Annotated in this window: 50 protein-coding genes, 1 pseudogene and 1 riboswitch (1 of these 52 running past the window's edge); of the genes and pseudogenes, 26 read left to right on the forward strand and 25 right to left on the reverse strand. The window is 63.7% G+C overall.

Annotation, left to right across the window (positions count from 1 at the left end; translation table 11 throughout):
- Positions 1-425 precede the first annotated feature (425 nt).
- The 4 genes from AC1D08_RS15945 to serA all read left to right on the forward strand — a co-directional run bounded on the left by AC1D08_RS15945 (position 426) and on the right by serA (position 5,453).
- Positions 426-1,253, forward strand: a complete 828-nt coding sequence (locus AC1D08_RS15945; protein ID WP_457152489.1) for an outer membrane protein — start codon at positions 426-428, stop codon at positions 1,251-1,253.
- A gap of 298 nt (positions 1,254-1,551) precedes the next feature.
- A complete protein-coding gene (locus AC1D08_RS15950; protein WP_477423544.1) occupies positions 1,552-2,322 on the forward strand; it encodes an outer membrane protein in 771 nt (256 codons plus the stop codon).
- Positions 2,323-2,525: 203 nt separating this feature from the next.
- A complete protein-coding gene (locus tag AC1D08_RS15955; protein ID WP_457152501.1) occupies positions 2,526-3,701 on the forward strand; it encodes a phosphoserine transaminase in 1,176 nt (391 codons plus the stop codon).
- 153 nt (positions 3,702-3,854) lie between these two features.
- Positions 3,855-5,453, forward strand: a complete 1,599-nt coding sequence (serA, locus tag AC1D08_RS15960) for a phosphoglycerate dehydrogenase (RefSeq protein WP_457152502.1) — start codon at positions 3,855-3,857, stop codon at positions 5,451-5,453.
- Positions 5,454-5,511: 58 nt separating this feature from the next.
- Here serA and AC1D08_RS15965 read toward each other — a convergent pair whose 3' ends face one another.
- Positions 5,512-6,420, reverse strand: coding sequence for a DMT family transporter (locus AC1D08_RS15965; protein ID WP_457152503.1), 909 nt, complete (start codon positions 6,418-6,420; stop codon positions 5,512-5,514).
- Between the two features lie 213 nt (positions 6,421-6,633).
- On the opposite strand from AC1D08_RS15965, the gene AC1D08_RS15970 reads away from it, so the two are divergent.
- Positions 6,634-7,932: an adenylosuccinate synthase gene (locus tag AC1D08_RS15970; protein WP_095089490.1), complete on the forward strand. Its 1,299-nt coding sequence runs from the start codon at positions 6,634-6,636 to the stop codon at positions 7,930-7,932.
- A gap of 74 nt (positions 7,933-8,006) precedes the next feature.
- A complete protein-coding gene (locus AC1D08_RS15975; RefSeq protein WP_457152504.1) occupies positions 8,007-9,677 on the forward strand; it encodes a hypothetical protein in 1,671 nt (556 codons plus the stop codon).
- Between the two features lie 29 nt (positions 9,678-9,706).
- On the opposite strand, the pseudogene AC1D08_RS15980 reads toward AC1D08_RS15975, so the two are convergent.
- The 4 genes and pseudogenes from AC1D08_RS15980 to AC1D08_RS15995 all read right to left on the reverse strand — a co-directional run bounded on the left by AC1D08_RS15980 (position 9,707) and on the right by AC1D08_RS15995 (position 12,852).
- Positions 9,707-10,006: pseudogene (locus tag AC1D08_RS15980) on the reverse strand (CcdB family protein).
- The gene (locus AC1D08_RS15985; protein ID WP_457152508.1) at positions 10,006-10,248 is read right to left on the reverse strand and encodes a type II toxin-antitoxin system CcdA family antitoxin; all 243 of its coding nucleotides are present in this window, start codon (positions 10,246-10,248) and stop codon (positions 10,006-10,008) included. The pseudogene AC1D08_RS15980 and the gene AC1D08_RS15985 overlap by 1 nt, the downstream one beginning before the upstream one ends.
- Positions 10,249-10,385: 137 nt before the next feature.
- Positions 10,386-12,206 (reverse strand): ABC-F family ATP-binding cassette domain-containing protein, encoded by a 1,821-nt coding sequence (locus tag AC1D08_RS15990; RefSeq protein ID WP_457152505.1) that lies wholly within the window; start codon positions 12,204-12,206, stop codon positions 10,386-10,388.
- 1 nt (position 12,207) lies between these two features.
- On the reverse strand, positions 12,208-12,852 hold the full coding sequence (locus tag AC1D08_RS15995) for a thiamine diphosphokinase (protein WP_457152506.1): 645 nt from the start codon (positions 12,850-12,852) through the stop codon (positions 12,208-12,210).
- An 88-nt stretch (positions 12,853-12,940) separates the two neighbouring features.
- Positions 12,941-13,055: riboswitch (TPP riboswitch) on the forward strand.
- A gap of 43 nt (positions 13,056-13,098) precedes the next feature.
- Between AC1D08_RS15995 and thiB the strand changes: the two genes are divergently transcribed.
- From thiB to AC1D08_RS16015, 4 genes are all read left to right on the forward strand, one after another.
- Positions 13,099-14,097, forward strand: a complete 999-nt coding sequence (gene thiB / locus AC1D08_RS16000; protein ID WP_477396299.1) for a thiamine ABC transporter substrate binding subunit — start codon at positions 13,099-13,101, stop codon at positions 14,095-14,097.
- Between the two features lie 257 nt (positions 14,098-14,354).
- Positions 14,355-15,980 carry a thiamine/thiamine pyrophosphate ABC transporter permease gene (gene thiP, locus AC1D08_RS16005; protein WP_457153258.1) on the forward strand — a complete coding sequence of 542 codons (1,626 nt, stop codon included), beginning with the start codon at positions 14,355-14,357 and terminating at the stop codon, positions 15,978-15,980.
- The gene (gene thiQ / locus AC1D08_RS16010; protein ID WP_457153257.1) at positions 15,973-16,755 is read left to right on the forward strand and encodes a thiamine ABC transporter ATP-binding protein; all 783 of its coding nucleotides are present in this window, start codon (positions 15,973-15,975) and stop codon (positions 16,753-16,755) included. The genes thiP and thiQ overlap by 8 nt, the downstream gene beginning before the upstream one ends.
- A gap of 260 nt (positions 16,756-17,015) precedes the next feature.
- Complete coding sequence (locus tag AC1D08_RS16015; protein ID WP_457153256.1) at positions 17,016-18,485, forward strand: M48 family metalloprotease; 1,470 nt, start codon at positions 17,016-17,018, stop codon at positions 18,483-18,485.
- Positions 18,486-18,500: 15 nt separating this feature from the next.
- On the opposite strand, the gene AC1D08_RS16020 is transcribed toward AC1D08_RS16015, so the two are convergent.
- Positions 18,501-19,364 carry an RNA polymerase factor sigma-32 gene (locus tag AC1D08_RS16020; RefSeq protein ID WP_457153255.1) on the reverse strand — a complete coding sequence of 288 codons (864 nt, stop codon included), beginning with the start codon at positions 19,362-19,364 and terminating at the stop codon, positions 18,501-18,503.
- 328 nt (positions 19,365-19,692) lie between these two features.
- Between AC1D08_RS16020 and AC1D08_RS16025 the strand changes: the two genes are divergently transcribed.
- The 3 genes from AC1D08_RS16025 (at position 19,693) to AC1D08_RS16035 (ending at position 22,053) form a co-directional block, all read left to right on the forward strand.
- Entirely contained in the window at positions 19,693-20,466 is a 774-nt protein-coding gene (locus AC1D08_RS16025) for an amino acid ABC transporter substrate-binding protein (RefSeq protein WP_477227703.1), read from the forward strand.
- A gap of 136 nt (positions 20,467-20,602) precedes the next feature.
- Positions 20,603-21,283 carry an amino acid ABC transporter permease gene (locus AC1D08_RS16030; protein WP_095089467.1) on the forward strand — a complete coding sequence of 227 codons (681 nt, stop codon included), beginning with the start codon at positions 20,603-20,605 and terminating at the stop codon, positions 21,281-21,283.
- Positions 21,280-22,053 (forward strand): amino acid ABC transporter ATP-binding protein, encoded by a 774-nt coding sequence (locus AC1D08_RS16035; RefSeq protein WP_457155751.1) that lies wholly within the window; start codon positions 21,280-21,282, stop codon positions 22,051-22,053. The genes AC1D08_RS16030 and AC1D08_RS16035 overlap by 4 nt, the downstream gene beginning before the upstream one ends.
- A gap of 85 nt (positions 22,054-22,138) precedes the next feature.
- Here the strand turns inward: AC1D08_RS16035 and AC1D08_RS16040 are convergent, their stop codons facing one another.
- The 6 genes from AC1D08_RS16040 to AC1D08_RS16065 form a co-directional block, all read right to left on the reverse strand.
- A complete protein-coding gene (locus tag AC1D08_RS16040; RefSeq protein WP_457155799.1) occupies positions 22,139-22,720 on the reverse strand; it encodes a CarD family transcriptional regulator in 582 nt (193 codons plus the stop codon).
- 370 nt (positions 22,721-23,090) lie between these two features.
- Positions 23,091-23,429: a ferredoxin FdxA gene (gene fdxA / locus AC1D08_RS16045; RefSeq protein WP_095089463.1), complete on the reverse strand. Its 339-nt coding sequence runs from the start codon at positions 23,427-23,429 to the stop codon at positions 23,091-23,093.
- 234 nt (positions 23,430-23,663) lie between these two features.
- Positions 23,664-24,062, reverse strand: coding sequence for an RNA-binding S4 domain-containing protein (locus AC1D08_RS16050; RefSeq protein ID WP_095089461.1), 399 nt, complete (start codon positions 24,060-24,062; stop codon positions 23,664-23,666).
- A 17-nt stretch (positions 24,063-24,079) separates the two neighbouring features.
- The gene (locus tag AC1D08_RS16055) at positions 24,080-27,475 is read right to left on the reverse strand and encodes a helicase-related protein (protein ID WP_457151521.1); all 3,396 of its coding nucleotides are present in this window, start codon (positions 27,473-27,475) and stop codon (positions 24,080-24,082) included.
- 774 nt (positions 27,476-28,249) lie between these two features.
- The gene (gene phbB / locus AC1D08_RS16060; RefSeq protein WP_477227704.1) at positions 28,250-28,975 is read right to left on the reverse strand and encodes an acetoacetyl-CoA reductase; all 726 of its coding nucleotides are present in this window, start codon (positions 28,973-28,975) and stop codon (positions 28,250-28,252) included.
- Positions 28,976-29,068: 93 nt separating this feature from the next.
- A complete protein-coding gene (locus AC1D08_RS16065; RefSeq protein ID WP_457151519.1) occupies positions 29,069-30,247 on the reverse strand; it encodes an acetyl-CoA C-acetyltransferase in 1,179 nt (392 codons plus the stop codon).
- 297 nt (positions 30,248-30,544) lie between these two features.
- Here AC1D08_RS16065 and phaR point away from each other — a divergent pair, with 297 nt between their 5' ends.
- Positions 30,545-31,153: a polyhydroxyalkanoate synthesis repressor PhaR gene (gene phaR, locus AC1D08_RS16070; RefSeq protein WP_457151518.1), complete on the forward strand. Its 609-nt coding sequence runs from the start codon at positions 30,545-30,547 to the stop codon at positions 31,151-31,153.
- A 39-nt stretch (positions 31,154-31,192) separates the two neighbouring features.
- On the opposite strand, the gene AC1D08_RS16075 is transcribed toward phaR, so the two are convergent.
- Positions 31,193-32,335, reverse strand: a complete 1,143-nt coding sequence (locus tag AC1D08_RS16075; RefSeq protein WP_457151517.1) for a citrate/2-methylcitrate synthase — start codon at positions 32,333-32,335, stop codon at positions 31,193-31,195.
- Positions 32,336-32,427: 92 nt separating this feature from the next.
- Between AC1D08_RS16075 and AC1D08_RS16080 the strand changes: the two genes are divergently transcribed.
- Complete coding sequence (locus AC1D08_RS16080) at positions 32,428-33,516, forward strand: citrate synthase/methylcitrate synthase (RefSeq protein ID WP_457151516.1); 1,089 nt, start codon at positions 32,428-32,430, stop codon at positions 33,514-33,516.
- 215 nt (positions 33,517-33,731) lie between these two features.
- Positions 33,732-34,862: a patatin-like phospholipase family protein gene (locus tag AC1D08_RS16085; RefSeq protein WP_095089447.1), complete on the forward strand. Its 1,131-nt coding sequence runs from the start codon at positions 33,732-33,734 to the stop codon at positions 34,860-34,862.
- 28 nt (positions 34,863-34,890) lie between these two features.
- Here AC1D08_RS16085 and AC1D08_RS16090 read toward each other — a convergent pair whose 3' ends face one another.
- Complete coding sequence (locus tag AC1D08_RS16090; RefSeq protein WP_457151515.1) at positions 34,891-35,490, reverse strand: TetR/AcrR family transcriptional regulator; 600 nt, start codon at positions 35,488-35,490, stop codon at positions 34,891-34,893.
- Positions 35,491-35,617: 127 nt separating this feature from the next.
- Here AC1D08_RS16090 and AC1D08_RS16095 point away from each other — a divergent pair, with 127 nt between their 5' ends.
- The 6 genes from AC1D08_RS16095 to AC1D08_RS16120 all read left to right on the forward strand — a co-directional run bounded on the left by AC1D08_RS16095 (position 35,618) and on the right by AC1D08_RS16120 (position 43,796).
- A complete protein-coding gene (locus AC1D08_RS16095; protein ID WP_457151514.1) occupies positions 35,618-36,079 on the forward strand; it encodes a (2Fe-2S)-binding protein in 462 nt (153 codons plus the stop codon).
- 2 nt (positions 36,080-36,081) lie between these two features.
- Entirely contained in the window at positions 36,082-38,355 is a 2,274-nt protein-coding gene (locus AC1D08_RS16100; RefSeq protein WP_457151513.1) for a xanthine dehydrogenase family protein molybdopterin-binding subunit, read from the forward strand.
- On the forward strand, positions 38,352-38,957 hold the full coding sequence (locus AC1D08_RS16105) for a hypothetical protein (protein ID WP_477227708.1): 606 nt from the start codon (positions 38,352-38,354) through the stop codon (positions 38,955-38,957). The genes AC1D08_RS16100 and AC1D08_RS16105 overlap by 4 nt, the downstream gene beginning before the upstream one ends.
- A 157-nt stretch (positions 38,958-39,114) precedes the next feature.
- Positions 39,115-40,287: an efflux RND transporter periplasmic adaptor subunit gene (locus tag AC1D08_RS16110; RefSeq protein ID WP_457151511.1), complete on the forward strand. Its 1,173-nt coding sequence runs from the start codon at positions 39,115-39,117 to the stop codon at positions 40,285-40,287.
- A gap of 80 nt (positions 40,288-40,367) precedes the next feature.
- The gene (locus AC1D08_RS16115; RefSeq protein ID WP_477227709.1) at positions 40,368-43,541 is read left to right on the forward strand and encodes an efflux RND transporter permease subunit; all 3,174 of its coding nucleotides are present in this window, start codon (positions 40,368-40,370) and stop codon (positions 43,539-43,541) included.
- Positions 43,542-43,637: 96 nt separating this feature from the next.
- On the forward strand, positions 43,638-43,796 hold the full coding sequence (locus tag AC1D08_RS16120) for a DUF3309 family protein (RefSeq protein WP_095089435.1): 159 nt from the start codon (positions 43,638-43,640) through the stop codon (positions 43,794-43,796).
- Positions 43,797-43,867: 71 nt separating this feature from the next.
- On the opposite strand, the gene AC1D08_RS16125 is transcribed toward AC1D08_RS16120, so the two are convergent.
- Positions 43,868-44,827, reverse strand: a complete 960-nt coding sequence (locus tag AC1D08_RS16125; protein WP_477227710.1) for an SDR family oxidoreductase — start codon at positions 44,825-44,827, stop codon at positions 43,868-43,870.
- A gap of 96 nt (positions 44,828-44,923) precedes the next feature.
- Here AC1D08_RS16125 and AC1D08_RS16130 point away from each other — a divergent pair, with 96 nt between their 5' ends.
- Positions 44,924-45,838 carry a LysR family transcriptional regulator gene (locus tag AC1D08_RS16130; protein ID WP_457153229.1) on the forward strand — a complete coding sequence of 305 codons (915 nt, stop codon included), beginning with the start codon at positions 44,924-44,926 and terminating at the stop codon, positions 45,836-45,838.
- On the opposite strand, the gene AC1D08_RS16135 is transcribed toward AC1D08_RS16130, so the two are convergent.
- From AC1D08_RS16135 to AC1D08_RS16145, 3 genes are all read right to left on the reverse strand, one after another.
- Complete coding sequence (locus AC1D08_RS16135) at positions 45,796-46,977, reverse strand: MFS transporter (protein ID WP_457153228.1); 1,182 nt, start codon at positions 46,975-46,977, stop codon at positions 45,796-45,798. The two genes, AC1D08_RS16130 and AC1D08_RS16135, sit on opposite strands and share 43 nt — an antisense overlap.
- Before the next feature lie 130 nt (positions 46,978-47,107).
- A complete protein-coding gene (locus AC1D08_RS16140; protein WP_457153227.1) occupies positions 47,108-47,416 on the reverse strand; it encodes a DUF1244 domain-containing protein in 309 nt (102 codons plus the stop codon).
- Positions 47,417-47,434: 18 nt separating this feature from the next.
- The gene (locus AC1D08_RS16145) at positions 47,435-48,232 is read right to left on the reverse strand and encodes an N-formylglutamate amidohydrolase (RefSeq protein ID WP_457153226.1); all 798 of its coding nucleotides are present in this window, start codon (positions 48,230-48,232) and stop codon (positions 47,435-47,437) included.
- A 323-nt stretch (positions 48,233-48,555) separates the two neighbouring features.
- On the opposite strand from AC1D08_RS16145, the gene AC1D08_RS16150 reads away from it, so the two are divergent.
- Both AC1D08_RS16150 and pyk read left to right on the forward strand, forming a co-directional pair.
- Entirely contained in the window at positions 48,556-48,966 is a 411-nt protein-coding gene (locus tag AC1D08_RS16150; RefSeq protein WP_477227838.1) for a DUF1036 domain-containing protein, read from the forward strand.
- The gene (gene pyk / locus AC1D08_RS16155; protein WP_477299971.1) at positions 48,963-50,399 is read left to right on the forward strand and encodes a pyruvate kinase; all 1,437 of its coding nucleotides are present in this window, start codon (positions 48,963-48,965) and stop codon (positions 50,397-50,399) included. The genes AC1D08_RS16150 and pyk overlap by 4 nt, the downstream gene beginning before the upstream one ends.
- Before the next feature lie 25 nt (positions 50,400-50,424).
- On the opposite strand, the gene AC1D08_RS16160 is transcribed toward pyk, so the two are convergent.
- The 3 genes from AC1D08_RS16160 to ykgO form a co-directional block, all read right to left on the reverse strand.
- Complete coding sequence (locus AC1D08_RS16160) at positions 50,425-51,492, reverse strand: alpha/beta fold hydrolase (protein ID WP_457154862.1); 1,068 nt, start codon at positions 51,490-51,492, stop codon at positions 50,425-50,427.
- A gap of 124 nt (positions 51,493-51,616) precedes the next feature.
- Positions 51,617-52,222: a tetratricopeptide repeat protein gene (locus AC1D08_RS16165; protein WP_477423549.1), complete on the reverse strand. Its 606-nt coding sequence runs from the start codon at positions 52,220-52,222 to the stop codon at positions 51,617-51,619.
- Between the two features lie 112 nt (positions 52,223-52,334).
- Positions 52,335-52,460, reverse strand: a complete 126-nt coding sequence (ykgO, locus tag AC1D08_RS16170) for a type B 50S ribosomal protein L36 (RefSeq protein WP_006327841.1) — start codon at positions 52,458-52,460, stop codon at positions 52,335-52,337.
- Between the two features lie 229 nt (positions 52,461-52,689).
- Here ykgO and AC1D08_RS16175 point away from each other — a divergent pair, with 229 nt between their 5' ends.
- Positions 52,690-53,112, forward strand: coding sequence for a lysozyme inhibitor LprI family protein (locus tag AC1D08_RS16175; RefSeq protein ID WP_457152385.1), 423 nt, complete (start codon positions 52,690-52,692; stop codon positions 53,110-53,112).
- Positions 53,113-53,127: 15 nt separating this feature from the next.
- Here AC1D08_RS16175 and AC1D08_RS16180 read toward each other — a convergent pair whose 3' ends face one another.
- The 4 genes from AC1D08_RS16180 to AC1D08_RS16195 all read right to left on the reverse strand — a co-directional run.
- A complete protein-coding gene (locus tag AC1D08_RS16180) occupies positions 53,128-54,204 on the reverse strand; it encodes a 5-(carboxyamino)imidazole ribonucleotide synthase (RefSeq protein WP_457152384.1) in 1,077 nt (358 codons plus the stop codon).
- Complete coding sequence (purE, locus tag AC1D08_RS16185) at positions 54,201-54,698, reverse strand: 5-(carboxyamino)imidazole ribonucleotide mutase (protein ID WP_457152383.1); 498 nt, start codon at positions 54,696-54,698, stop codon at positions 54,201-54,203. The genes AC1D08_RS16180 and purE overlap by 4 nt, the downstream gene beginning before the upstream one ends.
- Before the next feature lie 117 nt (positions 54,699-54,815).
- Positions 54,816-55,709, reverse strand: coding sequence for a ribokinase (locus AC1D08_RS16190; RefSeq protein ID WP_457152382.1), 894 nt, complete (start codon positions 55,707-55,709; stop codon positions 54,816-54,818).
- On the reverse strand, positions 55,706-56,525 hold the 3' portion of the coding sequence (locus tag AC1D08_RS16195; protein WP_457152381.1) for a MurR/RpiR family transcriptional regulator. It continues 56 nt past the right edge of the window; 820 of the gene's 876 nt are visible here — the last part of the coding sequence; its start codon lies beyond the right edge, outside the window; its stop codon occupies positions 55,706-55,708. The genes AC1D08_RS16190 and AC1D08_RS16195 overlap by 4 nt, the downstream gene beginning before the upstream one ends.

Below are 56,525 nucleotides of genomic sequence, written 5' to 3' on the forward strand. Positions count from 1 at the left end.
CCGCCGCCAATCGCGTGAAGCAGGGCGCCGATCGCCTCCAGCTCGGTCTCCACCTTGCTCTCTCGAATGAGTTTGCCACCCGTGTCCATTACGCAGACGCTGGTGGTGCGAACGGAAACATCAAGACCGACGAACAGTTCCATGGCAGACCTCCTGACCGGTTGAACTGTTGGAGCCTGCCCGGAAGACCGACCTCCCGCTACTCCCATGCAGGGAGGCCGCCGGAGCCCCAATCATCCGATCTTTTTGTTGGCCAGCAGTCGCTCCCGGTCTCGAAAGTCGCGCCCCGATTCCTCGAAGTGTAGAGATTCGTGGTTAAGCAACAGGGTTAAACGCCTTTTAACCTTTGCAATTCATTATCCACGACTGAAAGCAATCGCATTTCGGACACGATCGCCGTTCCGAACTTCCTAGGGGTGACAAGCATGTTCAATACAGCAAGAAAGGCCCTGCTCGCTACGCTGTTCGCGGGGCTGACCGGGCCGGTTTTCGCAGCCGACCTCCCGGTGGTCGAAGAGGCTCCGCCGCCGGTCTACGAGCAGCCGGCCGATATTGGCGGCTGGTATATTCGCGGCGATATCGACTATCACAAGTCGGATGTGCGCGGCGTCGACTACATGACTTACTCCATCGATCCCTGTAATTGCCTGATCACACCCGGCAACAAGAGCTTCGATTTCGCCAATCTCAAGGGCGGTTTCTCGCTCGGCGGCGGTGTTGGTTACAAGGTCAATGATTACTTCCGCACGGACTTGACTGCCGACTACTGGTTCAAGTCGAACTTCGACGGCGGCACTTCGGATGCCGTCTCGACATCGACCGAAGAGTCAAAGATGAGCGCATTGCTCCTGCTGGCAAACGCCTATGCCGATCTCGGCACATACCATGGCATCACACCCTATGTCGGCGCCGGCATCGGCGGCGCGCATGTCAAATGGGATGATCTCAGGGACCCGAACACCACCGAGTTCAACTCCGGCTCGTCCAACTGGCGCTTCGCCTACGCTCTGATGGCCGGTGCTTCCTACTGCCTGACCGACAAGATCATCCTTGATGCCGGTTATCGCTACAGCCACATCCAGGGCGGTCGCATGTTCGAATGGGACGCAAGCAGCGCCGGCCCTGGCTTCGACGGCGGCATCAACACCCACGAGGTGCGCGGTGGCCTGCGCTATCAGTTCGGCGGGAACAACGGTTGCGCGGCGCCGGTGGTTGCCTATCAGCCTGAACCCGAGCCGGTCTACACCAAGTAACGCTAGCATTCCCAGCAAGTTCGCGAACCGCCCGGCATCGACCGGGCGGTTTTCGTTTGAGCGGTTCTGCGTTTCATGGAAACGCAGAACCGCTCTATCTCTTTGTCTTGACGCGATCCGTTTGACACTTTTCCTGGAATTTCTCGTGGGTCGCCTGCAATGAAAGTTTCCGCCGGAAATGAATTTGCTAACGCTCTGTTAGCCTTAACCGGCACTTAACCACTATGGTTAACAATGCTTCCTGAAACGATGGCTGCCGTTGCAATAGCTGGCGGCGCCAAATTCGGGAGTCGGGTCCATGACAGTTACTTCGCGTATAGCGCTGGCGCTCGGCGCACTTGCCCTTATGCCGCTGACGCCCACGCTCGCCGCCGACTATGATCCGCCGATCTACGTCGACCAGGCGCCGGACTATGTGCCCGTCGAGGTCGGCTCGGGCTGGTATCTGCGCGGCGATGTCTCCTATCTGGTGCAGAAGAGCTTCGAAAATAAGGATTTCACCTTCACGCCGGCGAGCTACGACGACAAGGAAGATCCCATCTTTGTCAGCATCGGCTTTGGCTACCATTTCAACGACTATCTGCGTGCCGATCTCAATCTCGGCTACCTGCCCGGCAACAAGATCAGCGTCGGCTATGACAATTCAGCAATCGTGACGCCGCCGGTAGAGTCGACCGTGGCATCGGCATCGCTGAAGAACTACGCCTTCTCGGGCATGCTCAATGGCTATGTCGACCTTGGTACCTATGTCGGGATCACGCCGTACCTCGGCGCCGGTATCGGCGTTGTCCGCAGCACGCGCAAGCTTTCGGCTAGCTTCATCGACAACAATGACCCGACCAGCCAGTTGATCCAGCAGGATGACCAGACCAAGTACTCGTTGGCCTACACGTTGAATGCGGGCCTTGCCTATCAGGTGTCCAAGAATGTTTCCGTCGATCTGGGCTATCAGTATTTTTCCGCCCCCGACGCGGAATATGTGACTGCCGAAAGCCTGACTTCCTTCCCGGTCCACAAGGGGATCAGCAATCACCAGCTCAAGCTCGGGCTACGCTACGATCTCTGGTAGCAGGCTCGGTACACATCAAAACACTGGCGGCGGATCTTCGGATCCGCCGTTTGCGTTCGAGGTCGCGACATCCTGATCACGGATCGCCGGTATCCTGCCAACGACAAAAACTTTCCTCTTGACGCCCGAAGCCTGAACGCATATCGCCGTCCGTGGGCCACCCCTCCCCAACGAGGGGCCACTATCTGGAAGGATAGACCACGATGACGGCACATACGAAGCCCGGACTCCGTCCGGCAAATCCCAATTTCTCCTCAGGTCCCTGCGCAAAACGCCCCGGCTGGTCGGTCGAGGCGCTGAAAGCTGCCGCGCTCGGCCGTTCGCACCGCGCCAAGATCGGCAAGGCCAAGCTTGAACAGGCGATCGAGCTGACGCGGGAAATTCTCCAGGTTCCGGCGGACTACCGCATCGGCATCGTGCCGGCGTCGGACACCGGCGCGGTCGAGATGGCGCTGTGGTCGCTGCTCGGCGAGCGCGGCGTCGACATGGTCGCCTGGGAGAGCTTCGGCTCCGGTTGGGTCACCGATGTGGTCAAGCAACTCAGGCTTGCCGACGTGCGCAAGATCGAGGCCGGCTACGGCCAATTGCCCGACCTGGCGAAGATCGACTTCGATCGCGATGTGGTCTTCACATGGAACGGCACCACGTCGGGCGTGCGGGTGCCTAACGGCGATTTCATTCCCGCGGATCGCAAGGGCCTGACCATTTGCGACGCGACCTCGGCCGCCTTTGCGCAAAGGCTCGACTTCCATAAGCTGGATGTCGTCACCTTCTCCTGGCAGAAGGTGCTGGGCGGCGAGGGCGCGCATGGCATGCTGATCCTGTCGCCTCGCGCCGTCGAGCGGCTGGAGACCTACAAGCCGGCCTGGCCGCTGCCGAAGATCTTCCGCCTGACCTCGGGCGGCAAGCTTATCGAAGGCATCTTCAAGGGCGAGACGATCAACACGCCGTCGATGCTGTGCGTCGAGGATTACCTCGACGCGCTACACTGGGCGAAGTCGATCGGCGGCCTCGAGGCGCTGATCGCCAGGGCCGATGCCAATGCCGCCGTCATCGATCGCTTTGTCGGCGAGTCCTCATGGCTCGGTCATCTCGCCGTCGAGCCGGCGACGCGGTCGAACACCTCGGTCTGCCTGTCCTTCAGCGACCCGGACGTGTCCGCGCTCGACGCCGACGGGCAGGCGGCTTTCGCCAAGGGGCTGGTCTCAGTGCTCGACAAGGAAGGTGTCGCCTATGACATCGGCGCCTATCGTGACGCACCGCCCGGCCTGCGCATCTGGTGCGGTGCGACGGTGGAGACCGCCGATCTCGAAGCGCTGCTGTCCTGGCTCGACTGGGCCTTTGCCGCGCAAAAGGCCTCGCTCAAGGCCGCGGCCTGACTCCGAAGGGCCGGGTGGGGTCGCCTCCACCCAGCTCAACGATCCAACATCCAGAAGATCAGGCCATATTCGGCCACAAGGACCCAATCCCGGCGCTTTCGCGCCGACCCTCCCCTCAAAGTGGAGGGACGCCAATCGCAAAGGATCAAATCCATGCCTCGCGTTCTCGTCTCAGACAAACTTTCTCCCACCGCCGTGCAGATCTTCAAGGATCGCGGCGTCGAGGTCGACTATCTGCCCGACCTCGGCAAGGACAAGGAAAAGCTCGCCGAAGTGATCGGCCAGTATGACGGCCTCGCCATCCGCTCGGCGACCAAGGTCACCGAAAAGCTGATCAATGCCGCCACCAATCTCAAGGTCATCGGCCGCGCCGGCATCGGCGTCGACAATGTCGATATCCCGGCGGCGAGCCGCAAGGGCATCATCGTGATGAACACGCCCTTCGGCAATTCGATCACCACCGCCGAACATGCGGTGGCGATGATCTTCGCGCTGGCGCGCCAGATCCCGGAAGCCAACGCCTCGACCCATGCCGGCAAATGGGAAAAGAACCGCTTCATGGGCGTCGAGATCACCGGCAAGACGCTGGGCATCATCGGCTGCGGCAACATCGGCTCGATCGTCGCCACGCGCGGCGTCGGCCTCAAGATGCATGTCATTGCCTTCGACCCGTTCCTGTCGGACAAGCGGGCCGAAGAGCTTGGCGTCGACAAGGTCGAGCTGGATGAGCTTTTCGCCCGCGCCGACTTCATCACGCTGCACACGCCGCTGACCGACAAGACGCGAAACATCATCGACGCAGCTGCGATCGCCAAGATGAAGAACGGCGTGCGCATCATCAACTGCGCGCGTGGCGGGCTGGTCGTCGAAGCCGACCTGATCGCGGCGCTGAAGAGCGGCAAGGTGGCTGGTGTCGGCATCGACGTTTTCGAGGTCGAGCCGGCCGAGCAGAACGCGTTGTTCGGCATGGAGAATGTGGTGGCAACGCCGCATCTCGGCGCCTCGACGGCGGAAGCGCAGGAGAATGTCGCGCTGCAGGTCGCCGAACAGATGGCCGACTACCTGATCAAGGGAGCCGTCTCCAACGCCATCAACATGCCGTCGATCACCGCCGAGGAAGCGCCGCGGCTGAAGCCCTTCGTCAAGCTCGCCGAAGTGCTCGGCGCCTTTGTCGGCCAGGTCACCGAAGACCCGATCACGGAGGTCGAGATACTGTTCGACGGCTCGACCGCGACGATGAACACGCGTGCGCTGATCAGTGCCACCCTTGCTGGGCTGATCCGGCCGCAGGTCTCCGACGTCAACATGGTGTCGGCGCCGATCATGGTGAAGGAGCGTGGCATCATCGTTGCCGAGGTCAAGCGCGACAAGTCCGGCGTGTTCGACGGTTACATCAAGCTGACGGTCAAGACCGAGCACAAGACACGCTCGATCGCCGGCACCTGCTTCTCAGACGGCAAGCCGCGTTTCATCCAGATCAAGGGCATCAATCTCGACGCCGAGGTCGGCCAGCACATGCTCTATACGACCAATGCCGACGCGCCGGGCATCATCGGCCTGCTCGGCACGGTGTGCGGCGAGAACGGCGTCAACATCGCCAACTTCCAGCTTGGCCGCAACCGGCCGGGCGGCGATGCCATCGCGCTGCTCTATCTCGATGCGCCGTTCCCGGAAAACGTGCTGGAGCAGGTCAAGGCGCACAAGTCGATCGACTCGGCCAAGCGGTTGCAGTTCGACGTCAACGCGATGTGACCCCGCGACTTGCTGCGAAAGATCGAAAGGCGCGGCCTGGTCCGCGCCTTTCGTTTGTTCAGCGTGTCCTGGCCGACCGCAGCGCTGCCTTGCGCCCGCTGTATTCGGCAAGCCCGATGCCGCCCACCACAAGCACCAGAGCCAGCGCCTGGTAGAGTTGGAATGTCTCGCCGACAATGAGCACCGAAAGCAGCGTGCCGAAGATCGGTACCAGGTTGATGAACAGGCCGGCGCGGTTGGCGCCGATCAGTTCGTTGCCCCTGATGTAGAAGATCTGCGAGATGGCCGAGGCGCCGACCGCGGTATAGACGATGACCAGCCAGCCGCGCGCGTCGGGCACGATGACCTTGCCGGCGGCGATCTCCCACAGGAAGAAGGGCAGCGAGGTGACAAGTGCAGCAACCGACAGGGCCAGGATCAGGCTCTGCCAGTGCATCACCGGCTTCAGCCGCAGCCCGACCGAATAGCCGCTGTAGAGAAACACCGCGACCAGCATGATGGCGTCGCCGAAATTGAGCTCCAGCGTCAACAGCCGGCGCGGGTCGCCGTGGCATGCGGTCAGGACCACGCCGGCGATGGTCAGCACGACGCCGACAATCTGCGCCCCGTTCACGCGCAAGCGGAAGAAGACGAAATTGGCGACGATGATCAGGATCGGCATCGCCGCCTGTTCGATCGAGACGTTGATCGCCGTCGTGTAGTTGAGCGCCGTGTAGAAGATCGTGTTGAACAAGGTGAAGCCGCTGGCGCCAAGGGCCGCCAGCACGAGCCAGTGCTTGCGCACCACCGGCCAGTCCTTGCGGATCGTCTGAAGGCCGATCGGCAGCAAGATCGCCACGGCCAGCACCCAGCGCAGGAAGACGAGTGTCATCGGCGAAACGTGATCGACCGCCAGCTTGCCGGCCACCGAGTTGCCGCCCCACAGCAAGGTGGTGAGCAGCAGGAATATGTAGGCGCGTCGATGCATGGCGGGATTCCGGCCGCCAGAGGTGAGCTGCGGTGTTTGCCGGCCTATTGCCCCCGTCTGCTCAAGTAAATGATGTCAAAGCCGAAAATTGTTGTGCCTCAGCGCAATTTTGGCGGCAAAGAAAGGTCGCGCTCACGAGGTCTTGACGTTATAGAGGCCTGTCGTTTCGAACCATATTCAAGCCGCTCGGCGGCGTCTCAAGGGAAAAGAAACATGGCCAATGTGGTGGTCGTCGGCTCGCAGTGGGGCGACGAGGGCAAGGGCAAGATCGTCGACTGGCTGTCGGAGCGCGCCGATGTCGTGGTGCGTTTCCAAGGTGGCCACAATGCAGGCCACACGCTGGTCGTCGACGGCAAGGTCTACAAATTGTCGTTGCTTCCGTCCGGGGTCGTGCGCCAGGGAAAGCTGTCCATCATCGGCAATGGCGTCGTTTTCGACCCGCATGCTTTCGTCGCCGAAGTTGCGAAGCTCAAGGCGCAAGGCGTCGAAGTGGCGCCGGATCGCCTGAAAATAGCCGAAAACACAGCGCTTATCCTGTCGCTGCATCGGGAGCTGGACGGATTCCGCGAGGACGCCGCCTCCAATTCCGGAACGAAGATTGGCACGACCCGCCGTGGCATCGGCCCGGCCTATGAAGACAAGGTGGGCCGGCGCGCGGTCAGGGTGATGGATTTGGCGGATTTGGAAACGCTGCCCTTGAAGGTCGACAGGCTGCTGACGCACCACAACGCGCTGCGTCGCGGGCTTGGCCATGCCGAAGTCACGCATGATGCGATCATGCATGAGCTGACCTCGGTCGCGGCCGAGATCCTGCCCTATATGGACCGGGTCTGGAAAATCCTGGACGACAAGCGCCGCGCTGGCGAACGCATCCTGTTCGAGGGCGCGCAAGGCACGTTGCTCGATATCGACCACGGCACCTATCCGTTCGTCACCTCGTCGAACACGGTAGCCGGGCAGGCGGCCGCTGGCTCGGGCGTCGGCCCGGGCGCCATCGGCTATGTGCTCGGCATCACCAAGGCCTATACGACGCGCGTCGGCGAAGGCCCGTTCCCGACCGAGCAGAAGAACGAGATCGGCGAGTTCCTCGGCACGCGCGGCCATGAATTCGGCGTCGTCACCGGCCGCAAGCGCCGCTGCGGCTGGTTCGATGCGGTGCTGGTGCGCCAGGCCGTCGCCGTCAACGGCATCAAGGGCATCGCGCTGACCAAGCTCGACGTGCTCGACGGGCTGGACGAGATCAAGGTCTGCACCGGCTACCGTCTCGACGGCGAGATGATCGACTATCTGCCGGCCAGCCAGGGCGCGCAGGCACGCGTCGAACCGGTCTACGAGACCCTGGAGGGCTGGAAGGGCACCACCGCCGGCGCACGCAGCTGGAACGATCTTCCGGCCCAGGCCGTCAAATATGTCCGCTACATCGAGGAGCTGATCGGCGCCCCGGTCGCGCTCCTGTCCACCAGCCCGGAACGGGATGACACGATACTTGTGACCGATCCGTTTCAAGACTAGTTTCTCAGCCTTTCCGGGCAACGCGGCCGATTTGCGGGGGCCGGCCCGGGAGCAAAATACAGGTCGACCGAAGCATGGCAGATTTCGTTTCTGTTCTGAAAAGGCAGCTCGACAAGCACGGCGAGCCGGGACTCGATACGCGCAAGCGGATCTATGACGGTGCGCGTACCGCGCTCGAAAAGAGGCTTGCGGAATTTTCGCCGCCGCTGTCCGCCGAGGTCATAGCCAAGCAGAAGCGCTCGCTGGAAGACGCTGTCGCGAGTGTCGAGCGGGACTACGCCAAGAGCGCGCCGGACACTGATCCGCTTGCGGAGCTGGAACACATCTTTTCCTCGATCGACCGCAACAAGAACCAGCCGAGCCATGCACGGCAACCGACGAAGGAAGAACCAACCTGGCCGGCACCGCCCGCGGCCAAACCGGAACCTTATCGACCGGCGCCACCACCTGCCGCCAAGGTCGAGCCAAGCTGGCAAAAGCCGACGGCAGCGCCTGCTCGCACAGAAACGCCCCTTCCGGGGATGGACAGCGAGGAGGCCGAGGACGACGGGGTCGATGTCTTTTCAAGCAACGAAGAGCCGGTGTCGGACACTTTCCAGCGCCTGAGGCCCGCCGAACGCAGGCGCAGCTATGGCGGCTTGATCGCTGTCGTCGTCGCCTTGCTGGTCGTTGCCGGTGGTGGCTATGGCATCTGGCTGAACAAGGACGCCTTCGGCAAGATGCTGGGGCTCGACGGCAGCACCAAGGTCGTGAAGACGGAACCGGTGAAGCCGGCGCCGGCCAAGCCGGCAACAGATGCCGCGGCAGCGCCGCCAGCACCCGCGGCCGGCGGCACCGAAAGCGAAGCCCCGAAATTCACCCAGCGGCTGACGCCGCAGGGCAGCGAAGTCGACCCCGGCCCGGCCGGCGGACAGAGCGGCATCGGCGAAGGCGAATCGGTCGCCGCGCTGACCACGCCGCCCTCGGCGACGAACGCGCCAGCGGTTTCTGCACCGGCTGCCGCCACTCCGCCCGCGGCCGCACCCGCCACAACGCCGCCACCCGGTACGGCACCGGCGACGCCTCCTGCAGCGGAGGCCGCACCTGCGGCGCCGGCTGCAGCCGCCACGCCGCCAGCACCGGCAGCAGCACCGGCAGGTGCCGCGCCGGCACCCGTAGCCGCGGCGGCTGCGCCTGCGGAAACCGCGTTGCCGGTCGGCCAAAAGGCAATCTTCTATGAGGAGCGCACCAGCACCGCCCAGGGTTCGGCGGAACCCGGCAGCATCGTCTGGTCGCTGGTGCAGGAATCGCCCGGTGGCGACCTGCCGCCGGAACCGGCGATCCGTGCTGAGGCAACCATTCCCGGCAAGGACATCCAGTTGCGCATGACCATCCGTCGCAACACCGACCAGACATTGCCGGCCAGCCATATCATCGAGATGATCTTCCTGACGCCCGACGGCTTCGAAGGCGGCGGTGTCGACAACATCCTGCGCGTCGCGATGAAGAGTTCGGAACAGGATGCCGGCAGCCCGTTGATCGGCATTCCGGCCAAGATCGCCGACGGTTTCTTCCTCGTTGCTCTCAACGACACCAAGGCCGATGAGGACGCCAACATGACCTTGCTACGCGGGCAGGACTGGATCGATGTGCCGGTCGTCTACAAGACCGGACGGCGGGCGCTGCTGACCATGGAAAAGGGCATTCCCGGCGAGAAGGTGTTCGACGAGGCGATCAAGGCCTGGCAGGCGAAGACGGCGGGCTGAGCAGGGCGTCGGGCGTGGCGCCCGCTGTCTCAAAAGCCCTGGAACAGCATGTCGAGCGCGGCGACGATGACGTCGTGCTGCTTCGCCAGGTTCAGTCGACTATCACCCAATTCGCTGGCAGCCACGGTTGCGATCAGATGGGTGGCCATGACCAGTTATCGCCCGTTGATTTCGAAGGTGGGATGGAGCTCTCGCATCGGCGGCGGCGCCGTTGCGACCGGTAGAAGCGGAACCACCACCCGTGTTTTGAAATTGTCGAGCAAGTCGGATTGAACGTCGAGCAAATAGCTGCCTTCGATGCGCCCCGCGAAGACATCGAAACGTGCCATCAGAACTGCCGCGAGTCTTCCAGCGGGATGCCGTGTTTTTCGACATAGTCGTTCCACGCATCCATGGTGGCGCGATTCTCAAGTTTCCACAGCCGTGTTTTTTCGACCGCCACCGCTTCCGCGATGCCAGCCTCCGCGGCGCGCGAGACATTCACGTCAAGGCCCTTGGCTTCCCTCATGAGGTTCGAATCGATCGACAGGTTTGCTGGCTGACGGATCGCATTCAAGGCAATCTTGCGCATAGTAGCCTCCACAGCATGCGCATAATGTATGCGCATTTCCGCCTTGGGGAAATCCGGCCCTTCGCTATGGCCCCGGGCGTTCGTCACTTCAATCGACAAATCGTTGTCGATTGATAGGCCTGCGGCCGAACGCTCCACTACCCTTCCATCTCTTCGCGCAGCATCTCCAGTTCCAGCCACTCTTCCTCCAATGCGGCCAGCGTCGCGCGCTCCTTGTCGAGGGCGGCAATGGTCTTCTGGAACGAGGCCGGATCGCGCTCGTAATAGGCCGGATCGGCGATGTTGTTCTCAAGCCTCGAGATCGACCCCATCACGGCTTCGATTTTCTTGGGCAGGGTTTCCAGCGCGAATTTCTGCTTGAACGACAGCTTCTTCGCCGGCCCCTTTGGCGCGGCGGCTTCATTCTTGGTCGCGACCGGGGCTTCGCCAGCTTCGGCTTTCGTCCGCGCCTTGCGATCGTCTAGCCTGGTGCCGCCGCGCTGCGCCAGCATGTCCGAATAGCCGCCGGCATATTCGATCCAGCGGCCGCCTCCGTCCGGCGCAATGATGCTGGTCACGGTGCGGTCGAGGAAATCGCGGTCGTGGCTGACCAGGATGACGGTGCCGGCAAAGCCGGCAACCAGTTCCTGCAGCAATTCCAGCGTCTCCATGTCGAGATCGTTGGTCGGCTCATCGAGCACCAGAAGGTTTGCCGGCCGCGCCAGCACGCGCGCCAGCAAGAGCCGCGCCCGTTCGCCACCGGAAAGCTCGCGCACCGGCGTGCGTGCCTGCTCGGCCTTGAACAGGAAATCCTTCATGTAGGAGACGACATGGCGCTGCTCGCCATTGATGACGAGGTTCTCGCCGCGTCCGTCGGTGAGATATTGCGCCAGCGTCTCCTGTGGATCGACCGCTTCGCGCTTCTGGTCGAGCGTGGCGATCTCCAGATTGGTGCCGAGCCGTACCGACCCGGCGTCGGGCTTCAACTCACCGGTCAGCATCTTCAGCAGCGTCGTCTTGCCGGCGCCGTTCGGCCCGACGAGGCCGACGCGATCGCCGCGCTGGATGCGGGTCGAGAATCCCTTGACCACGGTGAGGTCGCCGAAGCTCTTCTCGATGTTTTTCGCCTCGATCACCAGCTTGCCGGATTCGGCGGCGTCGCTCGCCACCATGGTTGCCGAGCCTTCGGCGCCGCGATGGCCACGAAAGCGCTGGCGCATGGTCTGCAATTCGCCAAGGCGGCGCATGTTGCGCTTGCGCCGCGCCGTCACGCCGTAGCGCAGCCAGTGCTCCTCGCGCACGATCTGGCGGCCGAGCTTGTGCTGTTCGCGCTCTTCCTCTTCCAGCACGAGGTCGCGCCATTCCTCGAAATGGCCAAACCCCTTGTCCAGCCTGCGGGTCTGGCCGCGGTCGAGCCAGACGGTGGCGCGCGATACGCGCTCGAGGAAGCGGCGGTCGTGGGAGATGACGACGAGCGCCGAGGAGGTGCGGACGAGCTCCTCTTCCAGCCATTCGATCACCGAGAGATCGAGATGATTGGTCGGCTCATCAAGCAGGAGAATATCGGGCTCCGGCGCCATGACGCGGGCGAGTGCCGCGCGCCTTGCCTCACCGCCGGAAAGATCGTTTGGCCGCTCCTCGCCCGACAGGCCGAGATGCTCCATCAGATAGCTGGCGCGATATGGATCGTCGGCAGGCCCGAGTCCTGCTTCGACATAGGCGCGCACCGTCGCAAAACCCTCCATGTCGGGCATCTGCGGCAAATAGCGGATTGTCGCCGAAGGCTGGCGGAATACCTCGCCGTCCTGTGGCTCGATCAGGCCGGCGGCGATCTTCAGCAGCGTCGACTTGCCAGAGCCGTTGCGTCCGACCAGCGCGATCTTGTCGCCGGCAGAAGCGGTCAAGGCGGCGCCATCGAGCAGCGGCGTGCCACCGAAGGTCAGTTTTATCCCGTCGAGATTGAGAAGGGGCGGGGCCATGTCAGCTTTCAGGTAATGGATAAGGGTGGGCGAGCAACAGCGCGCGGCCCTGGCCGAGTGTGATTTCGAGGCGGCCCTTGACCTCGTTGGAGATGGTCAATGACGAACCGAACGCCACCTTGACGCGGTCGAGCGGCCATTTGGCGCCGGCAACGGTCAGGCCGGAAAGATCGGAAAAGCCGAGCACAGAAAACAACGTGCCGTCGGCATAGTCGAAGCCAGCTTTGGCGTGCAGCAGCGGGACGCCTTCTTGCGCGCCACTGGTCAAAAGTATCGCTGTTCCGGCTTCGGCCAGCCGCAGGGCAAGTGCCAGATGCAGGAAGGCGTGGTCGGCGCGCTTGCCGCCGAAAGCGCCGGCGAGCACCAGGCGGGTCGCGCCGCGCTCCAGTGCGGCGGCGACCGCCAGTTCGCCATCGGTCTGGTCCTTCTCCGTCGGAAAGGTCCGGCGGGGCACGGCGGCGAGGTCATCCGGCAGGTTGGCCGGCACGGAATCGAAATCACCCACCCACAGTTCCGGGACAAGGCCCAGCAGACGCGCATGGCCGATGCCGGCGTCGGCGGCGATAACGCGGGAGCCTTCGACCTGGTGGTCGAGCCGTGGCGTGCGGATGAGATCGCCGCCAAGCAGGATGGTGAATGTGCTCATATCGTGTGGCCCTTACCAGCCCGGCACGGGAAACGGAAGGCCGGCAAACTGCCACTTGCGCGAGGGATCGGCCCGGCCTATGTCTCGAAACGCTCTAACGGGGTGCCGGACGCGATCTTCGCGGACCGGCTGAGAGGCAAACTCGCCAACCCGCTGAACCTGATCCGGTTTGTACCGGCGGAGGGATTAGACGTTTCGGACAGTCCGGCGCCTCAATTCCTTTCAATTCGAACGAAGGAGGCGCCGATGCGCACGCTTTTCTACTCCCTTGCCTCAGCGATGGTTGTGGCCCTGTCCGGACCTGCCTTGGCCAAGGACAAGCTCACCGTCTACACCTATGAGAGTTTCACCGCCGACTGGGGTCCGGGTCCGGTTGTGAAAAAGGAATTCGAAGCCGAGTGCGGCTGCGATGTCGAGTTCGTCTCTGTCGCCGATGGCGTCGCGCTGCTCAACCGCGTCAGGCTGGAAGGGGCATCGACCAAGGCCGACATCGTGCTGGGGCTCGACACCAATCTCACCGCCGATGCCAAGGCCACGGGCCTGTTTGCGCCGCATGGCGCGGTGTCCGACGTCAATGTGCCGGGCGGCTGGAGCGACGATACTTTCGTTCCTTTCGACTATGGCTATTTCGCCGTCGTCTACGACACCGAAAAGCTGAAGAGCCCGCCGAAGAGCCTGAAGGACCTGGTCGAAGGCAGCGCCGACGACAAGATCGTCATCCAGGATCCGCGCACCTCGACCCCGGGTCTCGGCCTGCTGTTGTGGGTCAAGTCGGTCTATGGCGACAAGGCGCCGGAAGCTTGGGCCAAGCTCAAGTCGAAGGTGCTTACCGTGACGCCGGGCTGGAGCGAGGCCTATGGCCTGTTCACCAAGGGCGAGGCGCCGATGGTGCTGTCCTACACGACGTCGCCGGCCTATCACATGGTCGCCGAGAACACCGAGCGCTACCAGGCAGCGTCGTTCGAAGAGGGCGAATATCTGCAGATCGAGGTTGCCGGCATCACCACGACAGGGGCGAAAAACCCGCTGGCGGAAAAGTTCCTGGCCTTCATGACCGGGCCGAAATTCCAGGATGCCATCCCCGAGACCAACTGGATGTTCCCGGCCGGCAAGACCGACAAGCCGCTCAACCCGGCCTTCGACAAACTGGTCAAGCCGACCAAGACCTTGCTGTTCAGCCCCGAGGAGGTCGCCGCCAACCGCAAGGCCTGGGTCGATGAATGGCTGGCGGCGATGAGCAAGTAGGATTCAAGCTTCGCCAGATGTTTGTGCCAAGTCACCCCCCTCTGGCCTGCCGGCCATCTCCCTCGCAAGGAGGGAGATCGGCAGTTCTGTCGCCTCGCTCATTCCTGCCATTTTGGAAATTGGCCTGGGTGGCGAAACGAGCAATCTCCCCCCTTGCGGGGGAGATGTCCGGTAGGACAGAGGGGGGTGGGCGGGAACTAGACCTTAGCCAAGCATTTCAATCAATTGACACCCATGACAGCGTTGGGTAGCGCGACATGCCCACGCGCCATCCAACTGACCCCCGCATCACCGCCGGCATCACCGCGCTCGGCGCCATCGCGCTGCTGATCGGCGGCGCGTTTGCCGGGCTGCTTTTCGAAGGCGCTCACGACTTCTCCGGCGCCTGGGCGGCTTTCGATCCTTATCTGCTGCGCGTCGTTCGCTTCACCCTGTGGCAAGCGGCACTCTCGACGCTGCTTTCGGTCGGGCCGGCGCTGTTGGTGGCGCGCGCGCTGTCGCGGCATCCACGCTTCCGTGGCCGCGACTTCATCCTGCAGCTGTTCGCCGTACCGTTGGCGCTGCCGGCCATCGTCGCGGCACTCGGCATTCTCGCGCTTTATGGCCGTGCCGGCTATTTCGCCGGCGTGTTCGCGGTGATCGGCGGTGGGAGCTGGCCGGGCATCTATGGCCTGTCGGGCATCCTCGTCGCGCATGTCTTCTTCAACCTGCCGCTCAGCGTGCGGCTGTTCCTCGAGGCATTGCAGACCATTCCCGCCGATCAGTGGCGGTTGGCCAGCCAGCTCGGCATGGGCGCGCGGCCGGCGTTCCGGCTGATCGAATGGCCAACGCTGCGTGCGGCGTTGCCGGGTGTCGCCGGGCTTGTGTTCATGCTCTGCATCACATCCTTCACGATCGTGCTGACGCTCGGCGGCGGGCCGGCCGCGACGACGCTGGAGGTCGGCATCTACCAGGCGCTGCGCTTCGATTTCGATCCCGCGCGGGCCGTCACGCTGACCTTGCTGCAGATCGCCTTGACGTTTGTCGTCGTGCTGGCGCTGACGCGGCTTGGCGCCAATGTGGTCGGCGACACCAATCTGCCGGTGGCGCCACGCCGCTACCTCTCCGTCAATGGGACAGAAACCTTGCTGAACGTCGTGCTCATCGTGTTCGCGCTGCTGTTTGTCGTCGGACCGATGGCGGCCACTGTGATGGCCGGGCTTGGCGCCGATCTCGGCCGGCTTGCCGGCGAGGCCGTCGTGCGGCAGGCGACGCTGACCAGCGCGGTGCTCGCCTTCCTGTCGGCACTGCTTTCCGTGACGCTGTCGCTGGCGCTGACCATGGCGCGCCGGGCGCTGGCGCTGAACCGCCGCTCCGGCGCAAAGACGACGCTCGAACACGCCGCCGATACCGGCGCCGGTTTTGTCCTCGTCGTGCCGCCGATCGTCGTCGGCGCCGGCTGGTTCCTGTTGCTGCGCCATGTCGGCGATGTCTTTGCCATCGCCCCGGTCATGGTCGTCACCGTCAACGCGGTGATGGCAATGCCGTTCGCGCTGCGCGCTGTTCGTCCCGCCTATGATGCGGCGAGCGAGCGTCACGAACGGCTCTGTGCTCAGCTCGGTATCACGGGTTGGAACCGGTTGATGCTGGTCGACTGGCCGTCGCTGCGGCGGCCGCTCGCCACCGCCTTTGCTTTCGCCATGGCGCTGTCGCTCGGCGATCTCGGCGTCATCGCGCTGTTCGGCAGTGATTCCGTGCAGACCTTGCCTTACCTTCTGTTGGCGCGCATGGGCAGCTACCGCACGCAGGACGCAGCCGGCTTGGCGTTGCTGCTCGGCCTGGTCTGCCTCGCGTTGATCATGGCGGCGCACTGGCTGGGAACGGAGAAGGACCGGAATGCCTGACGGGTTGGCCAGCAGGTCTGAAAAGGGCGCCCCGGTGCGGCTGGACCAGGTGTCGTTCAGCTATGGCGAGGCGTCGCTCGCTTTCGATGTCGATTTCGCCGCGGCGAAAATCACCGCCATCATGGGGCCGAGCGGTTCTGGCAAGTCGACGCTGCTCAACCTAGTGGCGGGCTTCGAGGCGCCGCAGTCGGGCCGCGTGCTGATCGGCGGGGCCGATGTCAGCGCTGAGCCGCCATCAGCGCGGCCGGTGTCGATGGTGTTCCAGGAAAACAATCTCTTTGCGCATCTCTCAGTGGAGCAGAATGTCGGGCTCGGCCGCTCGCCATCCTTGCTGCTGATCGAAGCGGACCGCGACGCGATCGCCGAGGCGCTCGAACGCACCGGCCTTGCCGGCAAGGAAAAGCGCCTGCCGCGAGAACTCTCCGGCGGCGAGCGCCAGCGCGTCGCCCTGGCCCGGGTCCTGGTGCGCGACCGGCCAGTGCTCCTGCTCGACGAACCCTTCGCCTCGCTCGGACCGGCGCTGCGCGACGACATGCTGGATCTGGTCGCCGCGGTGCATGCCGAACGAGGCATGACGGTGCTGTTCGTCACCCACCAGCCGGAGGATGCCCGCCGAATCGGCGAGCACGTGGTGTTTCTGGACAATGGCGTTGTCGCGGCAACCGGCAAGGCGGACGAATTCTTCACCGGGGCTGGCCCGGAAGTGTTCCGGCGCTATATCGGCACGGGTGCCGGGGATGCCGTATCACGAGATGTTGCCCGGAAGCGGACATAATTTACGGTCAAACCGGCTCCAGGCGATGCGGCGCTTGCTTGCCATGGCTGGAGGAGTGTGGCTAGGTCCGCCCTACTGGTCCGGCACAGGCCGTGATTTGCCTGCAGCATCCGCCGCTCGCCCCCGAGGGGACGCGCGACGGATGCTGCAGCAGTTTGAGATAGCGCATGACATTTTCCGAAGATCGCCCCCGATTTTCGTGGTCATGCGCCGGGACCCGAAAGGAAGCCGTTCTGGCGATCGGCGTTGACAAACTACGAATGAATCCGCTGGCGCGCTTTCTTGCGTTGGCCGGCTTTGCCGTGGCGCTGGCGAGCTGCCAGATGTTCACGCCTCCCGAGGTTCAGGAATCCGGCTTCCAGCCTTCCGACAGGCCGATCACTGTCGACAATGTCGCTGCCAACAGCAAGCTCGCCGAACTGGCCAAGGCGCAGCATCCGCGCATCCTGGCCACCTATGGTGGCGAATATTCCGATCCCAAGCTCGAGCGCATGGTCGCCAAGGTGGTCGGCAATCTGACCGTCGTGTCGGCCAATCCGACGCAGACCTATCGCATCACCATTTTGAATTCGCCCAACGTCAACGCCTTCGCGCTGCCGGGCGGTTATCTCTACATCACGCGCGGTCTGCTGGCGCTGGCCAATGATTCGGCCGAGCTTGCCGCCGTCATCGCGCATGAGATGGGCCACGTCACCGCCAACCATGGCTTGCAGCGCCAGCAGCTGGAAGCCGAGGAAGGCCTGGCGACCAAGGTGGTTTCGGATGTGCTCGGCGACAGCCCGACCGCCAAGGCGGCCTTGATCCGCGGCAAGCTGAGACTGGCGCAATTCTCGCGCAACCAGGAACTGGAGGCTGACGCCATCGGCATCAAGTCGATCGGCGAAGCCGGGTACGATCCTTTCGCCGCCGGCCGCTTCCTGCAGTCGATGTCGGCCTATACCGATTTCCGCTCGATCAGCGGCGCCACCGACGCCAGCCTCGACTTCCTGGCCACCCACCCCAACACGCCGCAGCGTATCGATCTGGCGCAGCGCCATGCCCGCCAGTTCGGCGCGCCCGGCTTCGGCACGCGCGACCGCGATTCCTTCCTCGCCGGCATAGACGGCCTGCTCTATGGCGACACGCCCGAGGAAGGCTATGTGCGCGGCGAAACCTTCCTGCATCCGGGCCTCGGCGTGTCCTTCTCGGTGCCGCAGGGCTTCATCATCGACAATTCGGCGGCGGCGGTGACGGCAACCGGGCCTGGTGACATGGCAATCCGTTTCGACGGTGTTTCGATCGACAAGAACCGGGCGCTCACCGACTATATCCGCAGCGGCTGGGTGGCTGGGCTGGACGACAGCACCGTCAAGCAGGAAACGATCAACGGCAACGAGGCGGCGACCGCGCATGCCGGCGCCGAGGGGTGGCAGTTCGATATTGCCGTGATCCGCGCCGGCGGCCAAGTCTACCGGCTGCTGACCGCAGCGCCGTCGGCCAGCACCTCGCTGGATGCGGTGGCACGTTCGGTGAGCGGATCGTTCCGTATCCTCAGTGCCGCGGAAAAGGCGGCGCTGAAGCCGCTGCATATCCGCGTCGTCACCGTTCAACCCGGCCAGACGATGGGTTCGCTTTCCGCCCAGATGGTTGGTGTCGATCGCAAGCTCGACCTGTTCCGCGTGCTGAATGCGCTGTCGCCAGGTGCCGCAGTCTCGGCCGGCGACAAGGTCAAGATCGTCACCGACAAGTAAGACGCCTGCCGCGAGTCAGGCGGCAGTCGCCAGAAATTCCGGATTCTGCTTCACCAGCGCCACCTTGAGCTTTTCCATGGCGCGCGCCTCGATCTGGCGGACGCGTTCCTTGGAGATGCCAAGCGTCTCGCCAAGCGCTTCCAGCGTTGCACCTTCGTCGCTCAACCGGCGTTCCTCGATGATCCGGAGCTCGCGGGCGTTGAGGGCGGCGAGCGCCGCTTTCAACCACACGGAGCGGCGCTCGACATCGATCGTGTCGCCGACGACCTCGTCGGGCAGAGGATCGTCCGAGACGAGGAAATCCATGCGCTCGTTCGAACCCCCGTCATCGGCAACCGGCATGTTGAGCGAGGAGTCGGGCGCCGACAGCCGCGAATCCATCATCGCCACGTCGGCCTCGGAGACGCCGAGCGCTTGCGATACCTCGCGATAGAGCGTTGCGTTGGACAGCGGTTCGGTGCCGTTGGCCAGCCGCGCGCGCAAGCGGCGCAGGTTGAAGAAAAGTGCCTTCTGCGCCGAGCTGGTGCCGCCGCGCACGATCGACCAGTTGCGCAGGATGTAGTCCTGCATCGAGGCGCGGATCCACCACGTCGCGTAAGTCGAAAACCGCACCTCGCGTTCAGGCTCGAAGCGGGCGGCCGCTTCAAGCAGGCCGACATGCCCTTCCTGGATCAGATCGCCGAGCGGCAGACCGTAGTGGCGGAATTTGGAAGCCATGGAAATGACCAGCCGCATATGCGCAACCGTGATGCTATGCAGCGCGTTCTGGTCGTTGTCTTGTTTCCAGAGCAAAGCGAGCCGATGCTCTTCTTCACGTTCGAGGTAGGGAGCCCTCATTGCCGCGCGGACCATGATCCGTCCTGCAGTGTCTTCCATCATGAGGCGCTCCCTGGCTCAGGCGATGCGGATGACTTTGCAAACTTGGCAGGGCGCCCGGGTTGAAATCGCAGCGTCGTGCCCTAGAAATCCAGAACGTGCCATGCAGGAAAATGGTTCCGTAGCCGTTGGCGGCTGGATTTGTTGCCTGAGGGATCTCGGCGATGATCGGCGACCCTGTCGATTGCGGCTAAAAAGCACTATTTCGAGAATCTGATTTCAGAAGTTGGTTGTTTTTGAAATCCTGTTCCTTATTTTTTCGACTTGTATCTGTCAGTTTCCAACCCTCACAACATGCCGGACAGCCGGCCAAGGACGGGATCACAGAAAAATGAAATGGCTCAAGTCGCTTATCATCGCCGGAACACTGCAGGCTCTGGCTGTCACGTCGGGCCATGCCGGCGCCAATCTCGACCAGATCAAGCAGGCGGGCGTCATCAAGGTCGGTACGGAAGGCACCTATGCGCCGTTCACCTATCATGACACTTCGGGCGCGCTGGTCGGCTTCGACGTCGAAATCGCCAAGGCCATTGCCGACAAGCTCGGCGTCAAGGCCGAGTTCCTCGAAGGCAAGTGGGACGGGCTGATCGCCGGTCTCGACGCCAATCGCTATGATACCGTCATCAACGAAGTCGGCATCACCGACGCGCGCAAGGCCAAATATGACTTCTCCGATCCCTACATCGCCTCCAAGGCGGTGCTGATCGTGCGCGGCGACAACACCGACATCAAGACCTTCGCTGATCTCAAGGGCAAGAAATCGGCGCAGTCGCTGACCTCGAATTTCGGCAAGCTCGCAGAGACCAACGGCGCCGAACTCGTCGGCACCGACGGCTTCGACCAGTCGATCCAGCTGCTTCTGACCGGCCGTGCCGACGCCACCATCAATGACAGCCTGTCGTTCCTCGACTTCAAGAAGCACAAGCCCGACGCCAATGTGAAGATCGCCGCGCAAGAGGAAAACGCCGACTATTCCGGCGTCATCGTGCGCAAGGGCGATCCGGAACTGGTTGCGGCGATCAACAAGGCGCTGGCCGACATCAAGGCCGACGGCACCTACAAGAAGATCGCCGACACCTATTTCGGCCAGGACGTTTCGAAGTAATTCATGCGTGAGGCCGGTCTCCGGCTGATGAGATATCAAGCGGCGAGCCGTCTTTGACGGTCCGCCGCTTTTGTCGTGATATGCCGAGCGCATTCGCGCTCTGATCAAGCCGCCTCGACCATTTGGAGGGTCTTACGTGCCGCACTGGCTGCAACTGATGCTGGAGTCGCTGCCTTCGCTGTTGTGGGCGGCCCTGATCTTCACCGTGCCGTTGACACTGCTGTCCTTCGTTCTCGGCTTGACGGTCGGACTCGGTGCAGCGCTTGCCCGGCTGTTCGGTCCGAAGCCGCTGGTCGCGCTTGTGCGCTTCTATGTCTGGATATTCCGCGGCACGCCGCTGCTGGTGCAGCTGTTCCTGATCTTCTACGGCCTGCCGTCGGTCGGCATCCTGCTTGACGCCTTCACCGCCGCATTGATCGGCTTCACGCTCAACATCGGCGCCTACACGTCGGAGATCATCCGCGCAGCAATAGGCTCGGTGCCGAAGGGCCAGTGGGAAGCCGCCTACTCGATAGGCATGACCTGGAGCCAGGCGATGCGGCGCACCATACTGCCGCAGGCCGGACGGGTCGCGGTGCCGCCGCTCTCCAACACCTTCATCTCGCTGGTCAAGGATACGTCGCTGGCCGCCGCCATCACCGTGCCGGAGATGTTCCAGGCGGCGCAGCGCATCGTCGCCACAACCTATGAGCCGCTGATCCTCTATGTCGAGGCGGCGATCCTCTATCTGGCGATGAGCTCGGTGCTGTCGGCCTTGCAGACGCGGCTGGAAGAACGACTCAACCGCTATGGCGGCTTCCTGGAGGCGCGCTCATGATCGGCCTCACCAACATCGAAAAGCGTTTCGGCGACAATCTCGTGCTGAAGGGCGTGACGGTCACCATCGCCGAAGGCAGCGTCACGGCGCTGGTCGGCCCTTCGGGTGGCGGCAAGAGCACGCTGCTGCGCTGCATCAACCTGCTGGAGATCCCGACATCCGGCACGGTGCGGATCGGCGACGAGACGCTCGAATTCCACCCCGGCAGCAAGGTTCCGTCCAGGGATATCCAGCGCCTGCGTCTGCAAACCGGCATGGTCTTCCAAAACTTCCAGCTGTTTCCGCATCGCACCGCGATCGAGAATGTCATGGAGGGGCTGGTGACGGTGCTGAAATGGCCAACGGAGCGGGCGCGCGAGCGGGCGCTCGCTTTGCTGGAAAAGGTCGGCATGGCACACAAGGCCGATGCTTGGCCGGCAACCCTGTCGGGCGGCCAGCAGCAGCGCGTGGCAATCGCCCGCGCGCTCGCCCCGTCGCCGAAAGTGCTGCTGTGCGACGAGCCGACCTCGGCGCTCGACCCGGAACTGGCGCAAGAGGTGGTCGACGTGCTCGGCAAGCTCGCCAGCGAAGGGACGACCATGGTGATGGCGACGCATGATCTGCGCCTCGCCTCCAAGATCGCCCAGGAGGTGGTCTTCCTCGATGCTGGCGTCATCGTCGAGAAAGGCCCGGCGGCCCTGCTGTTCGGCAATCCGGAACACCAGCGGACCAGGCGTTTCATTGCGACGCTGAAGCAAGAAGCGGAGAGGGAAGGCGGCGGCGAGGGGTAGGCGGCTACACGCTTCAGCCTATTGTCCCAGAAACAAAAAACCCGGCGCGAGGCCGGGTTTTTCATGGATTCAAAGCTGAAAAAGTTCAGGCAGCTTCTTCCTGCTCGGCTTCCTCATTATCGGCCTTGGCGCCCCGCTTAGGGCCCTTGTTGAGGTTGATCTCGATCAGGCGCACGGCTTCGGTTTCCGACATCCGGTTGACGGCCGCAATCTCGCGGGCCATGCGGTCGAGTGCCGCCTCGTAGAGCTGGCGTTCGGAATAGGACTGCTCGGGCTGGTTGTCGGCGCGGTAGAGGTCGCGCACAACTTCCGAGATCGAGATCAGGTCGCCGGAATTGATCTTCGCATCATACTCCTGGGCGCGGCGCGACCACATGGTGCGCTTGACGCGGGCGCGGCCCTGCACGACTTTCAGCGCGCGCTCGACATAATCCTCTTCCGACAGCTTGCGCATGCCGATGGAGGTCGCCTTGGCGACCGGCACCTTCAGACGCATCTTGTCCTTCTGGAAGTCGATGACGAACAGTTCCAGCTTGTGCCCAGCGACTTCCTGCTCGTCGATCGAGACGATCTGGCCGACGCCATGCGCCGGATAGACAATGTACTCGCCGGTCTTGAAACCGTGACGCGCAGCGGTGGACTTCTTCTGCGGGGTTATCGTTGCCATTGCGCCCTGAACTCCTTGTTGTGGTACCGGCGTCCTGCCGGCCCGAACTCGCGCGATCGGGGAAACCGATCGTTAGCCGCACAACAGATGAACCCATCCGGAAAAGCCGGGACCGGCAAACCGCAATAGTGCGACCGCCTGGCCCAGATTGCTCTGGTCCGGAATGAGATTTTCACCTTTCAGTGATTTGGGGCGTCTGCGCCATAAATCGACGTTGTGTCACCGGCATGTTTGGCTGATGTAACACAAAAAGTCGGAAGAATCAAGGTTTTGCTGCATAAGCGAAGGCCACAGTTAAGCGCCGCCTGTCAAGGCGCTTTATGTGGCCTGTCTCTTACCCAACGTAATACCAGCCTTTGCGGACCTGTTGTCAATCGCCTTCGCCGGGCTCGGCCGAGAAGTATTTCTCGAACTTACCGGCCTCGCCGTCGAAGGATTTGGCGTCGGCCGGAGGTTCCTTCTTGGCGGTGATATTGGGCCATTTCTCGGCGTATTCGGTGTTGATCTGCAACCATTTGTCGAGCCCTGACTCAGTGTCGGGCTTGATCGCGTCGGCCGGGCATTCCGGCTCGCAGACGCCGCAGTCGATGCACTCGTCGGGATGGATGACGAGCATGTTCTCGCCTTCGTAGAAACAATCGACCGGACAGACCTCGATGCAGTCCATATATTTGCATTTGATGCAATTGTCGGTCACGACATAGGTCATCGGTCGGCTCCGGGACGTCCCATTTTGTTGGGCTTTTTCCGTGAGGTAACGCCTTTGCCCGCCGCTTGCAAGGGCAGCCATGCCTGGTGGCATCGGCGTTTCCGAAATGGAATTCCAGACTGCAGGCCCGGTAGGGATCGGTCAGGTCCCGCGAAGTGCCTTGTTTGCCGGGTTCAGGGTTCGTTTTGTGCGTCTCGTTGCCCCAAAATCGTCGCGCACTTTTTGGCCGACCCATCAGTCATCACCAAGCAAGCGGTCGGTCTGGCGGCGTTCCTTCTTCGTCGGGCGGCCGCTGCCGGCCTCGCGCAGCGCCGGAATTGCATCGGGAGGGGCTTCGCCCGTCGGCGCGGGCGGCGGCGAGATATCCTCGTACAGCGTGCGTGCCTCCTCGGCCGGACCACGCCGCACGCCGGCGGTCAGCACCTTCCAGACGAAGATCCGACGATCAAGTGTGATGGTCAGGACGTCTCCAGGCTTGACCAGATCGGAGGCCTGCGCTGCTTTGTCGCGATTGATGCGAACCCGGCCGGCGACCACAAGTTTCGCCGCCAGCGAGCGCGATTTCACGGCGCGCGAGAAGAACAGCCATTTGTCGATGCGCTGGCGGTCTCGGGCAGCCGTTGGGGCAACCATCGACGCGAGCCCTGAGTCTACTTCTTCAGCTGGTCGCGCAAAGCCGCGAGCTTGGCGAAGGGCGAGTCCGGATCGAAGCGCACCGGGCGCTCCTCGCGCGGCTTCGGCTGGAAGGTCGGCTTTCCGCCGCCCTTGCCTCGATCGGGGCCGCCACCCTTGCCATCCGGCCTGCCGCCCTTCCAGTCGGGCCGACCTTCGCGTCGGTCGGGGCGCTCGCCTTGTGGGCGGCCTTCACGACGCTGCTCGCCCTCGCCCTGCGGCTTGGGCTTGAACTTCGAGCGGTCGAAGCGCGGCTTGCCGGTGCCGTCGCGCCGCCCCTCGTGGGCAGGACGTTCTCCAGGCGTGGCTGCGGCCGGCGCACCGGCAGCATCCGCAGGCGCGTCGTTTCGGCCGCGCGCCTGTCCGTTGCGCGAGCGATTGTTGCGGCCGGGATGGCGGGGGCGCTGTTCGAAACGGCCCTGACGCCACAACAGGATCGGCTTTGGGGCCTCGGCTTCCGGAGCGGGCTCGCTGGCGGCTGCATCGGCTACCACGACAGGCTCGTCCGACGTCACTTCAGCCGCGGGCGCAGCTTCGGAAACTGGCTCGGCCGATGCAGTCGCGACAGGTTCGGCTTCCGTCTCTGGCTCGGCAGCCAGCACGGGTTTGGCGACCGCGTCGGCGACGGCCTCCGTTGCTGCTTCTTCCGTGGCTTCGGCCGGCGCTTCGGGTTGTTCTTCCGCGACCGGCTCGGCCGCCGCTTCCGCTATGGTTTCGACAGGAATTTCGGCGGTGGCCTCGACAGCGGCAGCCGGCTCCGAACCTTCGACCGGCGCCTCCGCAGCCGCGTCGACCGCCGTGGCTTCCGCTGCCTTGGCCTGCTCGGCCCGTGTGGCCTCTTCAGCCGCGGCCTTCGCCGCCGCCGCTTCGCGCGCGGCATTGTCCTGCGCCTCGAGCCGCGCCTTGACCTCGACGGCCGGCTTCGGCTCGGCACGGTAGCCGAGACCTTTCAGGATCTCTTCCATGTCGTCGGCGGTGGCGCCGAGGATCGACATCATCGGCGGCGTCACCATGAAGGACTGGCCGTCATAGGCGCCGTCCGGCCGTTGGCCGAGACCAGGCTTCCAGTTGGTCGCCGGGCGGATCAAATCCGCCAGCCGCTCCAGAATGTCGATGCGCACCGCGCGGCGGCCGAGATTGCGGTAGCCGGCAAGCTTGTAGAAGGTCTTGTCGAAAGTGGGATCGATGACCACCGAGGTGCGGCCGGAGGCGAGTGCATGGACCACGTCGCCAAAGCCCGGCTTGTCCTTGCCGTCGTTCTTCAGCGCCCACAGCAGCGTCACCAGTCCGGCTGGCGCCGGCTTGATCAGCGCCGGCACGAAGACATGGTAGGCGCCGAAGCGCACGCCGAGCCGTCGAAGGGCTGCACGGCCCTCCTGGTCGAGCGACTTCATCTCCTCGGCAATGTCGCGGCGGTTGATGAGGCCGAAATTCTCAACCAGTTGGAAGGCGATACCGCGGCCGATGCCGGCAATCTGATCGCCGTTCTTCAGGTCGACCAGCGGCTTCAGCAGCAACTCGATCTGGAAATTGACGAAACGTTCGGCACGCGCCGCGACCTTGTCGCGCGCCGGGCCGGTCAACTGTTCGTCGGCCAGCAGCACGAGGCGCGGCTTGAGCGTGTCTTCGCCGGCAACCAGTGTGCCGATCGGCGCGCCGATCCAGCGCAGCGTGCCATCCGAGCCAAGTGCGATGTCGCCATTGGCGCTAGCACCGAAGCGTTCGGCGCGCGCCTCGAATTCGGCGGCCAGCGCCTTCTGGGCGGCGGTGCGCACCGCCTTGGCGTCTTCGCCGCCGGCGGTCTGGTCGGCGGTGAAGCGGAACCCTTGCAACTCGCCGACATGGTGGCCTTCGACAAGGACGGTTCCGGTAGGACTAATTTCGGCTTCAGGCATGGTATTTTCTCTAAGGCGCCGCATGAGGACGGAAGTCCTGCGGTCTACGAAGCGTTTCGTCAACCGCTCATGCAGCGCATCCGACAATCTGTCTTCGATTTCGCGCGTCTTTTCCTGCCAGTGTGCCTGATCGGCCAGCCAGCCGGGCCGGTTCGACACGAATGTCCAGGTGCGGATCTGGGCAATGCGATGCGACAGCGTGTCGATGTCGCCTTCGGTGGTGTCGGCGCGGCGCACCTGCTCGGCCATGTAATTTTCATCGACATGGCCATGCCGGGCGAGGTCCGTATAGATCGAAGCAATGAGGTCGGCATGCTGGGCCGGCGCGATCTTGCGGTAGTCGGGCAGCGCGCAGGCTTCCCACAGCAGCGCCACGCGTTTGGCGTTGGTGGCGAGTGCGCGGATGTCCTCGTCGCGCGACAAGTGCTCGAGCGCCTGCGCATCGACGGCAGGCAGTGCCCGCGTCAGCCCCTCGACCGGGGCGTTGGTCTCGATCGAGCGTTTCAGCGCGTCGAGGCTGGCGAAGTCGAAATGCGCGGTGCGCCACTGCAGCACCTTCACCGGGTCGAAGTCGTGGCCTTCGATCTTCTTGACCAGATCCTCGTCCAGCGGATCGACCTGGCCGGTGACGCCAAACGTGCCGTCGCGAAGATGCCGGCCGGCGCGGCCGGCGATCTGGCCAAGCTCGGCCGCCGTCAGGTTGCGATACTGATAGCCGTCGAACTTGCGGTTCTGGGCGAAGGCGACATGATCGAGATCAAGGTTGAGACCCATGCCGATGGCGTCGGTGGCGATCAGATAGTCGACGTCGCCCGACTGGAACAGCGCCACCTGGGCGTTGCGGGTGCGAGGCGACAGCGCGCCGAGCACGACGGCGGCGCCGCCCTGCTGGCGGCGGATCAATTCAGCGATGGCATAGACCTCGTCGGCGGAGAACGCGACGATCGCCGTGCGCCGCGGCAGCCGCGTCAGCTTCTTCGAGCCGGCATAGGCGAGATGCGAAAGCCTCGGCCGCGTCACCACGGAGACGCCCTTCAAGAGGCGCTGGAGGATGCCGTGCATGGTGGCCGCACCCAGCAGCAGCGTTTCCTGGCGGCCGCGCAGGTGCAGGATGCGGTCGGTGAAGATGTGGCCGCGCTCGAGATCGCTGGCCAACTGCACCTCGTCGATGGCGACGAAGGCGGCGTCGGTCTCGCGCGGCATGGCCTCGACGGTGCAGACCGAATATTTGGCGCCGGGCGGCTGGATCTTCTCCTCGCCGGTGATCAGCGCGACCTTGTGGGCGCCGACCTTTTCGCAGACGCGGCCATAGACCTCACGCGCAAGCAGCCTGAGCGGCAGGCCGATGATGCCGCTCTCGTGCGCCACCATGCGCTCGATGGCGAGATGGGTCTTGCCGGTGTTGGTCGGCCCAAGCACGGCGGTCACGTCACGGCCCGACAGGATCAGCGGCTCGGTATGTTTCGACTGGATGTTCATCGACCTGGAAATAAGGCTTTCTGGTCTCTCGTTGTCGGGAGCGTGCCTCAAGTGGCGCGTATGACAGGCGACACATAAGGATTTCGAGCGCGAAGCGAAAGCGGAATGTTCCACCGGCGGCTCGAAGTCGTCTCCTGTCAGGCTCCAGATTGGCTGCGGGTTAACAGTTGGAACGAGTCTGGAACGAATCGGACACGAATCAGTGACTCGACCAGATTCAGCTTTTGTTCACGGCTACATATGGATTTTGTGACCATGAGTCTCACCACATGCTGAATCAACGAACTGGCCCGTTTCATGCAGGGCGAGCTCTGCCGTTAACCTTTGCCGGCGAACGACTGGAATGCCTTGGTCAGCCTCATCCAAGATTATGAAATTGTTAACCTTTCCTAAACGGCGTTAAGGATTTGACGGGCGATTCCGGCTGTCGTCGTTAACACTCCGCTCAAAGCCGGAACGAACCGGCTACGAATCGGCGATGCCAGAATCTTCCCGTTTTGTTCACCCCAATATCTTGTGTTGCGAACAGCTTATCCACCAAGAATCCACAGGCTGCAGAGCCGCTTTTGCACAAGGCGGCCGGTGGCTGTTAACCTCTGCGTGCCGGATTGGGTCAGCAGCCGGCGTGGGGCAGGCCGAAGGCATAAAGCCGCCGGCAAAAGACGGACCGGTTTGCCGGCCCGTCGATCTCGCCACTCACACCGGCGCTTCTGCCGTCTGGACAGAAAATCGCTTCACACTTTTCCTGGGATGCTTCAGGCGAAGTGAATTGCTTCAGGCGAAGTATTGGCCGCCATTGGCTGTGATGGTCGAGCCGGTGATGAAGCCTGCATCTTCGGATGCGAGGAAGACGACGCAGCGCGCGATCTCTTCCGGCTCGCCGAGGCGACCGATCGGGATCTGCGGGATGATGCGCTCGTTGAGCACCTTCTCGTCGATCGCCTTGACCATTTCGGTGGCGATATAGCCGGGGCAGATGACATTGACGGTGATGCCGGCGCGGGCCCCTTCCTGGGCGAGCGCCTTCGAAAAGCCGATGTCGCCGGCCTTGGCGGCGGAATAATTCACCTGTCCGGCCTGGCCCTTCTGGCCGTTGATCGAGGAGATGGTGATGACACGGCCGAACTTGCGGTCGCGCATGCCGCTCCACAGCGGATGCGTCATGTTGAAGACGCCCGACAAATTGGTGTCGATGACCTCTTTCCACTGTTCGCGCGTGATCTTGTGGAACATGGCGTCGCGTGTGATGCCGGCATTGTTGACCAACACCGAGACCGGACCGAGATCAGCCTCGACCTGCTTGATGCCGGCGGTGCAGGAATCATAGTCGGCGACCGACCATTTGTAGACCGGGATGCCGGTCTCGGCCTTGAATTTCGCCGCCGCGTCGTCATTGCCGGCGTAGTTGGCGGCAACCGAATAGCCGGCGTTCTTCAATGCGATCGAGATCGCCGCGCCGATGCCGCGCGATCCGCCTGTGACGATTGCTACCTTGGTCATGCGTTTCCCCTATTTTGATATCGCCCTGTTGTCGGGCTTGGCAGGCACTGCATACCGACCGGGCGGCTCGCGCCGCCCGTTCAGGTGATATCCCTAGAGCGCTTCCACGCACATGGCGACGCCCATGCCGCCGCCGATGCACAGGGTGGCGAGGCCTTTCTTGGCGCCGCGCCGGCGCATCTCGAAAACCAGCGTGTTGAAGATGCGGGCACCCGACGCACCGATCGGATGGCCAATGGCAATGGCGCCGCCATTGACGTTGACGATCGAGGGATCCCAGCCCATGTCCTTGTTGACGGCGCAAGCCTGGGCGGCAAAGGCCTCGTTGGCCTCGATCAGGTCGAGATCGCCGACCGACCAGCCGGCCTTCTCCAATGCCTTGCGCGAAGCCGGTATCGGACCGGTGCCCATGATCTGGGGGTCGACGCCGGCGGTTGCCCAGGACACGATGCGCGCCAGCGGGGTGATGCCGCGCCTCACCGCTTCGGCTTCGCTCATCAGCACCGCACCGGCGGCGCCGTCATTGATGCCGGAGGCGTTGGCGGCGGTCACCGTACCGTCCTTGTCGAAAGCCGGCTTCAGCTTGGTCATGGCGTCGAGCGTGGCGCCGTGGCGGATGTACTCGTCCTGGTCGACAATGGTGTCGCCCTTCCTGCCCTTGATGGTGACGGCGACGATCTCGTCCTTGAACTTGCCGGCCTTCTGCGCCGCCTCGGCCTTGTTCTGCGAGGCGAGCGCGAACTGGTCCTGATCGTCGCGGGTGATCTGGAACTGACGAGCGACGTTTTCGGCGGTGTTGCCCATGTGGTAGCCGTTGAAGGCATCCCACAGTCCGTCCTTGATCATGGTGTCGATCAGCTTGAAGTCGCCCATCTTGACGCCGGCGCGCAGGTGCTGGGCATGCGCCGAAAGCGACATCGATTCCTGTCCGCCGGCGATGACCACCTTGGCATCGCCGGTGGCGATCTGCTGCATGCCGAGCGCAATGGCGCGAAGGCCCGAGCCGCAAACCTGGTTGAGGCCCCAGGCCGTGGTTTCCTTGGGCAAGCCGGCATTGATCGATGCCTGGCGGGCCGGGTTCTGACCCTGAGCGGCGGTCAGCACCTGGCCGAGGATGACCTCGTCGACCTCGCCTGGTTCGACACCGGCACGCGACAGCAGTTCCTTGATGACGATAGCACCGAGCTCATGCGCCGGGGTGGTGGCGAAAGCGCCGTTGAAGGAGCCGACCGGCGTGCGCGCCGCACTGGCAATGACGATGGAAGCGGACATTTTCTTCTCCAGACTTCAAGGGTGTTGTTCTGTCGTTGAGGACTTTTCTTGCCCTTTCCAGAACCCAAGTCAAACCGGAAATGGGCATGGCGCCCATGCGCTGCAAGCACATCGCACCTTGCGATGGCGCTACTCTGTCCGTTGCTGCGCAGCATATTTTGCCTGCTATGCAGCATTTAATGATGCCGCAGTGCACAAACTGCTTGGAATTGTGAGGCTTTTGCGCATATCCTCAAAAAAGGCACAATCGTTACCGGCGGCTTACTCGGGGGCGCCGGTGTCCCGGGGAGGATGCAGATGGCCGCGAAAGACGATCCGATCATCATCAAGAAATACGCCAATCGCCGCCTCTACAACACCGGCACCAGCACCTATGTGACGCTCGAGGACCTCGCCGAGATGGTCAAGAAGGGCGAGGAGTTCACCGTCCAGGACGCCAAGACCGGTGACGACATCACCCATCCGGTGCTGACCCAGATCATCTTCGAGCTGGAGAACAAGGATGGGCAGAACATGCTGCCGATCCCGTTCCTGCGCCAGCTGATCGCCTATTACGGCGACCAGATGCAGATGATCGTGCCAAGCTTCCTCGAACAGTCCATGCTGGCCTTCTCCAAGGAGCAGGAACGCTTTCGCGAGCAGATGAAGGGTGCGCTCGGCAAGTCGCCGCTGGACATGATGAAGATCACCACGCCGATCAAGGCGCTGGAGGAGCAGACGCGCCGCAACATGGAAATGTTCCAGAATGCAATGCGGCTGTTCACGCCCTTCCCGCCGCCGGGTTCCGCGCCAGCCGCGGCCCCGGCCGAGCCGGCCAGGAAGGAAACACCGGAAAAGCCCGACGACCTTCAGGATCTGAAGGATCAGATCGCCGCCATGCAGCGCAAGCTCGACACGATGTCGTGAGCGGTTCCGATCGAAAGACCCGCTAGCCGGCACATGCCGCTATAGCGGCAGCAATCCCTCATAGCGGCCGCGTGGCCTGATGACACTTCCACTTGTCAATTGTTCGATCGTGTGCGCGGCCCAGCCGACGCTGCGTGCGAGTGCGAACAGGCGGAACGGTGCATCGCGCGGCAAGCCAAGGCCGCGTGTCAGCACGGCCAATGCGAAGTCGATGTTCGGGCGCGCGCCGGTCGCGGCAAGGGCCGCATCACGCAGCGATTGAGAGAGATCATCGATGTCGATCACGCTCAGTAATGCCGCCGCGCGGGGATCGCCGTCGGGATAGAGCGGATGGCCGAAGCTCGGCAGCGGCCGGTCATGGCTGAGCCAGCGCCGGATCGCCGCCTCGGCACCGTGCCGCCCCGCATCCTCGGCCAGTTGCATCACCGCTTCGCCGGCGCCGCCATGGCGAGGGCCTGACAGTGTCGCCAACCCAGCGAGCAGGCAAGCGGCCATCGGCGCTCCGGTCGAGGCCGCGACGCGGGCGGCGAAGGTCGATGCGTTGAGTTCGTGGTCGGCGAGCAGGACGAGCGCGCGGCGGATCGCATCGGCTCCCGCTGCATCCACCGACCAGTCCCGCGCCAATCGCCGATGAACTGGGTCTGGTCCCGCTGATGCGCCCAAGGCGCTGGCCAACACGCCGACCGCGTGCGTGGCATCGGCATGCAGCGAGGTGGCGCTGCGCCCGAGTGAAGGCCGCCCCTGGCCGGCAAGCACGGCAAGTTGCGCAAAGGCCGAGGCCCTGCAGGGTTGGTGGGCCGCATCCGCCGCCGGCGCCCGGAAGGCCACCGGTTCTGGCAGCGCCCAGAGCACTGCCGCTGTTTCTTCCAGCGTGGCACTCGCTGAAAGCGCAACGGCGTCCTGGCCACGATAGACAAGATGACCGTGCAGGACGGTCGAGATCGAGGTGACGATCGACGGTTCGCCCCAGGCAATGGCGCTTTCGGCGATGGCCGACGGGCTGCGTCCACGCGCCCTTCGCGTTGCCAGTATCGCTATGTCGTCGGCACGATATTGGCTGCGGCGCGGATCGGCGCGGTCCGGTTGCATGCCGATGCGGCCGCGGCTGACATAGGCGTAGAGTGTCTGGGGCCGCACCTTGAGCCTTTCCAGCGCCTCTTCCCGCGACAACCACTCGGACATATCGAACTCTGATATTGATTATATTGATCAAGATTGATCGGCAGATTGCCTAGCCTTATCTCTGATACGGAAATGGATCAAGGAGGCAGGCTATGGCGAATGGGCTCGACGACGTTGTGGCGGCTGAAACCGTTCTCTCCGATGTGGATGGTCTTGGCGGCCATCTGACCATCCGCGGCCATTCCCTGCGGGACCTGGCCGGACGCTGGAGCTACGCGCAAGTGGTCAGCCTGCTGCTCGATGGCTTCTTCGAAGACCTTCCCGGCGATGCCGAACTGGCGCGAGCGCTGGGCCAGGCGCGCGCAGAAGTGTTCGAGCGGCTTTTGCCCTCATTGCCCTTGCTGACTCCGCTCGACGTCTACAGCGCCATGCGCGCCGGCATGGCGTTGCTGCCGGACGGCGAGACTTTGCCGGACGCGCTACGGCTGGTTGCGGCGCCTGCGGTGCTGACGCCGGCCCTGCTTCGCCTACGGCGCGATGAGACGCCCATCGCGCCGGACAGCCTGTGCGATCATGCCGCCGACATGTTGAGGATGCTCAGCGGTCGTGCCGCCTCGCCGGCGCTGGCGAAGGCGCTCGACACCTATCTGGTGACAGTCTGCGATCATGGCCTCAATGCCTCGACCTTCGCCACCCGCGTGGTCGCGTCGACGCAGGCCGGCTTGACATCGTCTGTGCTGGCCGGGCTCGGCGCGCTCAAGGGGCCGCTGCATGGCGGCGCGCCCGGTCCGGTGATCGAGATGCTGGATGCGATCGAGGCGCATGGCGATGCCGCCGGCTGGCTGCGCGACGAGGTCGCGCATGGCGAGCGCATCATGGGCTTCGGCCATCGCATCTACCGCGTGCGCGATCCGCGTGCCGACGTGCTGAAAGCGGTCGTGCGGCAACTCGGCGGCGAGAGCGAAACCGGTCGCCGGCTGGCCTTCGCGGAGACAGTGGAGCAGGCCGCGCTCGACGTGCTGCGGATCGCCAAGCCGTCGCGCTCATTGCAGACCAATGTCGAGTTCTACACCGCGCTGCTGCTGGAGGCGGCGGGTTTCCCCAAAGAGGCATTCAGCAACGTCTTCGCCGCCGGGCGTGTCGCCGGCTGGATTGCGCACGCCCGTGAACAGCAGACGACCGGACGGTTGATCCGGCCGCAGTCGCGCTATGTCGGGCCGGTGCCGGACCTCGTTGCCTGAGGCTGTCTGGCTGTTTCGATGGATGCCGCCTCCTCCGCTCCGAAGCGGCGAGGCGGTTCTTCATGAACGAAATTTCATGTGATCACGCGACCGTGTTCGTGTTCTTGCCTTGGTCAGGACTTATATGCTGCACTGCAACATAAGTCCGCTGTAACCGAACCGTCCCGATCCTCGGGCGTGATGAGGCCTGCAGCATCCAAAACGACAGGAACGCCATGACGAAAAACGGCAAGGCGGAGGAAACCAAGAAGATCAACATCGCGCTTCAGGGCGGCGGCTCGCACGGGGCCTTTTCCTGGGGTGTGCTCGACCGGCTGCTGGAGGATGGCAGGCTGGAGATCGCAGCGGTGTCCGGGACCAGCGCCGGCGCCATGAACGCGGTGGCGCTAGCCGACGGCTTCGTGCGTGGCGGCGTCGAGGGAGCACGGCAAAAGCTCGATGATTTCTGGCGCGCGGTGGCGGCAAAGGGCCGGTTCAGCCCGGTGCAGCGCATGCCGTGGGATGTCGCCTGGGGCAATTGGTCGATCGAGAACACGCCGGGCTATGTCTTCTTCGACACCATGTCGCGGGTATTTTCGCCTTATGTCGCCAATCCGCTCGGCCTCAACCCGCTGCGTGACGTCGTGCAGAAGGAGATTAATTTCGCCAATGTTCGCGCTTGCAAGTCGATGGAACTGTTCATTTCGGCGACCAATGTCGAAACCGGGCAGTTGCGCGTCTTTTCCGACGGCGAGATCGATCTCGACACGGTGATGGCCTCGGCTTGCCTGCCGCAACTGTTCCGCGCCGTCGAGATCAAGGGCGTACCCTATTGGGATGGCGGCTATGGCGGCAATCCGGCGCTTTATCCGTTCTTCAAGACGGCGGCGACCGAGGACGTGCTTCTGGTGCAGATCAATCCGGTGGTGCGGGAAGGAACGCCAAGGAGCGCCAACGAGATCCAGAACCGCATCGACGAGATCACCTTCAACGCCGGGCTGTTGCGCGAATTCCGCTCGATCGCCTTTGTCAAGGAGCTGATCGCCGCCGGCCGCCTGCCGCATGGCGAGTACCGCGACATCCGCATGCACCGCATCGATGCCGACGAGGCGTTCAAGGACCTGTCGGCGTCGTCGAAGGTCAATGCCGAATGGGCGTTCCTGAGCTATATGCGCGATCTCGGCCGCACCGCCGCCAGCGACTGGCTGGAGGAGAATTACGATGCGGTCGGCAAGCGCCCGACGCTCGACCTGTCAGGGGAGCTCGATGACGGCTTCAAGCCGGTGCGTGGTCCCGCACCTGGCCGGCGGGTCAAGGAATTCCTCGCTGTGCGCAAGAACCCGGAGGCAGAGCGCCGTCGCGCCTGACCCGAAAACACAGCCTGGCTTCTTGGCTTCATCCAGCTTTTAGGGTCAGGTCGATCACCCTGATCAGGGCGGCGGCGGCCTGCCGCTGCCCGCCTGGATCGCTGATCCGCGCCTTCATGCCCTCCAGCCCGTCGAGCAGCATGTCGGCAAGCAGTTGCGCCGACAGGCCCTTGGCGGTGAGATCGGCGCCGTTCCTGGCAGCCTCGCCGTCGATCGCGGCGGCGATATGTTCGACAAGACCGCCGCGCCAGCAGCCGACCAGATCGCCAAGGCTCGATTTCATGTCCAGCAATTCGGCGCCGTGCGGCGACGCAACGACCGCGCTCATCATCGAGATGAACGCCTCGTCGATGGCTCGCGTCATGCGTTCAGTGAAAGCGCCATCGCCGGCCAGGGCCATTTTCGCCGACTCGACCGAGCGCGACAGCACCATCATGGCGATGGCGCGGAAAATGTCGGTCTTGTTCTTGAACAGGAGATAGAGCGCCGGCCGCGACATGTCGGCGGCGCGGGCGATGTCGTCCATGGTGGTGCGGGAGAAGCCATAAGCCAAAAACACCTTCATTGCGCCGTCCAGGATACGGACGCGTTTGGGGTCAGCGGCGGCGATGTCTTCGATCTGATTCATGAGACAACATTATCCTGTAAAAATCTCAATTGACAAAATGACGTAATTTGTCAATCTGTATCGAGACGAAGCGACCCAAGAGGACGCTTCGCCTTTGGGCTGTGGACGACAACAAAAGGGTATCCCCATGCGCCTCACCGTCGATGGGCAGTCATTCGACATCAACGCCGATCCCGACATGCCGCTGCTGTGGGCGTTGCGCGATCTCATTGGCAAGACCGGACCGAAGTACGGCTGCGGCATCGCCGCCTGCGGCGCCTGCGCCGTGCATGTCGACGGTCAACCGGTGCGCTCCTGCTCGCTCCCGGTCGGCGAGGTCAGCGGCGCCGTCACCACCATTGAAGGCATTGGCACGGCGGACAAGCTCCATCCCGTGCAGCAGGCATGGCTGGAGGAACAGGTCGCGCAATGCGGCTACTGCCAGGCCGGCCAGATCATGAGCGCGGTGGCACTGCTCGACGAGGTCGCCGATCCCAGCGACGCCGACATCGACAACGCCATGGGCGGCAATCTCTGCCGCTGCGGCACCTATCCGAAGATCCGCTCGGCTATCAAGAAGGCTGCCGCACTCAAGACGGCGGGGCGCTGACCATGGCCAGTGTCGGAAAGATTGCTCGCCGCACGTTCCTGATCGGCGCGGCTGCCGTGGCGGGCGGCGTGGCCGTCGGCTACTACTATTATCGCAAACCGTTTCCGAACCCGCTCGAGACCGACCTCGGCAAGGGTGAGGCGACGTTCAACCCCTATGTGAAGATCGGCGCCGACAACACCATCACCATCGTGGCGCCGCGCGCCGAGATGGGGCAAGGCATTTCGACGACGCTGGCCGTCATGGTCGCCGAAGAGCTCGATGTCGGTCTCGATCAGGTCAAGGTCGAGCCCGGCCCGGCCTCCTATGCCTATTACAACGCCGCGATCCTCGAAGAGGGCGGCCCGTTCGCCTTCTTCGACGAGAGCATGACCGCGCAGGCGGTGCGCTCAGGTCTCGGCGTGGTCGGCAAGCTCCTTGCTATCCAGGCCACCGGCGGCTCGGCTTCGGTGCGCGACGGTTTCGACAAGATGCGCCAGGCGGGCGCCGCAGCCCGCCAATTGCTGATCGCCGCGGCGGCGCAGAAACTCGGCGTTGCCGCCGCCGACCTGGAAACGGCCAATGGGTCGATCCTGCATAAGGCATCTGGCAAGTCGCTGACCTATGGCGCGGTTGCCGCGGCTGCCGCCGCCATGGCACCGCCGGCCGAAGTCAGGCTCAAGGACAGGGCCGACTGGAAACTGCTGGGAAAGCCGCAGAAGCGCATCGACATGCTGACCAAGGTCACCGGGGCACCGATCTTCGGCATCGATGTCAGGCTGCCAGACATGCTCTACGGCACGGTCAAGATGAGCCCGCGCTTCTGGGCCAAGCCGGTCAAGGCGGATCTCGCCAAAGCCGAAAAAATGCCCGGCGTGATCAAGATCGTAGCGCTCGAGACGAATTACGGTCATGGCTTCGGCATCATCGCGGAAAATACCTGGGCGGCCTTCAAGGCGGCCGATGCCATCGACGCCCAATGGGCGGATCCCGAATATCCGCTCAGCAGCGCCGCCATTTCCGACGTGCTCAAACAGGCGCTCGGCACCAAGGGTTCGGCGATGCGTGACAATGGCGATGTCGATACCGCGTTTGCCGACGCGCCACGCGAAAGGATGGTCGAGGCAGACTATGCGGTGCCCTATCTGGCGCATGCGACGATGGAGCCGATGAACGCCACGGTGCGCTTCAAGGACGGTGCCCTCGACATCTGGTGCGGCAACCAGGCGCCGACCCTGGTGCGGCAGCTTTGCGCCAACGCGGTCGGCATCGAGCAAGACAAGGTCGCCGTGCACACCACCTTCATGGGCGGTGGTTTCGGCCGCCGCGTCGAGATGGACTACGCGCTGTGCGCCGCACTGATGGCGAAGGCGACAGACGGGCGTCCGGTCAAGGTGACGTGGACGCGTGAAGAAGACATGCGCCACGACGCCTACCGGCCGGCCGCAGTCGGCAAGTTCCAGGCGCGGCTCGGCGACGACGGCATGCCGGTCGCCGTCGACATGAAGATCGCCTCGCCATCCATGATGGCCAGCACCTTGCGCCGGCTTTTCCCCTCGATATCGCCGCTTGGACCCGACAAAAGCATCGTCGACGGCGCCTATGACCAGCCCTACACCATCCCGAACTATCGGGTGAGCGGTGTCGCCGCCCCTGTCTCCATTCCCGTCGGCTCCTGGCGATCGGTCGGCAGTTCGATCAACGGTTTCTTCCATGAGGGCTTCATGGACGAGATCGCCACAGCCGGCAAAATCGATCCGGTCGAGATGCGCAAGAGGCTGATGGCCGCCTATCCCTCGGCGGTGAAGGTGGTGGAGAAAGTCGCGGCGATGGCGAAATGGGGCGAGGCGCTGCCCGCCGGCAAGGCCAAGGGCATGGCCTTCACGCTGTCCTTCGGCAGTTGGGTCGGCGAGATCATCCAGGTGGCGGACACTCCGGCCGGCATCCGCATCGAAAAGGTGTGGATCGCCGCCGATGTCGGCACCGCGCTCGATCCGGGCATCATCGAGGCGCAGCTGATTTCCGCCGCTATCTACGGTCTTTCAGCGGCCATGGGACAGGAGATCACCTTCGCCGACGGTATGGTCGAACAGTCGAACTTCCACGATTTCGACGCCATGCGGATCTTTCAGTGCCCGGTCTTCGAAGTCGCCATCCTGGAAAATTTCCACAAGATCGGCGGCGTCGGCGAGGTTGGCACTCCGCCGGCCGCGCCGGCGCTGGCCAATGCCATCTTCGCGCTCACCGGCAAGCGCATCCGCACGCTGCCTTTATCGAAAACGGTGGCCTTCGCGTGAAGTGGCTCCTCATCATGCTGACGCCTGCTGCCATGCTCGTCCTCGCGGCGCCGTTCGCAACCGCACAGGAGAGCCAAACACCACCGAGCCAGACAGTCGACACGACCAAGGGCCTGTCCGAATGGGACAAGATTTATGCGGTGTTCTCACATCCGCGCTGCGCCGATTGTCATGTAGCGGACGACCGGCCGCGCTGGTCGGGTGCGCATTATGGCGGCACGCGCGTGCACGCCTTCAATGTCCAGCGCGGTGACGACGGATCGGGCTTCGGCAATCCTGGTCTGCGCTGCACGACTTGCCATTTCTCAAGCAATTCCAACGCATTGCACGGGCCGCCCGGAGCCGAGAACTGGCGCCTGGCGCCGGCCGAGATGGCCTGGTTCGGGAAATCCTCCGCCGAAATCTGCGCCCAGATCAAGGACCCGGCGCGCAATGGCGGTCGCAGTTTGGACGATATCGCGCTGCATGTTCGCGACGACAGGTTGGTCGGCTGGGGCTGGGCGCCGGGGTCGAACCGTGAGCCGGCTCCGGGTTCGGCTGAAACAACCTTTCAAGCGATCGAAAACTGGATGGCGGTGGGTTCACCTTGCCCTGTGCCGTAATGGTCTTGCAACTTTAAGGCTATATCGCGGTGCAACTTTGATGTAGAAGCGCGCTTCGCCGATCACGGCAAATTGAAGATGGCCCGGCGCGCACCCATATCGGCGACGCGCCCGCGTTATGAGGACGCTGGCCGAATCCGCAGTGGAAAAAACGACGATGAGAATCAGGTTTCACAAGCTTGCAGCCGTTGTTGTGCTCATTGGTTTCGCGGCCTGGATGGCGACGGGCGAGTTTTCGTCGGTCGGCAGCGTAGCCGCCAACAAAGCCAAGGCTGCCGAAGTCGAGAAGGGCAAGGCGCCGGACGCGAACAAGCCCAAGGCGGCTGAAGCCGAGCCGAAGGCCCCGTTGCGCACCGTCGCGGTGGTGACGCCGCCGCGCAAGACCTATGCGCGCGCCATTCGCATTTCCGGGTTGACCGAAGCCGACAAGCGGGCCGTGCTGGGGACGCGCGTTGCCGGTGTCATCGACAAGTTGCCGGTCAAGCAGGGCCAGCACGTCAAGACCGGGGATCTGGTGCTGATGCTTGCGGCCGAGGAAAAGATCTCCATGGTCGACAACGCCAAGCAATTGGTAGTGCAGCGCCAGGCTGAGTTGGACGCAGCTCTGCGACTGATGAAGTCAGGCAATTTGCCGAAGCTGCAGCTCGATACAGCGCGCTCGAACCTGACTTCTGCGCAGTCGATGCTGGAAACGGCACAGGCCTTACTCGAGCGCAATGAGGTGAGGGCACCTTTCGACGGCGTTATCGACCGAGTGCCGGTGGAACTCGGCAGTTCCATCATGGAGGGCGGCGAGGTGGCAACCATCCTCAAGCTTGACCCGGTGATCGCCCGCGGCGAAATCAGCGAGCGCGACCTCGGCTACCTCAAGCTCGGCGACAAGGCCAATGTCCGGCTGGTCAGCGGCCAGACGGTCGAAGGCACCGTGCGCTACATCAGCCGCGACGCCTCGTCGGCGACCCGCACTTTCCGCGTCGAGGTGGCGATCCCCAATGGCGACGGCTCCGTGCCCGCCGGCATGACGGCGGAAATCGCGCTCAACGCTCAACCGACCGACGCGGTCGTGCTGCCGCGCTCGGTGGTGACGCTGGGCGACAAGGGCGACCTCGGCATCCGTGCCGTCGGCAAGGACAACAAAGTGGCGTTCTTCCCGATCGACCTCGTCGACGACACACCGACCGGCCTTGTGCTCGGCGGCATCCCGGCCGACGCGCGCATCATCGTCGCCGGCCAGGAACTGGTGAAGGAAGGCGATGTGGTCAATCCGGTCGAGGCCGACCAGGCGACCCTCCGGAAGCTGCTGGGCGAGGCGACCGCCGGGACGCAGTAGCAGGGGTCGCGACGGACCAGCCCTGGGCGGGGACAATCGGCTGCGACGCAGCTCCTGAAATTCGAAAACAGGCGTTAGCCATGGATATCGTCAGACTCGCAATCAACAATGCCCGCCTGACCATCTCGGTTCTGGTCTTCCTTCTGCTCGCAGGCTGGGTTGCTTATCAGTCAACGCCAAAGGAAGCGGAACCAGACGTTCCGATTCCGATGATGTATGTCAGCCTGATCTATCAAGGCATTTCGCCCGAGGATTCGGAGCGTCTTCTGCTGCGGCCGATGGAAAGCAAGCTGAAGAGCCTGAAGGGCCTCAAGGAAATGCGCTCAGCCGCCTTCCAGGGCGGCGGCTACGTGCTGGTCGAGTTCCAGCCGCAGACCAATCTGGCGACGGCACTGCAGGACACGCGCAGCAAGGTGCAGGATGGCAAGGCCGACCTCCCGCAGGCGGCTGAAGAACCTGTTGTTACCGAGGTCAATATCTCCGAATTCCCCGTCCTCGTCGTCACCCTGTCAGGCGAATTGCCCGAGCGTGTGCTGACCGCTGCCGCGCGCGAACTGCGCGACCGCATCGAAGAAGTGCCCGGCGTTCTCGAAGGCTCGCTGCAGGGCGCGCGCGACGACCTCGTCGAGGTCGTCATCGACCCGATGAAGCTGTCTTCCTACGGGCTGCAGCTCGATCAGCTGATCGGTGCGGTCGGCAACTCCAACAGCCTGGTCGCCGCCGGCAATATCGAGGGCTCCGAGGGCAAGTACGCCGTCAAGGTGCCGTCGCTGATCGAGACGCCCGAGGATGTGGCGGCGCTGCCGGTGGTCGCCGGCCCCAATGCCGTGGTTCAGGCCAAGGACATCGCGACGATCCGCTCCACCTTCAAGGATGCCGAGACGGTGACCCGCCTCAACGGCAAGCCTGCCATCGCCATCGAAGTGAAAAAGCGCATCGGCGCCAACCTGATCGACACGCTCGCCAAGGTCAGGGAGGTCTCCGACGCCTTCGTCAAGACCATGCCGCAAGGCATGAATGTCACCTACACGCAGGACAAGTCGGTCTTCGTCAACCAACTGCTCGGCGATCTGCAGAACCATGTGATGATCGCCGTCATCCTGGTGTTCATCGTCATCCTCTACGCGCTGTCCGGCCGTGCCTCATTGTTGATCGGCCTGGCCATTCCATCATCGTTCCTGATCGGCATCCTGTTGCTTGCGATGATGGGTTACACGATCAACATGATCGTGCTGTTCAGCCTGATCCTGGCGGTCGGCATGCTTGTCGACGATGCCATCATCGTCACCGAATTCGCCGAGCGGCGGATGGGCGAGGGCATGCCGAAGGCGGAAGCTTTCGCGCTTGCTGCCAAGCGCATGGCCGGTCCGGTCATCGCCGCGACGATGACGCGCATCGCCGCCTTCTCGCCGCTGCTGTTCTGGCCGGGCATCATCGGCGACTTCATGAAGTACATGCCGATCACGCTGATTGTCACGCTGTCGGCGTCGATGCTCTACGCGCTGGTGTTCGCGCCGACGCTGGGGGCGATCTTCGCCAAGGCACCCGAGCACCATGCGGATGACAATCGCGACGGCTGGTACATGGCCATCGTCAAGCAGGCGGTGCGGTTCCCCATCACCGTGCTGGTGCTGACCGTGGCGCTGCTGTTCGGCGTCGGCTTTGCCTATTCGAAATATGGCGCCGGTGTCGAGTTTTTCCCCAGTGTCGAGCCAGACTACGGCCTGCTCTACGTGCACGCTCGCGGCAACCTTTCGCTGGCCGAAATGGATACCGCGACCAAGACCGCCGAAAACAGGCTGCTCGGCTGGCCCGGCATCAAATCGGTCTACACCCGCGTCGGCAAGACGCAAGGCGGCGGGCAGGATGTTCCGGAAGACGTGGTCGGCGTCATTCAGTATGAATTCATCGACTGGCGCGAGCGCAAGTCGGCGAACCAGATCCTGAGCGATTTGCGCGGCGTCATGGCCGGCATTCCCGGTGTCGATGTCGAGGTTCGTGTACCTGAAGCCGGTCCGCCAACCGGCAAGCCGATCCAGATCAGGCTTTCGGCGATCGATCCCAAGGGGCTTGACGACAAGGCGCGCGCCGTCGCGGCGCGCATTGCCAAGGTGCCCGGCGTCATCGACATTTCCGACGGCCTGCCGCCGCCCGGCGTCGACTGGGCGCTCGAGGTCGACCGCGCCAAGGCGGCGCAGTACGGCATCAGCCCGACTTCCGTGGGAACCGTGGTGCAACTGGTGACCAACGGCCTGAAGCTCTCGGAATACCGGCCGGCCGGCGCCGACGATGCCGTCGACATCCGGCTGCGCCTGCCCGAAGACCGGCGCACACTGTCGACGCTCGACGAGTTGAGGGTACAGACCTCGCAAGGTTCGGTGCCGATCTCGAATTTCGTCGTGCGTAAGCCCGAACCGACCGTTGGTATCCTCAACCGCATCGACGGCGCCCGCACGGTGGTCGTCCAAGCAAACGTCGCCGCCGGCACCCAGGTCGCGGCCGTGCAGCAGGAGGTCACCAAGGCTGTCGCCGATATGGATCTCGGCAGCGGCATACGCTGGAAGCTGGCCGGTTCCAACGAGGACAGTGCGGAGGCCAGCGCCTTCCTCGGCAAGGCCTTCGGCGCGGCCATCTTCCTGATCTTCCTCGTACTGCTGATGCAGTTCAACAAATTCACCAGCGTGCTGATGGTGCTGTCCTGCGTGGTCATGGCGACGATCGGCGTGTTCCTGGGGCTGCTGTTGACGGGAGAGGCCTTCGGCATCGTGATGTCGGGCATCGGCGTGATCGCGCTGGCCGGTGTGGTGGTGAACAACAACATCGTGCTGATCGACACCTATGACCGGCTGCGTGAAGAAGGCTGGGACAAGATGGAAGCGGTGCTGCAGACCTGCCGCGAACGGGCCCGTCCCGTGGTGCTGACGGCGGTGTCGGCGATCCTCGGCGTGCTGCCGATCGCCTTTGGCCTCGGTCTCGAAATCTTCCATCATGAGACGACCATCAACGCGCCGTCGACGCAATGGTGGATCTCGCTGTCGTCGGCGATCGTCTTCGGCCTGTCCTTTGCGACCTTGCTGACGCTGGTGGTGACGCCGTCGATGCTGATGATCTTCACGCGCAGCAAGAACAGCCGCTTCTACGCGTTTTTCCGTCGGTTATTCCGGCGCGGCAAGGGAAAGGTCTCGTCGACCGAGACGCCCGATACGGATGTGGGCAGCGAGCCGGCTATCGCCTTTCCGAAGGCAGCCGAATAGACCTGCCTGCGAACCTCCGACGCAAAGGCCGCCCGGAACAACCGGGCGGCCTTTTGCATTGTCCCTTGAGCAAAATGTCAGTGCGGGGAGTTCTTTATGCCGATCACCACCATCCTCATCATCGTCCTGATCCTTGTCCTCATTGGCGCGATACCGGCCTGGCCGCATTCGCGCTCCTGGGGTTATGGGCCGTCGGGCATTGTCGGTGTCGTGCTGGTGGTGCTTCTGGTGCTGCTGTTGATGGGGCGGCTCTGAGCCGCCCTCATTCGGTGGCGAGATGGGTGTGGACAGACGGGCGGGCATAGCTGCGCCCGCCGACGTGCCTATCAGGCAGCTTTCGCAACGCCATTCACCGTGGCGATGCCGATGTCCTCGAGAGCCTCGGCGACCGCCTGATCCAACGGCGTGTGCGGAGTCTCGCCGATGATATGTTCCAGCCGCGTCGAGACCAGCCGATGCGGCTCGAAGCGCAGATAGGACATCGAGACGATCTCGCGCCACATCGCCACGAACGGGCTGCCGGCACGCAGCACCCACCAAGGCATCGAGGTCATCTTGAGTGCTCGGCCAAGCGCCTTCTCTGACGCGGCCTTGAGTTCCAGATCGGTGATTGCATGGCCTGGAAAGTTCAGCGCCTCATAGAAGCCGAGCTTGTCGAGATTGCGCGCCAACGCGACGAAGCCTACGGCGAAGTCCGGCAGGTAAGCCCATTCATGCACCAGATCGACCGGACCGGGCGCGGTATAGATGCCCTTGTTCATCTTGGCGGCGACGACCAGATCGAACCATGACCCGCTGCCGGTGCCGCCGAAGAAGTCGCCGGCCCGCAAGAGAATGGTGCGGACACGTCCGGCCTTCGCCTCGCGGCGGAATAGGTCTTCCATGGCACAGCGGATGCGGCCCTTTTCCGTCGTCGGGTGGAAGGGCGTGTCCTCGGTGATCACCGCCGGCATCGGCGAGCCGTAATTGTAGACGGTGCCGGGGAAGAGGTGCAGCGCGCCGTTCGCGTGGCAGGCGGCCATGACGTTTTCGGCCATCGGCAGGCACTTGCCCCAGTCGGTGTAGATCGGGTTGAGGCCGTTGAAGATGATGTCGACGCCTTGCGTGGCGCGGATCAGGGCTTCGCGGTCGAGCGCGTCGCCGGCAACGGCCGTGGCGCCCTTGAGTTCGGCCGGCACCTTACCGCTGCGGGTGATGGCGCGGACGTCATAACCCGCATCGATGAAGGCCCTGGCGACCACACGGCCGAGCCGGCCATTGGCACCGAGAATTGCGATCTTGGTCATTTTTTGTCTCCGTGTCGATGTTTTGCAGCTCGAATATGGTCTCCTCGTGGGCGAATGGAAATTGACTATGTATGGAGGTTTGATATTCATAAATGAATGAAAGAAATCGACTGGAACTTGATCAAGAGCTTTGTCACTGTGGCTGAGACCGGCAGCCTGTCGGCCGCCGCTCGGAAGCTCTCGGCCAGCCAGCCGACGCTTGGCCGCCATATCGCCGAGCTTGAGCAGGCGCTTGACATCACGCTGTTCCGGCGTGGGCGCCGCGGCTATGAACTGACGGAAGCCGGCAGCACGCTGTTCGAGCGCGGCAAGGCGGTGAGCGAGCAGGCAAGCGCCTTTTCGCTGCTGGCGCTGGGGTCGGTCGAGGCGATCGAAGGCACGGTGCGCATTGCCGCCAGCGAGGTGGTGGCAGCTTATGTGCTGCCGGAGATAACGGCGCGGCTCGGCATCGAGGAGCCCGGCATCGAGGTCGAGATCGTTGCTTCGAACCAGGTCGAGAACCTGTTGCGCCGCGATGCCGACATCGCCATCCGCATGGTCAAGCCGGGGCAGAACGAGTTGCTGGCGCGCAAGGTCTGCGATATCAGGCTCTGCGCCTGCGCGGCCAAATCCTATCTCGACAGGCGCGGCCGCCCGCTGGAGCCTGCCGACCTTGTCGAGCACGCCCTTATCGGCTTCGACCGCAGCGACGAGATGATCAGGGGCTTCACCCAGTATAGTATCCCTGTCACCCGGAACAGCTTCCGCTTCAGGGCCGACAACCAGATCGTCTTGTGGGAAGCTGTGCGGGCGGGAAACGGCATTGGCCTCGGCCAGGAGCCGCTGGCCGACCGTGATCCATTGATGGAAAAGGTGCTGCCTGGCCTGCCGCTGCCGGTGCTGCCGGTATGGCTGGCCATGCATCGCGACGTGCGCACCAGCGTGCGCATCCGCCGCGTGGCGGATTTCCTCTACGAGGAACTCAAATGCTACTCGGCCGGCGTGGCGTCGGGCGCGAATTCGGCGCGGTGAGCAAGCCCGGCCATCAGCAGCACGACGACCAGTAGCCCCGACATGGCGATGAAGATCGGGCCGAAGCTGAAATGCTCGGCAACGAAACCGATCGCCGACGGTGCCACCAAAATGCCGGAATAGCCCATGGTGGTGACCACGCTCATGCCGGTGCCCGACGACATGCCTTCCTGGTTGCCGCCAGCCGAAAAGATGATCGGCACCATGTTGGCGATGCCGAAGCCGCACAAGGCAAAGGCCGCGATAGCAAGCCAGGGCGAGGGTGACAGCCCGGCGATCAGCATGCCGGTGGCAGCGACGAGCGCCGACGCGCGCAACGTCATCACCGCGCCGAGGCGGTTGCGAACGCCGTCGCCGAAGAAGCGCATGATCGCCATGACACCTGAGAAGGCTGCATAGGCGAGACCGGCAACGGCAAGGTCTGCACCAAGTTCCTGCCTGAGATACAGTGCCGCCCAGTCGAGCACCGCGCCTTCGGAGATCATCGTCAGCAGCGCCATCAGGCCGACGAGGTAGACCAGCGGATTTCCCGGCAGCGCGAATTTGTGATGCTCGGTCGCCTGCGGCCTGTCCTCGGCGACCAGATGGCGAACCGCCACCGCGATCACCGCGAAGGCGAGCGCTGTCACCACCGCAGCGTGAGCGAGGTGGCCGTAGTGCTGGATGGCAAAGCCGCCAAGGCCGCCGCCGGCGAAACCGCCAAGGCTCCAGAAGCCGTGCGAGGATGACATGATGGCGCGCGAAAGCCGCCGTTCGACCACCACCGCATTGGCATTCATGGCGACGTCCATGCCGCCGATCGAGCCGCCGAAGATGAACATGGCGATAGCCGCCAGCGGCACGTTGGGGGCCAGCGCCACAACCAGCAGCCCAAGGCTGCCGCAAAGACCGAACCAGCGCAGCACGGTGCGCGAACCATGTTTCGAGATTAGGTGGCCGCACCAGGTCATAGCGGTGACCGCGCCGGCGCCGAACAGCAGGATCAGCAGGCCGAGCGTGAACTTCGTGATCTCCAGCCGTGTCAGAAACACCGGGATCTGCGGCGCCCAGCTGCCGGTCAGGAAGCCGTTGGCGAGGAAAATGGCTGCCACGGCCCATCGTCCGCGAATGGCAGTCTGGATGGCGTTTTGCGCGTCCATGGCTCGAATCCGGTCAAGAAATAGCTTTGCGCGGCAAATTAGATCGATTCAATTTTCAGTCAAGCGGTCTTTCGGAAAAGCATTTGGGCCAAACACAGCCTTGGAAATGGCCGGTAATGTCGAGGGCTAATTAGTGGTCCTTGGGCCGCCGCGCCTCGAATTCAGCCTTCTTGGCATCGGAGGCCTCGGTCTGGTTGATCGCCTGCCATTCAGCATAGGGCATGCCGTAGACGATCTCGCGCGACTGGTCCTTGGACAGGCCGACGCCTTCGGCCTCAGCGGCTTCGCGATACCAGTTCGACAGGCAGTTGCGGCAGAAGCCGGCGAGGTTCATCAAGTCGATGTTCTGTACGTCGTTGCGCTCGCGCAGGTGTTCGACCAGCCGGCGAAAGGCGGCAGCCTCGAAATCGCGCTTCTGCTCGTCGCTGAGTTCGGTCATCGAAACCTCCTTGCGGCTTTAAAGCGGCCCGGTGCGGGAGCCGAATTGCTTGACCACATGTATATCGGGACGGCGGTCGATCGCGTCAACGATCGGCGCCAGGCGCTGCGCCCAGGCGATCGCGCCCGTCTGGTCCGATATCAGGTCCTGGCGGATCTCGATCAGCGCATGGGCGAAGCCGTTGATGATGGCGTGCTTGTACATGGTGTCGCCGCGCAACGCGCCGTCATAGGGTTCGTTGTCGCCAACCACGAGGCTCTTGTCGGCGGCCAGCATGTCGATCAGCGGCCGCGCCACCCGGTCATCCCGATCCCACAGGATGCCGACATGCCAGGGACGTTGGATCCCTTGCATGGCCGGGGTGAAGGAATGCACCGAGAAGATGAAGGGCGTCTGGGCAGAGGCCTGCGCGACCGAGGCAATCATGGCGCCGACGGCGTCGTGATAGGGCCGGTAGAAGGCGTCGAGCCGCCTTTCGCGCTCCTCGGCAGCAATTGGGTAATTCCCGGGCACGACGGTGCCGTCATAAAGCTGGCGAATGAGCGTCGGATCGTCCTCGCCGCGGTTGGGGTCGATCAGCAGCCGCGAGAAATTGGCGAGCACCGCCGGCACGCCGAGCAAGGCAGCCAGTTCGCGCGTCACCGCCTCGACGCCGATATCATAGGCGATGTGACGGTCGAACTCCGCGGCCGGCAGGCCGAGGCTGCCATAGTTCTCCGGCAGATCGCGGCGGGCATGGTCGCCCAGAAGCACAATGCCTCGCTTGCGGTCGCCTTCGACGATGTCGAAAGGCGCGAAAACTGTGGATCGGGTCATTGGCGGGAAATGGTCTGTTCGCTGGCTTCCGGGGAGGGTGCTATCGTCATTCCACGAAGACGACGCTTGCGCAATGCCGTTGTTTGGCCAAGGTTTCCCGGGAAATCTGGCAGAAGTCGGCGAATTGTGCGCCGGAGCCTTTCTAAATCGATTGGAATTGGACAAAACGGCGCGTTGACATGCGCCCGGACTTTTCCGAAAAGGGGCGCAGAGAGATGCAGATGTGGTTCTTGAGGGGTTTTCGGATGGGTTCCGCCGGCAGGCAGCGCGGGCGCTCTGCCTTTGCCACGCCGCTCCTGATCCTTGCCGTGGGCCTGTCGGCGATGGTCATGGCCTCGCCGGCGCGCGCCGATTTCCGTGTCTGCAACGCCACGCAGAACCTGGTCGGCGTCGGCATCGGCTATCGCGCCAAGGCCGGCTGGATCACCGAGGGCTGGTGGCACATCGAGGGATCGAGCTGCAAGACGCTGATCGAAGGGCCGCTGTCATCAAGGTTTTACTATCTTTATGCAGAAGACGCCGAACGCGGTGGACGCTGGGACGGCCCGATCAACATGTGCGTGGCTGAAAAAGAGTTCAAGATCGCGGGCGTAACCGATTGCGTCGCACGGGGCTTTCAGCGCGCCGGATTCCAGGAATATGACACGGGCGAACAGGCAAGCTGGATGGTCCAGCTGACCGATGAGCCCGCAACGGGAGGCGCTCCAGCCACCCCGGGAACAAACAGTCAATGAGACGTAGCCGCAAGGTCAAGATCCTAGCCACCATCGGTCCGGCCTCCTCGTCGGAGGAGATGCTGAAGAAATTGTTCGAAGCGGGCGCCGATGTGTTCCGCATCAATATGAGCCATACCGATCACGAGCTGATGCGCACGCTGGTCGGACGCATCCGTACCGTCGAGGAAGCGGTCGGCCGGCCGATCGGTATTCTGGCCGACCTGCAAGGCCCCAAGCTGCGCGTCGGCAAGTTCGCCAATGGCAAGGAAGTGCTGACCGTCGGCCAGACCTTCACGCTCGACAACAATCCCGAGCCGGGCACATCAACCAGGGTCTACCTGCCGCATCCCGAAATCCTGAGCTCGGTAGAAGCTGGTCATCGCTTGCTGATCGATGACGGCAAGCTCGAATTGAAGGCGGTGAGAAGCGACGGCAAGTCGATCGTCTGCACGGTCATTGCCGGCACCACGATTTCCGACAAGAAAGGCGTCAGCCTGCCAGATACCGATCTGCCGGTCGGCGCGCTGACCGAGAAGGACCGCAAGGATCTCGATGCCGTTCTGTCGACGGGCGTCGACTGGGTTGCGCTGTCGTTCGTGCAGCGGCCGGAGGATCTGGCCGAAGCGCGCAAGATCGCGCGCGGCCGGGCACTGATCATGGCCAAGATCGAAAAGCCGCAGGCCGTTGCGCGGCTGGCCGAGATTATCGAACTGTCCGATGCCCTGATGGTCGCCCGCGGCGATCTCGGTGTCGAAATGCCGCTCGAGGCGGTGCCTGGCATCCAGAAGCAGATCACGCGCGCCGCGCGCCGCGCCGGCAAGCCGGTGGTGGTTGCAACGCAGATGCTGGAATCGATGATCACCGCCCCCGTGCCGACCCGCGCCGAGGTGTCCGATGTGTCGATCGCCGTCTTCGAAGGCGCCGATGCCATCATGCTGTCGGCGGAGTCCGCCGCAGGCGCCTATCCGGTCGAAGCGGTGGCGATGATGGACCGCATCGCCACCAAGGTCGAAACCGATCCGACCTATGCCGGCATCATCAACGCGCAGCGCTCCGAGCCGGAAGCAACCGGCGCCGACGCCATTTCGCTGGCCGCCCGCGAGATCGCCGAGACGCTGAAACTGTCGGCAATCATCACCTACACGGCGTCCGGCACCACCGGCCTGCGCGCCGCCCGCGAGCGTCCGCAGGTGCCGATCATCGCGCTGTCGCCGATCCTCAACACGGCGCGGCGGCTGTCGCTGCTGTGGGGCACTCATTGCGTCGTCTCGCCCGATGCCAGCGACCTCGACGACATGGTCAACCGCGCGTGCCGCATCGCCTTCGACGAAGGTTTCGGCAAGCCGGGCGATCGTGTCATCATCACCGCCGGCGTGCCACTGAGGACCCCCGGTTCGACCAACATGCTGCGCATCGCCTATGTCGGGTCGGACGTGCAAAGCAGCCGGTAGAGAGGTTCGCCTGAACGTAGCGTGATCAGGTCGGCGCGAGTTCGGCCTGCGGCACCTTGAGGTCGGCGCATTTGCCGGCGCCATAGGCGTCGCCGGCGATACGCGCTTCCACGGTCCTGGCCATCGCCTGCAGGTCGATATCCTTGCCGGCGGCCTTCTCGATGGCGCCGACGACAAGGTCCGGGGCAATCCAGTCCGGCTTGTGGCCGAGATTGTGCACCCAGACCAGCTTGGCGCCGGCAATGTCGCGGACGAGGCCGACCGAGTGAATCTGCGCATAGACGACCTTGTCGCGATCGCCCGAAATGACCACGGTCGGCGCCTTGATCTCGGCGTAGTGGGGGGCGGCACCAAGGGCATAGCGATAGAGCCCGGCGACGTCGGTGGCGTTGGCACGAAAGGCCGGTGGCCGCAGCACCAGCGGGATCGAGGCGGTGGCGAGGTAATTGTCCGGCACCTTGTTGGGCGAGAAGACGCAGGTCGTGGCATCAGCCATCTGCAGCGTTCCCGCGGGATAGCTCAGCGTTTCGGTGAACAGCCGGCCGATCACCGGAATGGTCGTCAGATCATAGTACCAGGAGGTTGCACCGCCAGGCCAGGGATGGGTCGCCGGCGCAAGAAAGACCAGCCCAAGCGTCTTGTCGGCATGCTCGCGGCCAAACGCGGTGGTCGCGGCGGCGCCAAAGGAATGGCCGACGACGACAGCTTTCTTCATGCCGAGACGGTCCATCAGCGCGGCGATGGTGATGGCCTGGGCCGACGGGCTTTCGTTGTTGCCCGGGCCACGCTCCGACCAGCCGAAACCCGGCCGGTCGATGAACAGCATTTCGGCGTGGCCTTCGAGCAGCGGCCGCAGCGGCAGCATCTGGTCCCTGAGATTGGCGCTGGCGCCATGAATGAAGACGATAGCCGGCAGCGAGGCATTCGCAGGCGCCGGAATATGCACATAGTGGATGCGGGCGCCATTGATGTCGGCGAAGTCGCCGATCGGCGGATTGCGCCGCTCGATAAGCCAAGAGCCGACGCGGGTGACGCCGACAAGGCCGAAGACAAGCGCCATCAGGAAGGCGAGGGCAGCGTAGATCAGGTTCATGCGGGGAAAATACGGGCTGGAGCGGAATTAGTTCTGGGGCATGCTGACGTTCAGGTGGGGCTGGCCTGCGAACGGCTGGGCTTGACCTGAATCTCAGCATACCCCGGCTGGGAGATCAGAGGCATCAAATGCCTTCGCCGGCAAGCTCTTCCGACAGTGAGGCGACCTGGTCCTGGGCGCTGCGCATCATTGGATAGATGGCCAGCACCTTTTGCCAGGCCTCGAGCGCCGATTGCTTGTGGCCCGTCAGGGCCATGATCTGCGCCAGGCCGGACAGCGCTCCGAAATGGCGCGGCTCGAGCTGCAGCGTATGGTCGATGTCGGACATCGACTTGCCGTAGTTCTTCATCATGAAATGCACGGTGGCGCGCCGGTTCCAGCCTTCGGCATATGTCGGCTTCAAGGTCACCACCTGATCGAGGAAATCGAGCGCGACATCGAATTTCTGGCCTTCGATGGCCTTTTGCGACCAAATCATCATCAGGTCGATCGAGGCGCTGCCGGATTGGAACCACTCGCTCCAGATGTTGCCGGCAATGCGCTCGGCAGCCTTTTCGTTGCGCTCCCGCTTCAGGTCGCTGAACAGCTGGTCGAGATGGGCCTGTTTCGTCATCACCGGCGGCGGGGCATCCGGGGCCGCCGGCGCAGCCGCCTGATCATCCGCCCGAGCCGGTAAGGCGACGGCACCGGAAACGAGAAAGATCGCCAGAAATGCAAAAAGAATCCGCATCGCCCGACTCTAATCCCGGGCGGCGGAACATCAAAGTGATTTTAGCGTGAGAAGGTCGGAGGACCGACGACAAGCATCAATTGGCGGAGGCACGAAGCCTCCGGCCGAAAGCTCAGCCCTGGCGTGCCTTGTAGCGCGGGGCGGTCTTGTTGATGATGTAGACGCGGCCCTTGCGGCGAACCAGCTGGTTGTCGCGATGACGCGCCTTCAGCGCCTTGAGCGAATTCTTGATCTTCATGGTCTTGCCTGTCGGTGTGGACCCGGTCCGGGTCGAAATTTTAAGGCGCGCCAGAAGACGCGCCTTTGAACTGTGGGTGGCTCATAAACGAGGAGCCTTGTCCGTGTCAACCGCAAGCGTGCTCTACCTCGCCATATCATCAAATATCCGCCATGTCGGCCTGGCGGCATTGCGCGGCCTCCAGCCGGCTGGGATGATGCGGTCGCCGTGAAGTGATTTGGGGATGATTATGCGCCGGATTTTCCTGTCCGCCTGCCTTGTCTTGCTGGCGGGAGCTTCGGCTGCCCGGGCGCAGGAATGCGACCGCAGCGACGACAGCCAGCAGATGATGAACATCTGTGCCGGCGTGGACTACCAGGCAGCCGACGCCAGGCTGAACAAGGCCTACCAGGACCTCATCAGCTCGGACGATGCCGACAGCAAGAAATTGCTGCAGGCGGCGCAACGCGCCTGGATCGCCTTCCGCGACGCCGAATGCGCTCACTCCACCGCGGCCAGCGCGGGCGGCTCGATCCATTCGATGGAAGTTTCGCAATGCCTGACCAGGCTGACCAATGACCGCACCAAGCAGCTCGCTGCCGCGGCCAATTGCGAGGAGGGTGACGCGAGTTGCGCCAGTCCTGACGAGGACGAGAGCGGTGACGTACAATAACGCCCGTTCGTGAAGTCAGGCGCGAAGGCTGACCCGGGTGAAATGGCCCATCTTGCGGCCGGGCCGGGCCTCGGCCTTGCCATAGAGATGCAGCATCAGATCGGGCTCGGCGAGCAATTCGGCGACGCGCAGCACATCGTCACCGATCAGGTTTTCCATCACGCAGTCAAAATGGCGTTTCGGGTCTCCCAGCGGCAAGCCGGCGACGGCGCGGATATGCTGCTCAAACTGCGAGGCGATGCAGGCGGCTTCCGTCCAATGGCCGGAATTGTGCACCCGCGGAGCGATCTCGTTGGTCAGCAGCGAACCGTCGGGCAGCACGAAGAACTCGACGCCAATGACGCCGACATAGTCGAGCGCCGACAATATCTTGGATGCTGCCGCCTGTGCCGCGGCGGCTGTCTCGGGCCTAATGGCGGCCGGCAAGGTCGATGTGTGGAGTATGCCTTTGCGGTGGACATTTTCGGCCGGATCGTAGGCGGCGACGGCGCCGTCCAGCCCTCGCGCCGCGATCACTGAAATCTCGCGCTCGAACGGCACGAAGCTCTCCAGGATCAGCGGTACATTGCCCATCGCCTCGCAAGTACCGGCGAAACCGCCAGCCTCCATGTTGCGGAAGACGCGCTGGCCCTTGCCGTCGTAGCCCATGCGGCGTGTCTTCAATATGCCACTGCCGCCGAATGCTTTCAGCGCCGCCGTCAGCTCGTCGTCATTGTCGACGGGGCGGAAATCCGCGGTGGCAATGCCGATGCCATTGAGGAATGTCTTCTCGCTCACCCGGTCCTGCGCGACTTCAAGCGCGCGCGCCGGCGGATAGACCGGAACCTTGGCGGCCAGCTCGCTGGCAGCCGCAACCGGCACGTTCTCGAACTCGTAGGTGATGACGGAACTCGCCGCCGCCAGCTCGGCAAGTGCGGCCGGGTCGTCATAGGCAGCCGTTATCTGCCGGTTGGCGACCTGTGCTGCCGGGCAATCCGCTTGCGGCTCCAGCACCACCGTGCGGTAGCCAAGGCGAGCGGCCGCCATCGCCAGCATGCGGCCGAGCTGGCCGCCGCCAATGATGCCGATGGTCGATCCGGCGGGCAGGCTCACGGTGCATCCGTCGGTTCGACCGCGACCTTGGCGGTCTGCGCGGCGCGCCAGGCATCCAGCCGCGTCGCAAGCTTGTCGTCGTAAAGCGCGAGCACGGCGGCAGCCAGAAGTGCAGCGTTGGTCGCACCGGCCTTGCCGATGGCCAGCGTTCCGACGGGAATGCCGGCCGGCATCTGGACGATCGAGAGCAGCGAATCCTGCCCCGAGAGCGCCTTCGATTCCACCGGCACGCCGAACACCGGCAGCGGCGTCATCGCAGCGGTCATGCCGGGCAGGTGCGCCGCACCGCCGGCGCCGGCGATGATCACCTTGTAACCGGCAGCCTTGGCGCCCTTGGCGAAATCATAGAGACGGTCGGGTGTGCGATGCGCGGAGACGATCAACCGCTTGTGCGGGATGCCCAGTGCCTCCAGCGTTTCAGCCGCATGGCGCATGGTTGCCCAGTCGGACTGGCTGCCCATGATGACGGCGACATCGGCGCGTTGATCGTCCAAGTCCTTGCTCCCCGGCGACAAAGGCGCGCCTTAGCGGAATTCGGACGAAGCCGCAAGGATAGGCGGTCGCCGCTGCCGTTTGGCAAGACGGAAAGTGGGTCCTCCGGAGTCCAGACGTCAGATGCTGCCGCGCTCGGCCTCGGGTGTCGAAACCAGCAAGGCCGAAGCGGCGTTGGCCGCGGTGACGGCGGCCCGCATGGCCTCTCCACGGGCAAGTGCGGCGGCCAGCGCACCAACGAATTCATCGCCCGCGCCATGCGTGCTGACGACCTTGACCGGGATGGCCGGCAACGCGAAGGCGGCACCGGTCCGGTCGCAACAAGCGACGCCCTCGCCGCCCGCCGTCACAATTGCGGTTGGGCAGAGTTCGACCAGAAGTCGCGCCGCTTGCGCGGCACCTTCCAGTGTTTCGACCACAGCCAGACCGGTCAGGAATTCCGCCTCGATGGCGTTGACCACCAGGATGTCGACGAGCGCGATCAGTTCACTGGAGAGTTTGCGCGCGGGGGCGGCATTGAGCAGGACGCGGCAGCCATGTCTCTTCACCGCGCGTGCGGCGGCAATGTTGGCGGCCTCAGGTATCTCGTTCTGCAAAAGCAGTACGGACGTTTGTGCCACTACCTTGGAAGCAGCCGCGATGTCCCTGTCGCCAAGCGTGAGATTGCTGCCCGAAACGATCACCGCGCCGTAGTCGCCGCTTTCGTCGAAGATCGCCACGCTCATGCCGGACCCGGCGCCCGGCGCCAGCCGAACGAAGCGACGGTCGACGCCGGCACGATCGAGATTGGCCAGTAGCGCCCTGCCGAAATCATCGTCGCCGACGGCGCCGATCATCGCCACGCGCATACCGGCCCTTGCCGCCGAAACCGCCTGGTTGCCGCCCTTGCCACCGCATTTCGGGTGCCAGGCATGGCCGGTCACCGTCTCGCCCTTGCGCGGGCGGTCGGGCGCGTCGACCATGATGTCATAGTGCAGGCTGCCGAACACGGTGACCAGCGGCGTTGTCCTCATGAGCCCCGGTCTTTTCGTTTTGATGTCACCGCCGACATGGTGCGGCCGAGATTGCGCTCCGCCGCCTGGTAGTCGCGCTGCGCCACCGCCACGAACAACGCGTCGAGGATGTTGAGCTGGGCAATGCGGGCCGCCGCGTTCTCCCCCATCAGCGGCGAGCCCTGCGCGGTGGAGCACAGCACGACGTCGGCAAACGCGGCCAACGGCGAATTGTTGTAGTTGGTGATAGCGAGCGTGCGGGCGCCGTTCCTGCGGGCAAGCTGGATGGCGTCGATGACAGCCGAAGTATTGCCAGAGTGCGAGAAGCCGACGGCGATGTCGTCTGAGCCGAGCAGCGAGGCCGACATCAGCATCATGTGCGAGTCATCAAAGACATTCGTGCGGATGCCTATGCGCAGGAATTTGTGCGAGACGTCGCGCGCGATCTGCGCCGAACCGCCGACGCCGTAGAAGTCACGATTTCCGGCGCGGTAGAGCAGATCGGTGGCGCGGTCGAAATCCTCGATGTCGAGGATCGCCAGCGTCTCCTCCAGCGCCTGGATGGAGGTGCGGAACACCTTCTGCACGATCTCGGCCGAACTGTCGTCCGAAGACAGTTCCTGGTGCATCTCTGCGGTCGGCAGCCGGCTGTATTCATAGACGGCAGTGCGGAAGTCGCGATAGCCGGAGAAGCCGAGCTTCTTGGTGATCTTGACGACCATAGCTTCCGACACGCCGGATTCCTCGGCGATGCGCTTCAGCGGAATGCTCTCGTCGAAGCCGCGTCGGCCAAAGACCGTTTCCACCACCTTCGCCTCCAGCGGTGTGAGATGTGGC

Source organism: Mesorhizobium sp. P2_E6, from assembly GCF_056403835.1.

Excerpts from the sequence above, each read along its gene's own strand:
- AC1D08_RS15975 (WP_457152504.1), top strand. The coding sequence starts at position 8,007 with ATGGCAGATTTCGTTTCTGTTCTGAAAAGGCAGCTCGACAAGCACGGC.
- AC1D08_RS16120 (WP_095089435.1), top strand. The coding sequence starts at position 43,638 with ATGCCGATCACCACCATCCTCATCATCGTCCTGATCCTTGTCCTCATT.
- AC1D08_RS16090 (WP_457151515.1), bottom strand. The coding sequence starts at position 35,490 with ATGAATCAGATCGAAGACATCGCCGCCGCTGACCCCAAACGCGTCCGT.
- AC1D08_RS15955 (WP_457152501.1), top strand. The coding sequence starts at position 2,526 with ATGACGGCACATACGAAGCCCGGACTCCGTCCGGCAAATCCCAATTTC.
- AC1D08_RS16135 (WP_457153228.1), bottom strand. The coding sequence starts at position 46,977 with ATGGACGCGCAAAACGCCATCCAGACTGCCATTCGCGGACGATGGGCC.
- AC1D08_RS16040 (WP_457155799.1), bottom strand. The coding sequence starts at position 22,720 with ATGGCAACGATAACCCCGCAGAAGAAGTCCACCGCTGCGCGTCACGGT.
- AC1D08_RS16080 (WP_457151516.1), top strand. The coding sequence starts at position 32,428 with ATGGCGAATGGGCTCGACGACGTTGTGGCGGCTGAAACCGTTCTCTCC.
- AC1D08_RS16015 (WP_457153256.1), top strand. The coding sequence starts at position 17,016 with ATGAATCCGCTGGCGCGCTTTCTTGCGTTGGCCGGCTTTGCCGTGGCG.
- AC1D08_RS16095 (WP_457151514.1), top strand. The coding sequence starts at position 35,618 with ATGCGCCTCACCGTCGATGGGCAGTCATTCGACATCAACGCCGATCCC.
- AC1D08_RS16175 (WP_457152385.1), top strand. The coding sequence starts at position 52,690 with ATGCGCCGGATTTTCCTGTCCGCCTGCCTTGTCTTGCTGGCGGGAGCT.
- AC1D08_RS16110 (WP_457151511.1), top strand. The coding sequence starts at position 39,115 with ATGAGAATCAGGTTTCACAAGCTTGCAGCCGTTGTTGTGCTCATTGGT.
- AC1D08_RS15990 (WP_457152505.1), bottom strand. The coding sequence starts at position 12,206 with ATGGCCCCGCCCCTTCTCAATCTCGACGGGATAAAACTGACCTTCGGT.
- pyk (WP_477299971.1), top strand. The coding sequence starts at position 48,963 with ATGAGACGTAGCCGCAAGGTCAAGATCCTAGCCACCATCGGTCCGGCC.
- AC1D08_RS16165 (WP_477423549.1), bottom strand. The coding sequence starts at position 52,222 with ATGCGGATTCTTTTTGCATTTCTGGCGATCTTTCTCGTTTCCGGTGCC.
- ykgO (WP_006327841.1), bottom strand. The coding sequence starts at position 52,460 with ATGAAGATCAAGAATTCGCTCAAGGCGCTGAAGGCGCGTCATCGCGAC.
- AC1D08_RS16085 (WP_095089447.1), top strand. The coding sequence starts at position 33,732 with ATGACGAAAAACGGCAAGGCGGAGGAAACCAAGAAGATCAACATCGCG.
- AC1D08_RS16125 (WP_477227710.1), bottom strand. The coding sequence starts at position 44,827 with ATGACCAAGATCGCAATTCTCGGTGCCAATGGCCGGCTCGGCCGTGTG.
- AC1D08_RS16145 (WP_457153226.1), bottom strand. The coding sequence starts at position 48,232 with ATGACCCGATCCACAGTTTTCGCGCCTTTCGACATCGTCGAAGGCGAC.
- AC1D08_RS16140 (WP_457153227.1), bottom strand. The coding sequence starts at position 47,416 with ATGACCGAACTCAGCGACGAGCAGAAGCGCGATTTCGAGGCTGCCGCC.
- AC1D08_RS16020 (WP_457153255.1), bottom strand. The coding sequence starts at position 19,364 with ATGATGGAAGACACTGCAGGACGGATCATGGTCCGCGCGGCAATGAGG.
- AC1D08_RS16035 (WP_457155751.1), top strand. The coding sequence starts at position 21,280 with ATGATCGGCCTCACCAACATCGAAAAGCGTTTCGGCGACAATCTCGTG.
- AC1D08_RS15970 (WP_095089490.1), top strand. The coding sequence starts at position 6,634 with ATGGCCAATGTGGTGGTCGTCGGCTCGCAGTGGGGCGACGAGGGCAAG.
- AC1D08_RS16150 (WP_477227838.1), top strand. The coding sequence starts at position 48,556 with ATGGTCATGGCCTCGCCGGCGCGCGCCGATTTCCGTGTCTGCAACGCC.
- AC1D08_RS15995 (WP_457152506.1), bottom strand. The coding sequence starts at position 12,852 with ATGAGCACATTCACCATCCTGCTTGGCGGCGATCTCATCCGCACGCCA.
- AC1D08_RS16025 (WP_477227703.1), top strand. The coding sequence starts at position 19,693 with ATGAAATGGCTCAAGTCGCTTATCATCGCCGGAACACTGCAGGCTCTG.
- AC1D08_RS16115 (WP_477227709.1), top strand. The coding sequence starts at position 40,368 with ATGGATATCGTCAGACTCGCAATCAACAATGCCCGCCTGACCATCTCG.
- AC1D08_RS16075 (WP_457151517.1), bottom strand. The coding sequence starts at position 32,335 with ATGTCCGAGTGGTTGTCGCGGGAAGAGGCGCTGGAAAGGCTCAAGGTG.
- AC1D08_RS15985 (WP_457152508.1), bottom strand. The coding sequence starts at position 10,248 with ATGCGCAAGATTGCCTTGAATGCGATCCGTCAGCCAGCAAACCTGTCG.
- AC1D08_RS16055 (WP_457151521.1), bottom strand. The coding sequence starts at position 27,475 with ATGAACATCCAGTCGAAACATACCGAGCCGCTGATCCTGTCGGGCCGT.
- AC1D08_RS16050 (WP_095089461.1), bottom strand. The coding sequence starts at position 24,062 with ATGGTTGCCCCAACGGCTGCCCGAGACCGCCAGCGCATCGACAAATGG.
- AC1D08_RS15950 (WP_477423544.1), top strand. The coding sequence starts at position 1,552 with ATGACAGTTACTTCGCGTATAGCGCTGGCGCTCGGCGCACTTGCCCTT.
- fdxA (WP_095089463.1), bottom strand. The coding sequence starts at position 23,429 with ATGACCTATGTCGTGACCGACAATTGCATCAAATGCAAATATATGGAC.
- AC1D08_RS15965 (WP_457152503.1), bottom strand. The coding sequence starts at position 6,420 with ATGCATCGACGCGCCTACATATTCCTGCTGCTCACCACCTTGCTGTGG.
- thiQ (WP_457153257.1), top strand. The coding sequence starts at position 15,973 with ATGCCTGACGGGTTGGCCAGCAGGTCTGAAAAGGGCGCCCCGGTGCGG.
- thiB (WP_477396299.1), top strand. The coding sequence starts at position 13,099 with ATGCGCACGCTTTTCTACTCCCTTGCCTCAGCGATGGTTGTGGCCCTG.
- AC1D08_RS15945 (WP_457152489.1), top strand. The coding sequence starts at position 426 with ATGTTCAATACAGCAAGAAAGGCCCTGCTCGCTACGCTGTTCGCGGGG.
- AC1D08_RS16130 (WP_457153229.1), top strand. The coding sequence starts at position 44,924 with ATGAAAGAAATCGACTGGAACTTGATCAAGAGCTTTGTCACTGTGGCT.
- phbB (WP_477227704.1), bottom strand. The coding sequence starts at position 28,975 with ATGACCAAGGTAGCAATCGTCACAGGCGGATCGCGCGGCATCGGCGCG.
- thiP (WP_457153258.1), top strand. The coding sequence starts at position 14,355 with ATGCCCACGCGCCATCCAACTGACCCCCGCATCACCGCCGGCATCACC.
- AC1D08_RS16190 (WP_457152382.1), bottom strand. The coding sequence starts at position 55,709 with ATGAGGACAACGCCGCTGGTCACCGTGTTCGGCAGCCTGCACTATGAC.
- AC1D08_RS16160 (WP_457154862.1), bottom strand. The coding sequence starts at position 51,492 with ATGAACCTGATCTACGCTGCCCTCGCCTTCCTGATGGCGCTTGTCTTC.
- phaR (WP_457151518.1), top strand. The coding sequence starts at position 30,545 with ATGGCCGCGAAAGACGATCCGATCATCATCAAGAAATACGCCAATCGC.
- serA (WP_457152502.1), top strand. The coding sequence starts at position 3,855 with ATGCCTCGCGTTCTCGTCTCAGACAAACTTTCTCCCACCGCCGTGCAG.
- AC1D08_RS16065 (WP_457151519.1), bottom strand. The coding sequence starts at position 30,247 with ATGTCCGCTTCCATCGTCATTGCCAGTGCGGCGCGCACGCCGGTCGGC.
- AC1D08_RS16100 (WP_457151513.1), top strand. The coding sequence starts at position 36,082 with ATGGCCAGTGTCGGAAAGATTGCTCGCCGCACGTTCCTGATCGGCGCG.